This window comes from Mesorhizobium sp. 43Arga, assembly GCF_053714255.1.
In genome coordinates, this window is record NZ_JBSKBO010000006.1 from 340,148 (window position 1) to 396,931 (window position 56,784).

General features: G+C 59.4%; 51 protein-coding genes and 7 pseudogenes (2 of these 58 only partly in view). 22 read left to right on the forward strand and 36 right to left on the reverse strand.

The genetic code is table 11. The features are described 5' to 3' along the window. The 8 genes from ACWGS8_RS22400 to ACWGS8_RS22435 all read left to right on the forward strand — a co-directional run. A protein-coding gene (locus ACWGS8_RS22400) for a PAS domain-containing protein (protein WP_454582932.1) crosses the window boundary here: on the forward strand, nt 1–1,860 show its end. The gene continues 2,142 nt to the left of window position 1, outside the view; the window shows 1,860 of its 4,002 coding nt (coding positions 2,143–4,002); its start codon lies off the left edge, out of view; it ends in the stop codon at nt 1,858–1,860. 362 nt (nt 1,861–2,222) lie between these two features. Further along, entirely contained in the window at nt 2,223–2,864 is a 642-nt protein-coding gene (locus tag ACWGS8_RS22405) for a response regulator transcription factor (RefSeq protein ID WP_454582933.1), read from the forward strand. Further along, entirely contained in the window at nt 2,861–3,256 is a 396-nt protein-coding gene (locus tag ACWGS8_RS22410) for a response regulator (RefSeq protein WP_454582934.1), read from the forward strand. The genes ACWGS8_RS22405 and ACWGS8_RS22410 overlap by 4 nt, the downstream gene beginning before the upstream one ends. Next, nucleotides 3,246–3,935 carry a response regulator transcription factor gene (locus ACWGS8_RS22415; RefSeq protein ID WP_454582935.1) on the forward strand — a complete coding sequence of 230 codons (690 nt, stop codon included), beginning with the start codon at nt 3,246–3,248 and terminating at the stop codon, nt 3,933–3,935. The genes ACWGS8_RS22410 and ACWGS8_RS22415 overlap by 11 nt, the downstream gene beginning before the upstream one ends. Nucleotides 3,936–5,420: 1,485 nt before the next feature. Continuing rightward, the gene (locus ACWGS8_RS22420) at nt 5,421–6,977 is read left to right on the forward strand and encodes an ABC transporter substrate-binding protein (protein WP_454582936.1); all 1,557 of its coding nucleotides are present in this window, start codon (nt 5,421–5,423) and stop codon (nt 6,975–6,977) included. Between the two features lie 49 nt (nt 6,978–7,026). Next, nucleotides 7,027–8,820 (forward strand): oligopeptide/dipeptide ABC transporter ATP-binding protein, encoded by a 1,794-nt coding sequence (locus tag ACWGS8_RS22425; protein ID WP_454582937.1) that lies wholly within the window; start codon nt 7,027–7,029, stop codon nt 8,818–8,820. Beyond that, the gene (locus ACWGS8_RS22430; protein ID WP_454582938.1) at nt 8,817–9,680 is read left to right on the forward strand and encodes an ABC transporter permease; all 864 of its coding nucleotides are present in this window, start codon (nt 8,817–8,819) and stop codon (nt 9,678–9,680) included. Before ACWGS8_RS22425 ends, ACWGS8_RS22430 begins: the two co-directional genes overlap by 4 nt. Further along, complete coding sequence (locus ACWGS8_RS22435) at nt 9,681–10,670, forward strand: ABC transporter permease (RefSeq protein ID WP_454582939.1); 990 nt, start codon at nt 9,681–9,683, stop codon at nt 10,668–10,670. Nucleotides 10,671–10,688: 18 nt separating this feature from the next. On the opposite strand, the gene ACWGS8_RS22440 is transcribed toward ACWGS8_RS22435, so the two are convergent. The 5 genes and pseudogenes from ACWGS8_RS22440 to ACWGS8_RS22460 all read right to left on the reverse strand — a co-directional run bounded on the left by ACWGS8_RS22440 (nt 10,689) and on the right by ACWGS8_RS22460 (nt 16,209). Then, nucleotides 10,689–12,530, reverse strand: a complete 1,842-nt coding sequence (locus ACWGS8_RS22440) for a PAS domain-containing sensor histidine kinase (RefSeq protein WP_454582940.1) — start codon at nt 12,528–12,530, stop codon at nt 10,689–10,691. A 51-nt stretch (nt 12,531–12,581) separates the two neighbouring features. Beyond that, entirely contained in the window at nt 12,582–13,292 is a 711-nt protein-coding gene (locus ACWGS8_RS22445; RefSeq protein WP_454582941.1) for a response regulator transcription factor, read from the reverse strand. 627 nt (nt 13,293–13,919) lie between these two features. After that, nucleotides 13,920–14,270, reverse strand: coding sequence for an SPW repeat protein (locus tag ACWGS8_RS22450; protein ID WP_454582942.1), 351 nt, complete (start codon nt 14,268–14,270; stop codon nt 13,920–13,922). A 249-nt stretch (nt 14,271–14,519) separates the two neighbouring features. Beyond that, nucleotides 14,520–15,708, reverse strand: a pseudogene (locus ACWGS8_RS22455) (ABC transporter ATP-binding protein/permease); the annotation flags it as partial. A 246-nt stretch (nt 15,709–15,954) separates the two neighbouring features. Then, nucleotides 15,955–16,209, reverse strand: a complete 255-nt coding sequence (locus tag ACWGS8_RS22460) for a DUF680 domain-containing protein (RefSeq protein ID WP_454582943.1) — start codon at nt 16,207–16,209, stop codon at nt 15,955–15,957. A 728-nt stretch (nt 16,210–16,937) separates the two neighbouring features. Here ACWGS8_RS22460 and ACWGS8_RS22465 point away from each other — a divergent pair. Continuing rightward, a complete protein-coding gene (locus tag ACWGS8_RS22465; RefSeq protein WP_454582944.1) occupies nt 16,938–17,405 on the forward strand; it encodes a hypothetical protein in 468 nt (155 codons plus the stop codon). A gap of 233 nt (nt 17,406–17,638) precedes the next feature. Here ACWGS8_RS22465 and ACWGS8_RS22470 read toward each other — a convergent pair whose 3' ends face one another. The 3 genes from ACWGS8_RS22470 to petA form a co-directional block, all read right to left on the reverse strand. Beyond that, the gene (locus ACWGS8_RS22470; protein ID WP_454582945.1) at nt 17,639–17,965 is read right to left on the reverse strand and encodes a hypothetical protein; all 327 of its coding nucleotides are present in this window, start codon (nt 17,963–17,965) and stop codon (nt 17,639–17,641) included. Between the two features lie 911 nt (nt 17,966–18,876). Beyond that, complete coding sequence (locus ACWGS8_RS22475) at nt 18,877–20,148, reverse strand: cytochrome b (protein ID WP_454582946.1); 1,272 nt, start codon at nt 20,146–20,148, stop codon at nt 18,877–18,879. A 16-nt stretch (nt 20,149–20,164) separates the two neighbouring features. After that, a complete protein-coding gene (gene petA, locus ACWGS8_RS22480; RefSeq protein ID WP_454582947.1) occupies nt 20,165–20,848 on the reverse strand; it encodes a ubiquinol-cytochrome c reductase iron-sulfur subunit in 684 nt (227 codons plus the stop codon). Nucleotides 20,849–21,068: 220 nt separating this feature from the next. Between petA and ACWGS8_RS22485 the strand changes: the two genes are divergently transcribed. The 3 genes and pseudogenes from ACWGS8_RS22485 to ACWGS8_RS22495 all read left to right on the forward strand — a co-directional run. Further along, nucleotides 21,069–21,272 (forward strand): hypothetical protein, encoded by a 204-nt coding sequence (locus ACWGS8_RS22485; protein WP_454582948.1) that lies wholly within the window; start codon nt 21,069–21,071, stop codon nt 21,270–21,272. 235 nt (nt 21,273–21,507) lie between these two features. After that, complete coding sequence (locus ACWGS8_RS22490; protein ID WP_454582949.1) at nt 21,508–21,888, forward strand: hypothetical protein; 381 nt, start codon at nt 21,508–21,510, stop codon at nt 21,886–21,888. A gap of 879 nt (nt 21,889–22,767) precedes the next feature. Continuing rightward, nucleotides 22,768–23,070: pseudogene (locus tag ACWGS8_RS22495) on the forward strand (DUF5131 family protein); the annotation flags it as partial. 43 nt (nt 23,071–23,113) lie between these two features. Here ACWGS8_RS22495 and ACWGS8_RS22500 read toward each other — a convergent pair. The 3 genes from ACWGS8_RS22500 to ACWGS8_RS22510 all read right to left on the reverse strand — a co-directional run bounded on the left by ACWGS8_RS22500 (nt 23,114) and on the right by ACWGS8_RS22510 (nt 24,451). After that, complete coding sequence (locus ACWGS8_RS22500; RefSeq protein ID WP_454582950.1) at nt 23,114–23,395, reverse strand: hypothetical protein; 282 nt, start codon at nt 23,393–23,395, stop codon at nt 23,114–23,116. A 111-nt stretch (nt 23,396–23,506) separates the two neighbouring features. After that, nucleotides 23,507–23,671 (reverse strand): hypothetical protein, encoded by a 165-nt coding sequence (locus ACWGS8_RS22505; protein ID WP_454582951.1) that lies wholly within the window; start codon nt 23,669–23,671, stop codon nt 23,507–23,509. Nucleotides 23,672–24,247: 576 nt separating this feature from the next. After that, complete coding sequence (locus ACWGS8_RS22510; RefSeq protein WP_454582952.1) at nt 24,248–24,451, reverse strand: hypothetical protein; 204 nt, start codon at nt 24,449–24,451, stop codon at nt 24,248–24,250. A 296-nt stretch (nt 24,452–24,747) separates the two neighbouring features. On the opposite strand from ACWGS8_RS22510, the gene ACWGS8_RS22515 reads away from it, so the two are divergent. After that, nucleotides 24,748–25,401: a hypothetical protein gene (locus ACWGS8_RS22515; protein WP_454582953.1), complete on the forward strand. Its 654-nt coding sequence runs from the start codon at nt 24,748–24,750 to the stop codon at nt 25,399–25,401. 147 nt (nt 25,402–25,548) lie between these two features. Further along, a pseudogene (locus tag ACWGS8_RS22520) lies at nt 25,549–25,836 on the forward strand (IS3 family transposase); the annotation flags it as partial. Here ACWGS8_RS22520 and ACWGS8_RS22525 read toward each other — a convergent pair. Continuing rightward, entirely contained in the window at nt 25,828–26,082 is a 255-nt protein-coding gene (locus ACWGS8_RS22525; RefSeq protein WP_454582954.1) for a hypothetical protein, read from the reverse strand. The pseudogene ACWGS8_RS22520 and the gene ACWGS8_RS22525 sit on opposite strands and share 9 nt — an antisense overlap. A gap of 85 nt (nt 26,083–26,167) precedes the next feature. Here ACWGS8_RS22525 and ACWGS8_RS22530 point away from each other — a divergent pair, with 85 nt between their 5' ends. Continuing rightward, entirely contained in the window at nt 26,168–26,413 is a 246-nt protein-coding gene (locus ACWGS8_RS22530; protein WP_454582955.1) for an ATP-dependent DNA ligase, read from the forward strand. A gap of 358 nt (nt 26,414–26,771) precedes the next feature. On the opposite strand, the gene ACWGS8_RS22535 is transcribed toward ACWGS8_RS22530, so the two are convergent. From ACWGS8_RS22535 to ACWGS8_RS22560, 6 genes and pseudogenes are all read right to left on the reverse strand, one after another. Continuing rightward, on the reverse strand, nt 26,772–27,599 hold the full coding sequence (locus ACWGS8_RS22535) for an alkaline phosphatase family protein (protein WP_454582956.1): 828 nt from the start codon (nt 27,597–27,599) through the stop codon (nt 26,772–26,774). A gap of 47 nt (nt 27,600–27,646) precedes the next feature. Beyond that, nucleotides 27,647–28,029: pseudogene (locus tag ACWGS8_RS22540) on the reverse strand (transposase); the annotation flags it as partial. A gap of 640 nt (nt 28,030–28,669) precedes the next feature. After that, nucleotides 28,670–29,116: a pyridoxal-dependent decarboxylase gene (locus ACWGS8_RS22545; protein WP_454582957.1), complete on the reverse strand. Its 447-nt coding sequence runs from the start codon at nt 29,114–29,116 to the stop codon at nt 28,670–28,672. A gap of 95 nt (nt 29,117–29,211) precedes the next feature. Next, nucleotides 29,212–29,442 carry a DNA-binding protein gene (locus tag ACWGS8_RS22550; protein WP_454582958.1) on the reverse strand — a complete coding sequence of 77 codons (231 nt, stop codon included), beginning with the start codon at nt 29,440–29,442 and terminating at the stop codon, nt 29,212–29,214. Between the two features lie 745 nt (nt 29,443–30,187). Then, entirely contained in the window at nt 30,188–30,505 is a 318-nt protein-coding gene (locus ACWGS8_RS22555; protein WP_454582959.1) for a SemiSWEET family sugar transporter, read from the reverse strand. A gap of 33 nt (nt 30,506–30,538) precedes the next feature. Then, nucleotides 30,539–31,099 carry a hypothetical protein gene (locus tag ACWGS8_RS22560; protein WP_454582960.1) on the reverse strand — a complete coding sequence of 187 codons (561 nt, stop codon included), beginning with the start codon at nt 31,097–31,099 and terminating at the stop codon, nt 30,539–30,541. Between the two features lie 203 nt (nt 31,100–31,302). Here ACWGS8_RS22560 and ACWGS8_RS22565 point away from each other — a divergent pair. Then, nucleotides 31,303–31,422: pseudogene (locus ACWGS8_RS22565) on the forward strand (DUF6766 family protein); the annotation flags it as partial. Between the two features lie 35 nt (nt 31,423–31,457). Here ACWGS8_RS22565 and ACWGS8_RS22570 read toward each other — a convergent pair. The 7 genes and pseudogenes from ACWGS8_RS22570 to ACWGS8_RS22600 all read right to left on the reverse strand — a co-directional run bounded on the left by ACWGS8_RS22570 (nt 31,458) and on the right by ACWGS8_RS22600 (nt 36,556). After that, on the reverse strand, nt 31,458–31,664 hold the full coding sequence (locus ACWGS8_RS22570) for a KTSC domain-containing protein (protein WP_454582961.1): 207 nt from the start codon (nt 31,662–31,664) through the stop codon (nt 31,458–31,460). 13 nt (nt 31,665–31,677) lie between these two features. Beyond that, entirely contained in the window at nt 31,678–31,983 is a 306-nt protein-coding gene (locus ACWGS8_RS22575) for a hypothetical protein (protein ID WP_454582962.1), read from the reverse strand. Nucleotides 31,984–32,046: 63 nt separating this feature from the next. After that, nucleotides 32,047–33,237, reverse strand: coding sequence for an extracellular catalytic domain type 1 short-chain-length polyhydroxyalkanoate depolymerase (locus ACWGS8_RS22580; protein ID WP_454582963.1), 1,191 nt, complete (start codon nt 33,235–33,237; stop codon nt 32,047–32,049). 173 nt (nt 33,238–33,410) lie between these two features. After that, the gene (locus tag ACWGS8_RS22585; RefSeq protein ID WP_454582964.1) at nt 33,411–33,554 is read right to left on the reverse strand and encodes a hypothetical protein; all 144 of its coding nucleotides are present in this window, start codon (nt 33,552–33,554) and stop codon (nt 33,411–33,413) included. 335 nt (nt 33,555–33,889) lie between these two features. Continuing rightward, nucleotides 33,890–34,720, reverse strand: a pseudogene (locus ACWGS8_RS22590) (IS3 family transposase); the annotation flags it as partial. Nucleotides 34,721–35,055: 335 nt separating this feature from the next. Next, on the reverse strand, nt 35,056–36,012 hold the full coding sequence (locus ACWGS8_RS22595; RefSeq protein WP_454583046.1) for an NAD-dependent epimerase/dehydratase family protein: 957 nt from the start codon (nt 36,010–36,012) through the stop codon (nt 35,056–35,058). A 313-nt stretch (nt 36,013–36,325) separates the two neighbouring features. Further along, nucleotides 36,326–36,556 (reverse strand): DUF1127 domain-containing protein, encoded by a 231-nt coding sequence (locus tag ACWGS8_RS22600; RefSeq protein ID WP_454582965.1) that lies wholly within the window; start codon nt 36,554–36,556, stop codon nt 36,326–36,328. 119 nt (nt 36,557–36,675) lie between these two features. Here ACWGS8_RS22600 and ACWGS8_RS22605 point away from each other — a divergent pair, with 119 nt between their 5' ends. After that, the gene (locus ACWGS8_RS22605; protein WP_454582966.1) at nt 36,676–37,584 is read left to right on the forward strand and encodes a transcriptional regulator GcvA; all 909 of its coding nucleotides are present in this window, start codon (nt 36,676–36,678) and stop codon (nt 37,582–37,584) included. A gap of 305 nt (nt 37,585–37,889) precedes the next feature. Here ACWGS8_RS22605 and ACWGS8_RS22610 read toward each other — a convergent pair whose 3' ends face one another. From ACWGS8_RS22610 to ACWGS8_RS22640, 7 genes are read right to left on the reverse strand one after another with little or no spacing between them, the layout of a single operon-like run. Beyond that, nucleotides 37,890–38,906, reverse strand: coding sequence for a diguanylate cyclase (locus ACWGS8_RS22610; protein ID WP_454582967.1), 1,017 nt, complete (start codon nt 38,904–38,906; stop codon nt 37,890–37,892). A 13-nt stretch (nt 38,907–38,919) separates the two neighbouring features. Further along, the gene (gene cheB, locus ACWGS8_RS22615) at nt 38,920–39,939 is read right to left on the reverse strand and encodes a chemotaxis-specific protein-glutamate methyltransferase CheB (protein WP_454582968.1); all 1,020 of its coding nucleotides are present in this window, start codon (nt 39,937–39,939) and stop codon (nt 38,920–38,922) included. A 22-nt stretch (nt 39,940–39,961) separates the two neighbouring features. Continuing rightward, a complete protein-coding gene (locus tag ACWGS8_RS22620) occupies nt 39,962–42,229 on the reverse strand; it encodes a hybrid sensor histidine kinase/response regulator (protein WP_454582969.1) in 2,268 nt (755 codons plus the stop codon). Then, nucleotides 42,226–42,930: a chemotaxis protein CheW gene (locus tag ACWGS8_RS22625; protein WP_454582970.1), complete on the reverse strand. Its 705-nt coding sequence runs from the start codon at nt 42,928–42,930 to the stop codon at nt 42,226–42,228. The genes ACWGS8_RS22620 and ACWGS8_RS22625 overlap by 4 nt, the downstream gene beginning before the upstream one ends. Then, the gene (locus ACWGS8_RS22630) at nt 42,930–44,168 is read right to left on the reverse strand and encodes a CheR family methyltransferase (RefSeq protein ID WP_454582971.1); all 1,239 of its coding nucleotides are present in this window, start codon (nt 44,166–44,168) and stop codon (nt 42,930–42,932) included. The genes ACWGS8_RS22625 and ACWGS8_RS22630 overlap by 1 nt, the downstream gene beginning before the upstream one ends. Next, entirely contained in the window at nt 44,168–44,632 is a 465-nt protein-coding gene (locus ACWGS8_RS22635) for a chemotaxis protein CheW (protein WP_454582972.1), read from the reverse strand. The genes ACWGS8_RS22630 and ACWGS8_RS22635 overlap by 1 nt, the downstream gene beginning before the upstream one ends. 23 nt (nt 44,633–44,655) lie before the next feature. After that, on the reverse strand, nt 44,656–46,293 hold the full coding sequence (locus ACWGS8_RS22640; RefSeq protein ID WP_454582973.1) for a methyl-accepting chemotaxis protein: 1,638 nt from the start codon (nt 46,291–46,293) through the stop codon (nt 44,656–44,658). 276 nt (nt 46,294–46,569) lie between these two features. Between ACWGS8_RS22640 and ACWGS8_RS22645 the strand changes: the two genes are divergently transcribed. Further along, entirely contained in the window at nt 46,570–48,081 is a 1,512-nt protein-coding gene (locus ACWGS8_RS22645) for an alpha/beta fold hydrolase (protein WP_454582974.1), read from the forward strand. Nucleotides 48,082–48,522: 441 nt separating this feature from the next. Beyond that, nucleotides 48,523–48,804, forward strand: a complete 282-nt coding sequence (locus tag ACWGS8_RS22650) for a hypothetical protein (RefSeq protein ID WP_454582975.1) — start codon at nt 48,523–48,525, stop codon at nt 48,802–48,804. Between the two features lie 348 nt (nt 48,805–49,152). Here ACWGS8_RS22650 and ACWGS8_RS22655 read toward each other — a convergent pair whose 3' ends face one another. The 3 genes and pseudogenes from ACWGS8_RS22655 to ACWGS8_RS22665 all read right to left on the reverse strand — a co-directional run. Beyond that, a complete protein-coding gene (locus ACWGS8_RS22655) occupies nt 49,153–49,962 on the reverse strand; it encodes a transglutaminase-like domain-containing protein (protein WP_454582976.1) in 810 nt (269 codons plus the stop codon). A gap of 70 nt (nt 49,963–50,032) precedes the next feature. Further along, a complete protein-coding gene (locus tag ACWGS8_RS22660) occupies nt 50,033–50,932 on the reverse strand; it encodes a transglutaminase family protein (protein ID WP_454583047.1) in 900 nt (299 codons plus the stop codon). Nucleotides 50,933–51,136: 204 nt separating this feature from the next. After that, nucleotides 51,137–51,487: pseudogene (locus ACWGS8_RS22665) on the reverse strand (CorA family divalent cation transporter); the annotation flags it as partial. Nucleotides 51,488–51,675: 188 nt separating this feature from the next. Here ACWGS8_RS22665 and ACWGS8_RS22670 point away from each other — a divergent pair. After that, nucleotides 51,676–52,032, forward strand: a complete 357-nt coding sequence (locus ACWGS8_RS22670) for a VOC family protein (protein ID WP_454582977.1) — start codon at nt 51,676–51,678, stop codon at nt 52,030–52,032. 17 nt (nt 52,033–52,049) lie between these two features. On the opposite strand, the gene ACWGS8_RS22675 is transcribed toward ACWGS8_RS22670, so the two are convergent. Then, entirely contained in the window at nt 52,050–52,286 is a 237-nt protein-coding gene (locus tag ACWGS8_RS22675) for a hypothetical protein (RefSeq protein WP_454582978.1), read from the reverse strand. Nucleotides 52,287–52,728: 442 nt separating this feature from the next. Between ACWGS8_RS22675 and ACWGS8_RS22680 the strand changes: the two genes are divergently transcribed. Beyond that, nucleotides 52,729–53,772: a hypothetical protein gene (locus ACWGS8_RS22680; RefSeq protein WP_454582979.1), complete on the forward strand. Its 1,044-nt coding sequence runs from the start codon at nt 52,729–52,731 to the stop codon at nt 53,770–53,772. 531 nt (nt 53,773–54,303) lie between these two features. Beyond that, nucleotides 54,304–56,784 carry the 5' portion of a PAS domain S-box protein gene (locus tag ACWGS8_RS22685; protein WP_454582980.1) on the forward strand. 210 nt of this gene lie beyond the right edge of the window, so only the first 2,481 of its 2,691 coding nucleotides appear in the window; the start codon lies at nt 54,304–54,306; its stop codon lies off the right edge, out of view.

Consider the following 56,784-nt stretch of genomic DNA (forward strand, 5'->3'; position numbering starts at 1 on the left):
CGACTGGTCGATTCGGATATCATCGGGATCGTTATCTGGGACCTGGACGGACGGCTTATCGACGCCAATGACGCGTTTCTCCGTATGGTCCAGTGCGACCGCGAGGATTTGCAGGCGGGGCTTCGATGGTTCGATATGACGCCACCGGAATGGCAAGAAGTACATGCCCTCGACGAGGCCGAGGAGCTCAAGACGACAGGCAAGATGCAAGCCCGCGAGAAGGAGTTTTTCAGGAAAGATGGCAGCCGGGTGCCTGTACTGATCGGGGCTGCCTGTTTTGAGGGGAACTCGACGCAGGGCGTCGCCTACATTCTCGACTTGACCGAACAGAAGCTTACGGAAGCAGCGCTGCGCGAGCGGGAACGGGAACTCTTGCAGTTGGTCGACATGGTCCCGGCCTATATCCGACGTCTCACGCCGAAAGGAGACCCGGTCTTCTTCAACCAGCGTCTGAAGGACTTCATAGGTGTGGGGCTGGAGAAGGTAGGCCAGCCTGGCGCGAGCGGGCTTGCGCCCGTCGTTGAGGACTTTGTTCATCCTGACGAAGCCGCCAAGCTGCTAGCGGCGATGCGCCATTCCGTTGCGAGCGGCGAAGGCTATGCGATGAAGTACCGCATGCGTGGCACCGACGGAGTGTATCGATGGGTCGACACTCGCGCCGAGCCTGTGCGGCATCAAGATGGAACGATCGCGCAATGGTACGTGGTCTCTCTCGACGTCGAGGACCAGATGCGCGCCGAGGGAGCGCTGCGGGAGCGGGAGCGGGAACTTTCGGTGCTCGTTGACGTGGTCCCCGTAATGATCTCGCGAGTGTCGTCCGAGGGCATCACCACGTTCATCAACCAACGCGGCGCCGATTTCTTTGGTCCGGACGTCATGAACGCGCCGGGCAGCAATGAATTCCTGTCGATCATCAGGGCTATCGTGCATCCAGATGACGCGAGCCTTCTCGAAGCGACCGTCGCCAAGTCTCTCGCCTCGGGCGAGGGCAACGTCTTGAAGTATCGGTTGCGCCGCGCGGACGGTGTCTATCGCTGGGTCGACACTCGCACTGAAACGCAGCGAGACGAGAGCGGCGCCATTTTGCATTGGCACACGGTCGCCCTGGACGTCGACGGTGAGGTGCGGGCTCAGGAAGAGCTTCGCTCGGCGCAAGAACGTCTTGCACGAGCAGGTCAGTCGGCGAGCCTCGCGGAGCTCTCGGCTTCGATCGCTCATGAGGTGAACCAGCCGCTGGCCGCGATCGTCGCCAATTCCCACGCCTGCCACCGTTGGCTGTCCGCCGTCCCCCCGAACCTCGAGCGTGCGAAGATCACGGCCGAGCGCATAATCCGAGACGCGAACTCCGCTGCCGAGGTCGTGAGCCGAATTCGTGCGCTGTTCAAACAGTCCACGGAAGCCAGAAGCTCTACTGTGCTCGGTGGCGTCGTAGCCGAAGCGCGTGACCTCATGGCCGAGGAGGCGGCGCTGCGTCACGTTAGAATGAGCATTGATATTGAAAACAATCTTCCGCCGGTCGCACTCGGGCGCGTCCAGATCCAGCAGATACTGGTCAATCTGATGCGTAACGGCATGGAGGCGATGGACTCCGTGGCGAGTGACAAAGTCCTTGGGATAAGTGTGCGCCGTACGGCGGACGTGGTGCAGACTGAGATCAGCGACCGTGGATCGGGTGTCGCGTTTCCTGACAAGATATTCCAGCCGTTCTTCACAACGAAAGAACAGGGCATGGGTATGGGCCTTGCGATCTGCCGTTCGATTGTCGAGTCCCACGGGGGACGGTTGTGGGCAGAGGCGAACGAACCGGCAGGGACGAAATTCATCTTCACATTGCCTGTTGAAACCAAAACGGCGTCATGACGCCAAACGGACCTCGCGGTCTCGTCTTTAATGATCATAGACGTATCAGGAGCCCCTCAGCCTGCGTGCAGTCGCGTTCGAATCCGTCGGCGCGGCTTACGTTTTTGGCGGTCAGTTGCGCACTGCGCTTACAGCTCGTCGGGCCGTTCCTATGCGCTCTGGTGCGAAGCCATCTTACGGGAACAAGTATTTGCCTTAAAAGCATCCACGGGCAAATCGCAATACAATGCATGGATTTCCATGAGGTGCGGTCGGGGCGTGGCGGGACTAGATTAGTGAGGTGAGCCCATCAGTTCAGATTCAACCGCTGAGAGCAAGTGCTGTACGAGCGTCAACAATCCCCCGAAAGGGAGGCCTGTGCCATGACGACAGGTGATCATATTGTCTTCGTGGTAGATGACGATGAGCGCATTCGGGAGGCTCTCACCGAACTGGTTGCCTCACACGGCATGCGTGCCGTCGCGTTCGGATCGGCTGGCGACTATGTCAGCGCGGACAAGCCAAACGTCCCAGCCTGCCTCATCCTCGATGTCGAGTTGCCGGATATCAACGGGCTCGATCTACAGAAGCAGATCGCGGAAAGGGATCATCCGCCGATCGTTTTCATAACTGGGCATGGCGACATCCCGTCATCCGTCCGGGCAATCAAGGATGGTGCAGTAGACTTCTTGACCAAGCCCTTCAGCGACTCCGATCTCATGGCCGCAATCCGCATGGCGATCGCCCGAGATCGGGAAATCAGATCGGAGCGTGCCGAACTTGGCGTGTTGAAGCAGCGCTATCTGGAACTCACGCCACGCGAACGTGAGGTGCTGCCGCTAGTGGTGAGTGGCCTGCTTAACAAGCAGGCCGCCGCCGAACTCGGGATCAGCGAGGTCACTTTGCAAATCCATAGAAGGAACGTCATGCAGAAGATGATGGCGGCGTCCCTCGCCGATCTCGTGCGAATCGCGGAGCGACTGGAAATACCGATTACCCACTCGCGCCGAGCGGGAGGAGAGTGAGCGTGAGCGTCTATAAACCTGTAGTGGCGGTTGTCGACGACGATCCAAGACTGCTCGAGTCAATGGAGGAACTTCTTGAGTCCGCGGGCTATGTGGCCCGCTGCTTCTCATCGGCGCGACAATTGTTGATCAGCGGGCTATCGGGGCTGGACGTGCTTATCACCGACATCGGGATGGCTGGCATGGATGGCTTTGAACTTCGTGACTTGGTGAGGAGGGCGCGTCCGGAACTGCCGGTTTTCCTGATCACAGGCCGCCACGAGATTGCCGATCAGGACCGCGCGCAGGGCATCAGCGGCTTCTTCCGCAAGCCCTTCGACGCTCACGCCCTGCTTGCGGCCGTCGGCGAGACTTTGTGCAACCATGATACGGAGGACGGACATGAGAGTTGACCAGCCGCTCTTACGGAGATCGGCGCCGGTAGTGCAGCCGAAGGGTGAAGGGGAGCAGCCGCTCGTCATTATTGTCGACGACGATGCATCTGTTCGGGAGGCGCTGTCGGAACTGATCCTGTCGGCGGGTTTCCAGCCGGTTTGCTTTGCCTCGACCCGCGAATTGCTTGACGCCGATGTGTTGGACAGTCCAGGCTGCCTGATCGTCGACGTGCGGATGCCAGGAGCGAGCGGTCTCGATCTGCAGCGTCATCTGGCGAAAAGCGGAAACCCTAAGCCGATCGTCTTTCTGACCGGGCACGGCGATATTCCAATGACTGTCCAAGCAATGAAGGCCGGCGCGGTGGACTTTCTCACCAAGCCGGTGCGCGACCAAACACTGCTCGACGCTGTGATCGCGGGCATTGCGATGGATGCTGCGCTGCGGGCGCAAGCGGTGGTCGTCAAGCGCAACATCGAGCACGTGGGGGCTCTGACGCCACGCGAGCGCGAGGTACTGCGTGAAGTCGCGCGCGGGCGAGTCAATAAGCAGATCGCCTTCGACCTCGGCATCAGTGAAGTGACGGTCAAGCTGCATCGCGGCAATGTCATGCGCAAGATGGAGGCCGCTTCGATCGGCGAGTTAATCCGGGCATGGGAAACACTGCCCGCGCCGATGCGCGAAGATAGCGCGACCTAGACCTTGGCATAAGGCTGTCCATGCCTGGGTCCAATAGGATTGTCCTGTGCTGCTGACCGGTCCTTCGTCGAAGAGTTCCGGCCATCGATTCAGGATGCGTCGGTTCACGACTTAGCCAGGTCCACAAAGTTTCAGAAAGCAGCGTGAGGCGAAGGTTGAGCCGAGCATGAACTCGACTCCACTGGCCCGACATCTGTCTGGCCCTATGGGAAATCGAGCAATGGACTTCGATCCTGCATTCCTGTCGGGACTGCAATTCCTAGGTCATGGGCTGACACGTCCCGCTGCCGGCCATTGCCGTGGGATTGGCCGCGTTCATCGCTATACTGGGAGGTCCCCTCTCAATTTGCTCACATAGGACGGCTGTCGGGCTTGGTTCGCGAGGGCGACAGGTTGTCCGATACAGAGCGCTATAGATTTGGTCTACTCGCCGCCAAGGCCTCCGGACATCTTGGCATGCCTGTCCTGCACCTTGGCATTGCACGAGAGATGCTTCCGTAGAATAGGTTCGCGGCCCGGATCGGCGCATCCTCCTCGCAAGCCATCACGACTGTCGAGTTTCGATCGCTCGTTCGCCCGCACTCCCGAATGCGACCGTGCAGGTCGATTCGACAATCGTGATGGTGAGCCGGATGTTCAAGGCCAGATGATGGATGGACACGATGAACAAAGATGGACTCTTCTCCGTTGGCGCATCCAGCCGCGATGTAACGCCGTTTAGTTGCGGCGAGGACGACCAGATCGTCCTCGTCAAGGACTCGCGAGTAAAGTTAGCGAGGCCGATCAAGGACGCCGCATGGCATCACAACCACGCACTGGGATCAGGTGAACGCAGGTCCGCCGCCCACCTTGGTCTCAAATCAGGATCGCGTGTCGTCAGCAATTTCTGCGACCTCGCAATGACCATCCTTGGCGACCTTTCGCGTACATTGAATCGGATGTCGGGCGGACCGCGAGGCCAAACGTTATGCGCTCGCATTGCTGAACGACAGCCCGATTGCTGGTTCTGTCGGCTTATGTCTCGGATTGTAGAACCAAACCACTGCGCCATCGAACTGGCGAGCTGGGTCGCGCGGGACGCTGACTGAGGCTGAATGCCGGATGGACGATCAATGGAGCCACGACCGCTAAGGCATGAAATTCCTGCCGAATGGGCGGCCTGTGCATTCGCGCAGCCCGTCCGCCAACTAGCAGCCAATCCTCATTTGAGGGGCCACGGCGACCCGGCGACGTGCCAGCATCCTATGCCTAGGCATAGGATGACCAGTGCCCAGGACCCTATAGACCCCGACCGACCGGCAGTAGTACCGTCTGAGCGGTACACCGCTTGGTTACACCGCGAGGATAGCCATCGACGATTGAGAAACCAATATGAGATCGGCGCCCTCCGGGTTCGCAATAACCCGGAGATGCCTCGTTGGCCCCTGCATTGATCGCGGGCGGCCGTGCTGCCGTCGCTGAGAGACCGAGCCAACGGGAATGCTCATGCAAATATTCGCTTACCCAATCAAACGACCCGGCAAGCGCAGCTTCTGTCTGTGGATGCTGCTGCTGGCGATCGGCTTGCTGCTTTCGGTGCCTCCAGTCTATGCCGAGGGGGTGCTCCGCATACCCTACGTCGCCGATATAGGCACGTTCGATCCGGACAACGGGTTTGAGACTGGTGCGATGAGCGCAATCGACAACGTTTACGAAGGTCTCGTCGAGTACGAGCCGGGTTCGATTAAGATCGTTGGTCTGCTCGCCAAGAGTTGGGAGATCTCGGACGACGGGCTGACTTACACCTTCCACCTGGTCGATGGTGTCAAGTTTCATGATGGCACGACGTTCAATGCAGCGGCGGTCATAAAGTCGTTCGAACGCAGACGCGATCGTGGGCTGATCCTGAGCTACTCCTTGGCCAACGTGAAGGACATGAGGGCGCCCGACGATTCGACCGTTGTGCTCACGCTGGCCCATCCTCAGCCGTCGCTCCTCGATAGCCTCGCCAGCGCATGGGGCCCGAAGGTCATCAGCCCGACGGCGCTGACCGAATATGACAAAGGTGACTTCGCCAAGACGTGGCTCAACGAACACGCGGTGGGAACCGGTCCATTCAAGCTCGCCGAATTCAAGCGAGGTGAGCGTTATGTGCTCGACCGCAATGATGACTATTGGGGTGCCAAGCCGTTCTTTAACAAGATCCTGATCTCCGTCGTGCCCGATATCAGCCAGCAGATTCTGCAACTGCAAGCGGGCGTGATCGATGCCGTGCCGATCAACTATCCGTTCGCGCAACTCAAGAGTCTACCGGCGGGTTTGGAGATCACGGCCGTCCCGAGCATGATACCGTACGACCTCTTCGTTAAACCCAACTCGCCTCTCGACGACGCGGAGGTCCGCAAGGCCGTTTTGACAGCGATCAACCCGGCACTGTGGGTCAGAGACGCCTTCGGAGAGTTCGCAAGCCTGTCTAAGTCGGTTTACCCGAATGTTATGCTCGACCCGGTGAATCCGATCCGGTTTCCGCCCGACTTCGAGGCGGCGAAAGCCGCGATCGCCAAACATGGCGCGGTCAATTTGGTCATCGGCCTCCATAGCCCGGCCCCGAGCTACGGCCGCATCGCCGACCTGATGATCGCGCAACTGGCATTGATTGGCGTAAAGGCAACGGCTTACGTGCTGCCCTCCGGCGCTGCTTATACCTTGAAGGACGACCCAAACCCTCCTGATTTGCTCCTCACGATCGCGGGGCCGGACGCCGCTCATCCCGAGAGCCAGGCCAAGGTGTTCTTCACGAAAGGCGGTCCCCTCAACTTTTTTGGCCGGATACTGCCGGAAGCCGATGCCCTCGTGGAACAGGCCGGGCAGTTGACCGACATCAAACAACGTGACGCTCTTTATGAGAGAGCGGGGCAGATGTATTTCGATGCCGGCATCGTCATCCCGCTTGTCGACGTCAACGATGTAGTTGTCCACGCCAAGGGGCTGAAGGACCTCGGACTCCGTCCCGTGTACCCACCCGGCAACATCGACTTCGCCACCGTCCGCTGGGACCATTGAACTCCGGTCATCCGGTTCATTCCGGAAGCAGGTCAGGCTCGTACCCCAGATGATCAAGCTCGCGCACCGAATGTCGGACCACGCGACCGAGCCCGTCCTCGCCGTCAAAGACCTTTCAGTTATTCTAAGCCGCGAAGGCCGCCCTTCTCGCGTCCTCGACGGTATCAGCTTCGAGATGTTTCCTGGCGAGATCATCGCGCTGGTTGGGGAAAGCGGTTCCGGCAAGACAAGCATCGGACTGACGCTTCAGGGCCTCCTGCCGCGCGAATACCAGCCGCGGATAGCAGGCTCGATCCGGCTAGCGGGGATCGAGCTTGTCGGAGCGGGAAGGCGCACCTGGCAGTCGGCCCGCCGCCGCCTCGTCCGCGCGATCTCGCAAGATCCGATGGGCGCGCTCAACCCCACGATGACGATCCGCCGCCAGATGAAAGAATCCAATGGGGGATCGATCGAAGACTGGCTCAGCCGAACCGGCCTGCCTGATCCCGACCGGATCGCTGATGCGCTTCCGCATCGCCTGTCGGGGGGGCAGCGTCAGCGAGTGCTCATTGCCATGGCGATGATGGCACGACCGAAGCTGCTCATCGCTGATGAGCCGACCACCGCCCTCGATGTCACCATGCAGGGGCAGATCCTCGACCTGTTGCGCGACCTCGCCCGCGAGCAGCAGACGGCAATTCTGTTCGTGACGCACGATCTGAGCGTGGCGGCTACGCTGGCCGATCGCGTCCTCGTTCTGTACGCTGGACGTATCGTTGAAATGGGCTCTATGCAGGACGTCGCCCGCAATGCCGCCCACCCCTATTCCGCCGGCCTGCTCGCAGCTCGATTCGATCTGGACACTGATCGACGGCGCCCACTCCCCACGCTCCCGCCCGAGCGCTCGCCCTCCATAAATGTCGAGAACGCCTGCGCCTACGCGACTCGCTGCCCGATCGCCCAGGCAGATTGCACGGCGATCCGCCCGCCGCTGCAGCCTGTTTCCGTCCACGGTGGCGCAGTTGCCTGCCTTCACCACGAACAAACGCCACTTCTCTCAGCTCAGCGCGCTGATGCGAAACCATGGCCCCCCCAGGCGATCCAGGAAACCGCGGCCCTAAGGCTGTCCAACATCGGAAAAACATATCCGACAGGCCCCCGATCGTTTTGGGGACGGCGTCAACCGCAGCCCGTTCTTAAGTCGGTCAACCTCTCGATCAAGCTTGGCGAGTGCGTGGCCCTGGTGGGCGAGAGTGGCGCCGGCAAGTCTACCCTTTTGAGGATTGCTGCTGGGCTCGTGATACCCGAGAGCGGCGCTGTTACACGCTTCGACAAGCTTCCTCCGCAAGTCGTGTTTCAAGATCCGGTGGCGGCGCTGACGCCGTGGCTCACGATTGGCGAGCAGATCGGTGAGCGCCTTCGGGGCGTTTCGCTCGACAGTGACTACGGCCGCCGTCGCGTCGGAGAGGCGATAAAGCTGGTCGGCCTCGATCCGACGCTGATGGACGCCCTGCCGGCCGAGATGTCGGTCGGGCAGTGCCAGCGTGCGGTTCTGGCTCGCGCGGTAATAGTCCCCCCAAGGCTTCTGCTCTGCGATGAGCCAATCAGCGCCATGGACGTGTCGCTGGCGGCCACCACCCTGAACCTCCTTAGCGGCCTTCGACGGCGTCTCGACATGGCGATGCTGTTCGTTACTCACGATCTGGCGGCCGCCAGGATCATCGCCGACCGTATCGCGGTGCTGAAGGATGGAGAGTTGGTTGAGGTTGCCGATCCGGACGCCATCATTGCCGCGCCGCAGTCCGCCTATACGCAATCTCTCATCGCAGCGATGCCGAGCCTGCAGGCGGGAGCCGGACGATGACCAATAGGCCAAGCCCGGACACCATGCCCGCGCGGCCTCGGTTCAACTGGCGTGATTTCTTCCGGCGTGCCGGTTGGCTTGAAAGTGTCGGCATTGTCGGCATGCCTGTCGTCACCGTTGTGGCCGTGTTGGCGCCCTGGATCACGCCGTTCGACCCACAACTGCGCGTCGCCGGAGCCTACCTGCCGCCTTCGGCCGGGCATTGGTTCGGCACCGACGAGATCGGCCGCGACCTGTTCTCGCGCGTCATCCTCGGCGTTCAATATACGTGGCTACCGGGGCTTGCAGTTATTGGAGTCAGTCTCGCTGCAGGTTCCCTGGTCGGACTGATTTCGGGCCTGATGGGTGACAAAGTCGACCTGGTCATCGAGCGGATCGTCGACTTGTTCTTAGTCCTCCCGGCAACGCTCATCTCGTTGGCTGTCGTGGCTTCGCTTGGCCCCGGGCTTGTCAACACCATGATCGCGCTCGCCATTTTCTGGTGGCCCTGGTACGCGCGCATATCCCGCGATGAAATTCGTCGCCTCAAGGCCCGTCCTCATGTCGAGGCGGCGCGTATCGCCGGGGTGCGCGGTCCGCGCCTGCTGTTGCGGTACTTGTTGCCGGGAGTGGTCCCGGCCTTGCTCATCGGGGCGTCACTGGACGTCGCCAACGTCATCATGACGCTTTCGCTGATGTCGTTCCTTGGCCTTGGACTGCCTGCGCCGGCACCTGAGCTCGGAGCGATGACGTCGCGCACCCTCGACAGCCTCACTGTCTATTGGTGGCTGCCGATCCTGCCGGCCGCGATCATCTTTCTCCTCTGCCTCCTCGCCAACCTCGCGGGCGACGGCATCCGCGCCGCGTTGAGGGGGGCATAGATGCTGGCATACCTCACCAAAAGCATCGTCGGCGCCGTCATCGTTCTCCTTGTTATGAGTTTCATCGTTTTCGCTCTCCAAAGCATTATTCCCGCCGATCCGGCGCGAGCCGTTGCCGGGCCGAACGCCCCGCCGGAAACAGTTGAGGCGATGCGAAAGCAGCTCGGGCTGGACGACCCCGCCGTCGTTCAGTACGGGCGCTTCCTATTGCGCCTCGCACATGCTGATCTGGGAACGTCGGTAAGAACCCGTCAGCCGGTGGCTGACGACATAGAGCAATATCTCCCCGCTACGATTGAACTCGGACTGGCGTCTATAGCTTTGGGAGTAGTACTCGCAGGCGTTATGGCGGCGCTACAGTTCCTAATTCCGGGATCAGGTGGAATTAGGCTCGCAATGGTGGGGGTGGGTTCCACTCCGATCTTTCTTTCAGCCTTGCTTCTCACCTATTTTTTCTGGTTCCGACTCAATTGGCTTCCCGGCGCCGGTCGGCTTGCCTACCGGAATTTTGCAGGCCCCACGGGACTCAACATCATCGATGGAATACTAGTCGGCCGGCCCGAAGTCAGCGTGGATGCGCTGCTGCATCTGATCTTACCTGCGCTTGCACTGGCATTGCCTATTGGCGTCGCGGTTGGGCGAAGCCTGAACGGTGCGCTACACGAGGTTATGAATCAGGCATATGTCCGGACAGCACGGGGCAAAGGTCTCAGTGAGACAAAGGTTCTGTTGCACCACGGTTTGCGCAATGCCGCGACGGCCCCACTGTCAATGCTCGGCCTGCAGATCCGCCTTCTGTTCGGCAATTTGCTTGTCGTCGAGCGCGTTTTCGGGTGGCCCGGTCTGGGTCTTTACACGGTCCAGGCTTTTGCCAGCGCCGATCTCCCGGCCGTGCTGGGCGTCGCCATCGTCTTCGGAATCTTGTACATCTTGGTCAACACGCTCATCGAGATCGGGCAGTCGATGGCCGATCCCCGGATCAACCTCTGAAAGCGACCACACAGGCGCTTACTGTCGTGGCAGTGGTGTCTTGGTCGAGTCGGCAGCGCGGATAGGGAGGCTGAAGGTTATGGATGCCCCCCCTGTCTCGACATTTTCCGCCCAAAGCCGCCCGCAGTGCGCCTCGACAATTGTGCGGCAGATTGCCAGGCCCATACCCATTCCATCCGGCTTGGTTGTGTAGAACGCGTCGAAAATCCGTTCCAGGTCGCTAAGACCGCGGCCGCGATCTCGCACTTCGACCTCGACTGTTCCGTCATCCTGACGCCGCGACACGATTCGCAGGCTTCGCGCGTTGATGCTCACATCCTGCATCGCCTCGATGCCGTTGCGGACGAGGTTGAGGACGACCTGCTCCATCTGAACATGATCGGCAGCCGTCGCTGGAAGGCGGGAATCGAGTTGAAGGTCCAGCTTGACGCTGCTCGACGCGAGCCTATCACCCAGGAGCTCACACACTTCATGGATCACCGCGTTCAGATCGATCGCACGCGGTTCGCCTTCGGTCTTGCTGAACAGCGCCCGGATGCGGCTGACCACCTGCGCGGCCGCGTCGGCGTTTCTGATGATTTTTTGGGCGACCCGGCTGGCGTGATTGAAGTTGGGCGGATCTGCGTTCAGCCATCTCTGGAACGCGCCGGCGTTGGCCACGACCGCCTGCAGCGGCTGGTTGAGTTCGTGCGCAATGGACACCGACAGTTCGGACAGGCTGGCGGCCCTCAAGGCGAGCGCGAGCCGTTCGTCCGCCAGACGCAGGGATTCCTGGGCGCGCACCTCGTCGTCGACGTCGAAGTTGACGCCATACCAGCGAAGAATAGTGCCGTCTTCGTCGCGTAGCGGTTCGAAGCGCGAGTCGATCCAGCGATATACTCCATCCTTCCGGCACAGCCGAGCTTTGTGCTGGAGCGGCTCTCCATGGGCAAAGGACTTCTGGAACACCGCCTTGACGGCCGCCCTGTCGTCTGGGTGGAACAGCTCCACATGCGAGCCGAATTGCCGCGTGGCTCGCGGTATCTCTTTGGCCGAGTCGATCCGCGCCCAATCGACAAAACGCTTGTTGAAATAGTACGGCAATCCCGCCGGCGTCATCAGCCAGATCATAGTGGGAACCGTGTCGACCAGCAGCCTGAGCTCTCGCTCACTCTGGCGGAGTGCGGCTTCTGCCTTGCGCCGGTCGTCGATGTCCTCGGTATGGCCATACCACCCGACAATTCGCCCCCGCTCATCGCGCGAGGCTACACCCGTATCGCGAAACCATCGATAGGTGCCATCGAACCGGCGCAAACGCTTCTCTGCGATCATCGGCTCGCCCGTCTCTAGGCTGTGGCGCCATTGCGCCATGCTTGCCTCGACATCGTCGGCATGGACAAATCTCCGCCACCAGGAAAAGTCGTCGGCATTCATGATCTCGCGCATTTCTTCAGCCGTGACGCCAACATACTCGAGGGCTGCGGGATTGAGGAACCGAAGGCGTCCGTCCGGATAGGCGGACCATCCGAGGCCCGGAGTGTCGGCGGAATTGAAAACAGAACCTTGGTATACCCGGTCATAGAAGCTGATGGTTCTGAAGATTTTGACCACCACCCACAGCCCAAGCGCTCCGGCAACAAACGCTGCCAGTTGGACGAGACTGTTTTCCGCCCCCTGTGCGGGTGACAGCAGGATAACAGCTGCAAGCAGGCTGGCCGCTGCAACCGACGCCAATCCCGCCCTCCAGCCGACGCAGATGCACACGGCTGCAACCGCAACCAGCAGGCCGGATGGCTCGTGTGCGAACCAAGCAAGCAAGACGCTCGCCGCTCCTATCGCCGCAGCCACGACGCGACGCTGATGCGATGACGTCAGTTCCATTCGAGACCTCTCGAGACCGCCTCTCCGTTCGGCTCGCCGTCGCGGCCCCGTTTAATGAGTTAAATGCGCTCGTGCCCCTGATTGTGCGGCTGTCTTCCCCACAGCGGAAGCCATCTTCAATTGGTACAGTATCTCCGGTGGAAGCGATTGGCAGACGTTGAAGAGATGAGAGACAGACCGCGCATCCATCTTCTTCATCATATTGCTGCGATGAAGCTTCACCGTGATTTCGCTAATACCAAGATCGAACGCGATCTGCTTGTTCATCGCACCGGAGATCACAAATCTCAGAACCTCCCGTTCACGGGGCGTGAGTGTCTCATACAGGGCCGAGTTCTTTCGGGCTACGGCTGACGCCGCCCTTCGAGCGATGTCAGCAGAGATAGCTGTCGACACGGCGTCTAGGAATGTCTGGTCGCGCACCGGCTTGGTCAGGAAATCCACTGCGCCCGCCTTCATAGCGTCGACGCTCATGGCAATGTCACCATGACCCGTCAAGAATACAATCGGGGTCAGTATCTCTTTGGTTGCAAGAAGCTGCTGGAGATCCATGCCGCTCAGACCGGGCATTCGAACATCGAGAACAATGCAGCCAGGACGGTCCGGGAGCTTTGAGCTGAGCACTTCCTGGGCCGAGGAAAACGATATCGAGTCGATGCCAACCGAATTTAGCAACTCCTCCAAGGAGTCGCGGACCTCCGCATCATCATCGACCAGAATTGCTAAGGGACTCTCTGCGATTTGCGAATTTGCCAAGCCCATGATCCTTACCTCCGGGCGATCTTTGCTGGACACGAATTGACCGCGTTCGCGCGGGTATTATTATCAACCCCGCGCCCTTCACACGTCAACCAAGCTGCACTTGCATCTGTCGGCGAAAAACTCGCGTGCGGCCGATAGCCAGGAGATAGCGTGCTGATACTGCACCTTTCCCTCAGAGTTTTGACGTAGCGGAAAGATGGAGGTTCGTGCAACAGGACAAAGGGCGACCGGTGCCTGAAGATTTGATTGGCTAATCTAGACTTAGGTATTGGGCGTCTGCAGCGGCTCGGCTTAAGGACGTTCGCCACACCGGGATCTCTCTCCGGAACGACACTCAACTAGATGCCATAATGCTGTCGCCGCAAGGCAATGGGACGATCAACCTCTTCGTTTGCTGCAGGACAAGCGCGCGGCGGTCAGAGGCCTAATTGCAGGATTCATCTCGACTGCCGAGGATTGCGGCGGATACAATCAAGCCACGTCGATCAAAACGAGCTTGGCGATCGATGCTGAGGCGGCGTGTCACCGGTGCCGGCACTGGAAGAGGCGCCGGGGCACAGGAGCAAGCCGATGACTTCCTCTTGCTGAACTGCACCACGACGCCCCTGTACTCGAAGTGTTGGTGCGCTAAGCCGCCCGCGCCCTGCGACTTGCCACAAGCTGCAAGGCAGCGAACGTCGCTACGCAAATACCGATCAAGACATGCGTCCACATCGGACCCTGCGCCGATCCGAAGCCGAGAAGGAACGGAGCTACCACCGCCCAGCATCCTAAGGTGAGGTTGGACCATTCCGCCCAATCCCCATAGCGATAGAGGGCCGCGGCAGAGCAGCACACAATCAGTGTGCCCACGATCCCGGCGTTCCAAGCCGCAGCAGGCAGCCCGACGAACATGATTGCAGCGCAGGCCAAACCTGCGCCGAGAATAAGGTCGGTCCATTCCAACCCCTTGCTTGGTACATCACTTCTCATCTTCATCTCCTTCTTCAGCCGTACCACGGAGGTGGCCGGTACGGAGAAGATGGGGCAGTCCGGTGCATCAGCCTATTCTACGCAGGCACCTGTCCGTCGATGCTAAAGTCTAGGGCGGCCATGCGCGGTGATTGTAGAAGATATCGATGTACTCGGGTCACCGCCCGTCAGGGCAGGGCAATGCCCGGGTCTACGTGCCATGTGGTTTTCCGCCGCTCCGAGGAGCAACAGAGTTCAGCCAGTGCGGCCCTTTTATTCGGGATAGCTGGTCTCGAGTTTCTTGAAGGTCAAGCTGCCATCAGCACTGTCGCCGGACTCGGGGCGCTTTTCCTTGTCGAGCCTGCACATCGGTTTTATTCAGCGCGATGCGAAAATCGGCTACGCGCATCAAAGTGGCGCGCCAGTCGGCGATGCTGCCGATGTTGTTGATGAACCAGCGCAGCGACGAATTCACCTGGTTGAAGGCGCCGACTGCCATCATCAGTCCGCCGAAGCCGATGTCGCCCGAGAAATAGACAGGCGCTGCGACAAGGATCGGGGCCACGACGGTGATCCAGCCGTAAGTGCTGGTCAGCCAGGATAGGTTGATCTGCGCGGTGTAGATGCGCCGCACGGCTCCCAGCAACGTGCCTAGGTCGACTTCGAGCCGTCGCCTGGCCGCGGCTTCGCCATGATCGAGCGCAATGGCATCGACGTTCTCGTTGACGCGCACCATTGAGGAGCGCAATTCCGCTTCGCGTGCGTAGCGATCGCTGTCGAGGTCGATGAGCGGGCGCCCCACCAGCCAGCTCAGCCACGAGGCGTGGCCGGCATAAAGCAATGCCGCCCATACCATGTAGCCTGGTATCCCCAGGGAATATCCGCCAATGTGGAAGATGAAGCCGGAAGAGAGTTGCCAGAGCACGTCTACAAAGGACGCAAGCAGGATGAACGACTGCAACAGTCCAACGCCGAGGTCCGTCGAAAGATCGGAAAGATGCCCGGCGTCCTGCTGCATGCGCTGATCGGGATTGATGCCGATGGTACCGGCATTTGCCAGCCGCTGCGCCCGTGCCGGGCGCATCCATTGGTCGATCAGATCGAGCGTAAGCGCCTCGCGCAGCTTCAGCCGGATCATCTGGTTGAGCCAGGTCTGGCCGATGTTGAGCACCAGCAGCCCGCCGGCAATGACGGCAAAAACCAGAAGCTGGTGCAGGAAGGCGGCCATATCGCGGCGCGCCAGCGCATCATAGAAAGGCTGGTTCCAGCGGTTGAGCAGGACCTGGCCAATCGACGTCGCGACAATGACCGCCACGATGCCAACCGACGCCCAAAGCAGCCAGTTGCGGACCGGCGACGCCTTCAAACCGAGTTTGATCGTCGCCAGTTGGTCGCTGAGGCTGCTGGCCCCGACTGAGACAGCGGCGTTCTCGACACCGGAGTCGTCATCCGCTTGATCAGCCATACATGAGATCCATGCTTGCGAGGCGGGTTCACATCAGACTGGGGTCGCGCCGCCACATCGACATTGCGGGCCAAACTCCCAACCAACCGCGTCTTCGTGAACATCCTCACTGAAAGCACGTTGGTGTTTCGATTGGCGTTGCGTCGCGGCTACCTTGCTGCCCAGGATCGGGGACGCTCTTTGCCGGTTGAGATAGCGAAAGTACCTAGGTCTCTCGCCCGGGCCCTGAAATTTCTGCCATCAGGATTAATGGCCCCAGATGCCCTGGCCATATTCTTCGTTGGGAACGATCGGCCTGCGCACGGTGTGCGGCACGCCGACGTTGTTGTTTGCCTTTTTGGTCGATGCGGTATGCACGGTGTCAGTGGTGGTCGCGGGCAACTGCGGATCGACGCCGGACCCATAATGGGCGCTTCCGGCAAAGGCGCCTCCCAATGAAACCAGGAGAGCGGCGGTAACAAGGATCATTTTCATCTCGGTGACTCCGGTGTGGATTTTCATGGCATTCGCCTCACAGAGATACGGGCGGAGCACCTGCCATACGATCAGACCAGCGGGCTGGCTGACCCATACGAAGGATTGTGGCGTGCAGGCCAAAAGCCTGGACACGCTACCGTTGACGAGAGGCTTCGTTGTCTTGGCGCTGGCGCCTTACCTGCGCGTCTTTTTTGGCCTCGATCGCATGAATGGTTCGCCAACAAAGGCCGTGACATGCCTGGCCCATGCCTTCATTGGTGGTATTTCAATGCCTATTTTGATAGCTGCCCGACATCCGCGCCGGCGTTAGGGCTTGCAGGGCGAAATGCGATAGGTCGCTGCCGTCTGCCGTGGGACCCAGACGATCAAGCCGGTCTACCCTGCACTTTGGCATCGTACGACGGACCCTTCCGTAGAATAGCTTCGCAGGCCGTCCGCGCGCACTCTCCGCACATAAAGCACGCCTGCTCGCGGTCGTCGTCGACACCACCGAGAAGAACCCGACGCTACGTAAGGGAAATGAAGTCAGAAGGCGCCGCGGTCGATCGGGGCGCAGTACGCCAGGGAAGAAAGGGTATTGGGATGAACAAGATTGCTGAGCGGACCCTTGCTGGGATTTCCGTTCCCGACGCGCCACTTGTCGATCGGGCAATCGAATACGCTCGCCAGAAATGTGAGCCCTACTTGTTCAACCACGTCGTCCGGTCGCGGCCCGGATCGCACAGCTCCAGAACATCGAGCATGACGCGGAAGTGGTTGCTGTCGGAACTTTGCTGCACGACGTGACCCTCAACGAGAACTTCACCGGCCCTCGTCGTTTCGAAGTGGTAGGCGCCGACCTTGCCCGGACCTTCGTACGGGAGGGAGGGTTCGATGAGCGTCGCGCTCAATTGATATGGGACAGTGTGGCTCTCAACTCGACGCCGTCAATTGGACTCTACAAGGAGGCTGAGGTGGCATTGTGTACCGCCGGCATCTGCCTTGATGTCGTCGACCGGCAATACGACCTCATTTCTTCAACCGAAATGGCAGCGATCGTGAGCGAATTTCCGCGGCTGGGAATGAAGCAGCGGATGACGCGATGCTTTTGCCACATCGCAAAAGTCAACCCGGAAACGACCTACGATAACTTTGCCCGGGATTTCGGTGAGCGCTTTGTCCCCGGTTACAGGGCCCCTTCGTCAGTTGATTTTGTGATGAACACGGCCTTCGACAGCTGATTCTCGCTCCTACCCGCCGCGCCAGATACTCCCGCATTATAGCGTCTTGATAGCGTCTTCTTGCAGCCAAATTTCAACCGAGCGAACGGGGGAAGGGATGTCACGCTTAGTGCCAAAAGAGGGATGTCGTCGACCTCCCGATCGATGGAGCCCACCCAGTCAGATATCGACCGCCGGCATCGTTCACGACCTGGGCAATCTCATCCAAGTGGCCTCCACGTGGCTTTCTTGGGCTATGCCGATGGTCTGTCTGACAAGGCCGCCAGCTCGTTCCAAAGCAGTTCTGGCGCCGGCAATAACGGGACGAAGGGCGTTCCGCCCGACTCCTCGGCAAAGCGCTTCACCATCGGCAAGCCAACGCCGCCGAGGCCTTCGCCTTTCGTTGTGAAGAAGGGATCAAATGCGCGGACCATGGTTTCGCTGTCATTCCAATTCCGTCGTCTACGACACCGGATATCGACCTGGGTGATTGTCGACCGTTCAGACACCAGGGCGGCTTCAACCGAGATCAAACCGCCGCCAGGCATCGCATCGCGCCTGGGTGAGATCGAAACGATCATTCAAAGCGCTTGGGACACTAACATCCGCTTCGAGGGTGCAGGTCGGGTCCGATCTGCCCTTGGTAAGGTGCGATCGGATTGGGTTGCAAAATGCGGTGCTGAATCTTTTGCTCAATGCGGCATCGCCATGCAGAGTACGCTGGGGGCGGGCACGACCGTGACGTTGCGATTGCCTGCGATGCGGTAGGTAATCTCCGATACCCGTTGGTCGTTATCGAGAATGCATCGGCACGCTACAAACGCTCTTCTTGGACGGCTCAAGCCGTCTTCGGCCATACTGATGCGAGAGCAGGCGTCGCTTTCGTTGTTTTCCGAAGCGAGCAACGACGAGTTCCTGTTCGCGACTAGGTCGACATATGGTTCGACGGCTTGCCCGACAAAGACACGATGAGGAACGAACTCAACTTGATGGCTTAGGATCGCTGGCGTCGTTAGAGCGTGCTGGCCGCATGGCGATGATGGCAGAAGCCATATGATGCGCAGCCCGCGAAGCCATCAGGATCATAACCTGTGGCAAAGGGCTGGGTTCCCTCCTTGGTATGCCAAGGGTGGACCGTCGCGCCAGTCTGCCTTTACTTGCTCGATCCGTCGGACCGAGGTGGAGGAGACGTCAAATATGGCGAGGGCCGGTGAGCGGCTCGCCACCAATGAGCATCAGTCGCGTTGCGTGGAAGGCGGGGCGCCAGCGACCAGGGGTGAATTCAACGCCACAGGCGCAGATTCTGGGTATTTCGGGTGATCCACAATGCGCGGAGGCGGCGGCGACATCCTCGTGAAGAGACTGGAGGGCAAACCAGGCTTGAATGCCGATTGCTTGCTGATGCTCCGAATTCTGTCAGCGTGCGCTCAATGCGACCGCCAAAGGTCGACAGCATCCCCATCGTCAGACCACATCGATCGTTGCCGCAAATCTATTCTTTTGCCTTGGACCGGGCCGCATTCTTTTCGAGGACAGCTTCGGTGATCGAATGCGGTAGAGGGCGCGGCGTCTCGATCTGCCCAAGCAGTGGCATCACGATGATGAAGAAAGCGAAATAGTAGAGCGCCGCCAACTGGGACATCGTGACGTAGGAGCCTTCCGCCGGCTGCGAGCCGAGCCAGCCGAGAAAGAGCGCGTCGGCCACGAACATCCAGAAGAACAGCCTGTACCAGGGCCTGTAGACCGCAGAGCGAACCTTGGAGCTGTCGAGCCACGGCACCAGGAACAGCACGGCGATAGAGCCGAACATCGCCAGCACGCCGCCGAGTTTGGAATCGATCGGTCCGACATTGAAGGTGATGGCGCGTAGGATCGCGTAGAACGGCAGGAAGTACCATTCTGGCACGATATGCGCCGGGGTCTTCAGCGGGTTGGCGACCGTGTAGTTGTCCGGATGGCCGAGAAAATTCGGCAGGTAGAAGACGAAATAAGCAAAGAAAAACAGAAACACGATAATGCCGACCGCGTCCTTGACGGTGGCGTAGGGCGTAAAGTCGACGACATCGGTTTTCGATTTTACCTCGATGCCGGTTGGATTGTTCTGGCCCACTACGTGAAGCGCCCAGATGTGCAGGGTGACTACTCCGGCAAGCAAGAATGGCAGCAGGTAGTGCAGGGCAAAGAAGCGGTTCAGCGTCGGGTTGCTGACCGCGAAACCCCCGAGCAGCAAGTGCTGGATCCAATCGCCGACCAGCGGAATGGCGCTGAAGAAGCTAGTGATTACGGTGGCGCCCCAAAAACTCATCTGGCCCCAAGGCAGGACATAGCCGATGAAGGCGGTCGCCATCATCACCAGCAAGTTGGTGCAGCCGAGCACCCACAGAAACTCACGTGGCGACTTGTACGAGCCGTAATACAGCCCGCGGCAGATGTGGATGTAGACGGCGATGAAGAAGAATGATGCGCCGTTCGAATGCAGCGAGCGAAGGAGCCAGCCAGAATTCACGTCGCGCGTGATCTTCTCGACCGAGTTGAAGGCCAGCCCCGTATCGGCAGCGTAATGCATCGCCAGCACAACACCGGTTATGATCTGCGATGCTAACATGACCGTGAGAATGCCGCCGAACGTATAGGCGTAGTTCAGGTTGCGGGGGACGGGATAGACGATGAAGGAATTATGCACCAGCCGTGGCAACGGCAAGCGGGTGTCGAACCAGCGGCCGATACCGGTGGTGGGCTTGTAGGTCGAATGTCCCTCACTCATTGAAATGTCCTTTGCCTCAGCCGACACGAATCTTGGTATCGGACACGAACTGGAACACCGGCACGGCCATGTTCTCAGGCGCTGGACCTTTGCGGATGCGTCCTGCGCTGTCGTATTGCGAGCCGTGGCACGGGCAGAGCCAGCCGCCGAATTCGCCGTCTTGGCCTAGCGGGATACATCCAAGGTGGGTACAGACCTGAACCATCACCAGCCAATTCGCCTGGCCGGGCGCGGTGCGGTTGGCATCTGTCGCTGGCGCGTCGGCGGGAAGATTGGCGTTGCGGGCAATCGGATCCTTGAGGTCAGCAAGATTGACGCCCTCGCCATCCTTCATTTCCTGCCTGGTGCGGTTTCGCACGACAAGCGGCTTGCCGCGCCATTGCACGATCAGCGACATTCCAGGCGTTAACGAAGAGACGTCGATCTCGATCGAGGTAAGTGCCCCGGCAGGCAATGCGAGTTCGGCGGAGCCGCTTTCGAGTTCGGAATGAACGGTCATGATGACGACTCCTTCAGATGGAAAAGCTGCTTCACTGCGCCAGCGGCAATCGAGCAAAGCAAGCTGCGGCCGTCGCTCTTCGAGTTTCCTGATGTCTGGTTGAACCATGCAGGCCGTAGCGGGATGTGAGCTATCGTGCCTGGGGCACGGGCGGCCAATACTTTCGTTTATAATTTCCTGGGCGAACGACTGCTCTGACAACCGAGGTTGCCATGCGTGGTGAGAGGGATTCTGGGTTCATCCAGGTACCATTCCTCATGTCGGGCGTACGCGCGCGGCAATCAAAGAACAATTGCTTCAGTCCGATCATACCTCGGCATAGGCATGCCTACCTGTCAGCGTCGTTGCCGTCCTCCCTGCCAAGTGCGAGTTCTCTGGGTGCGCCATCTCGGATGACCGGCGCCAAACAAAGAGGTACGCCATGCTGGCGTTCTTGCAGGCACTCCATCCAATCGCTGCCAAGCGCGGCGATGGATTGCGCCCCGAATTTCTGCGGAGACAAATCGAGGACGTGCTCAACCTGGATTTGCTGGACAATCAACAGGCGGTGGCCGGCCTGGTTGAGGAAGAGGGCATGACAACCGTGACTGCGTTGAGTTCGAAATATGCGGAGCGTTATCGCTGACACATCGTCAATCACATAGATTGGTTGATGGACAGCAGTGCGCACGACGAAATTGACGACTGCGTGCTGGCGGTTCGGCGATGGCGATCATCGAGGCAGGTTTGGAGCCAGATCCTATTGGGCACTCGCGTCTTGTGCTCGTGAAAGATCATGTTGCTTTGGAGCCGCCGGCCACCGATAGCGCATTCTCGCTCGAGCATTCCCAGACTTTGAATGGTCACAAGGAGACTCGATTATGAAAATTGCAGTCATTGGTGCCTCACATTACGCCAGAGCGAGCACGGTCAAGAAGTTGCAACGCGACGGCCACGAGGTGGAAGCGGCGTCCAAGCGTGCCGGTGTCGATACTTTGATTACGGACTATCGCGACGCTGGGTACGCTGGCCAATATCTGAGGCGTCGTCTCCTGCATTTGGTGTCGCTGGTTCATGAGTTTTGGCGCCAGGGACAATGGTGGTGCAGCAAGGTAAGCATTCGAATTTTAGATTCGGATGCGAATTGCCCGCGTCGCGAGGCGATAGCGTTTTCTCGATCCGCTCCAGTCGGCAATTCGTCGCTGAATGATACGGAACAATGCGGGAGATTTGACGATTCAGCCCCACGAAAAAGCCAATAAAATCCCACCAGGGCCCACCCCCTTTTTCGTGGTTGGCAAAAATGCTCTTGACGGGTATTTGCGATTAAATACCAACAGATCGATCTCTCGGTTTTGATCGCTGGAACGATGCGAGCAGGTGCGAGGTTCTGGTCGTTGGATGAGCGTGGAGTGAGGTCGGCGACACGAACCCTCGCATTGAGGCAGCCACCGCAACTATACCTCAAAACGCCGACGGAAGCGCGGCGCAAAACCTTCCGTTCCCTGCGAATTGATCACTGCGCTGCTGCGATTTTAGTCGCACCGTCGGAAATCCAGCCGCCTCCGCAAAGCTGGAGAAATGCTGGGGCGCGTCGACTTCGTAGTGCTGTCCATCGGCGGACCTATCAGGGGCACGACATGCGGCGCTGCGACGATTGCTATCAGTTTAACATAATGGATACTAATGATAGTAAGTAATATAACAATGCAATTGCCAATTCCATAACTCAACTTCTGCTGCTTTGGCGTATCCGCTGGGGTTATCTTTTTGAACTTTCTGCGTTGAGCCTGCAGCTGAATTTTGCGCGCTAATGAAAAAATTGGGTCTGGATCCTCAGTGTTGCGACATTGATCGAAGTTCATATCTGGGCGTTCGAGGCGGAAGACCGCTACATCGCGACAGGCACTATTGAAGGGCATTCTTTTGCTATCGGAGGCACGCCGCTTAGTCGAAGTTTTCAAGTTTTGAGGGCAGAAGTTGACTACGGCCCTCCGAAGGACAAGTTCGAATCTTGTCGGATACGCCAGCAAAGTCAACTAGTTACGTGGCCTCGCGCGCAATTTCTGTCCGTCCCACGAGGCGACTAACGAAGTGTCAATTGCCATCGATTAACCATTCTCCCGCTGGAGAACCATCATATGGCAGAGACATCGATCGAATGGACCGATGCAACGTGGAACCCCGTCGCTGGGTGCGCCGTGCTAACTGCTGGCTGCACGAACTGTTACGCTAGGCGCATGGTCGCAAGGCTTGAGGGAATGGGCGTGGAGAAATACTCCGACCTCACGCGGAGGTACGGCGGTCGCGCCAAGTGGACCGGCAAAATCTACCTAGATCGGAACTCCCTTTCGGTCCCTACCACATGGTCAAAGCCGCGGCGTGTGTTCGTTAATTCGATGTCAGACCTGTTTCATGCCGACGTGCCTCTCGGTGGACTACGAGCTCCGGACATCAGCAAAGTGAATGCGGATCTCAGTCTTGGATTTAGGGTTGGAGCAAGGCGCCACCATATTGCGCCCACAGATGTTCGCAGTCCCATATCCGCAAGCTCGGCGTACCTGGTTCGCCGTAAAGGACTATTGCACCGCGGACATCGTACCCAAGCACCGACGCGTTGGCGACGAACTGAATGGCCTGTCCTAAGCTGATCGCGCCGATCCGCGTTTCTGTCTTGCTGGTGAGATCGATCACGCCGAAGATTTCCGCGTCTGCGCCCCTTCCGGCCAGGACAGCCGTCGAGATTGCATCGTCCAAGGCAAGGAGCATTTGCGGAGTCCCCCGTAGCGCGGTGGTAACTCCTATGCCCTGGGATTTGTTCCGTGCCTCCTGAACGAAACTCTGAAGGCCAGTGCCCCGCTGGCTGCCGGCGGCGCCTGGCTATCCTTCATCCCGCCGTTGGTGCCCACCCTGGTCGACACGCCGCCGGAGGGTGATGGTAACCAGCCGACGGTGCATGACGTCGAGCGACTGGATCGTCGCCCAGGCCTTTGGGCCGGCCCCGATGCCGGCCTGCTTGGCGCGGCCATGTGTTGTGTTCGGCATGAGCACGGCTTCTTTGGCATGTCGGCGAAGGCCTTGGCCCTATCGGAATTCACATCCTCACTAATTTCGTAGTGCGGGCTGGCGGACGGTTGCTTGTGCCACTTCCTGTCGCTGCCATCTATCTTATTGAACTATGTTGCAAGAGCGTGAGGAGCGGCTTCTGGGGGCGGTCTTGGATGCTCCTCCGTCACCAATGACGCTCACTCACCGCCGTTCATGCTGGATCGCGTTGACGCACGGCACGCCACTGTATGCTTTTGATCCCACGTCTCGAGTTGCCGTGTTCGATGCCCATAGGTTCAACGTTTCCCAAGATTTTCTGCGCGGCACAAAGATGGCCGGCGCAAAACAGGGGGCGGGGGTTGGGGGTGGGCTGCCTGATAAGCGCCGGCCGCGCGGCGTTGGGGTCAGCCGCGAGCGAACAATAGCAGCGCCGGAAAGTCGGAGCTATGGCGTTGTCGCGGAAGCCCGCGCCTACCTGTGGCAGTTCGGTTCGCGACGCGCCAACATTCGCGGTCGAGCGCTCGCAATCGGCCGCTGGAATGTCTTCAGCAGGAAGTGGCCGACGCAGGATGGCTACTCGGCCGAGCCATTGTCGGTGAAAGGCGAGGCGCTCGGCACGCATTGCAACGACCAGCCGGCAGGCGTTGGCTGCTTCTGATACTCGGCAACGGCGGCGGCGCATTGTTTTCGCTTGTCGAAGGTGCTGGGTAGCACAACCATGCCACCTTGCGGACCGGCGATTACCAGATACCAGATCAACGCTGCGGTCGAGGCCATGGGAATTCCTTTGTTGTGCCCAGCCAGGGCGCTCCATTGGGGTGCAGAAACCGTTGAACCTTGGTCGGATGGCGAAACCGTGGCCAATGCCGGAAATAACTCAGCTGGAGCCCGACGCCATCGTTTCGTAATTTACGAATCCGTAAGTCGCTGGACCCAATCCACGCGACTATAAGAGGTCGCTTGAGCGGCAGCCGCTTGCTTGAAAGGGAGAGTTTGCGATGCGATTTCAGTTTGCCCCTATGTTTTCAATCGCTTGCGCTGCAGCCGTTCTGGCGCTTGTGCCGAGTGCAGGCATGGCTGCCACCAAGACCGCCAAGGAATGCAATGCCGAATATGCTGCCAACAAACCCGCCATTCAGGCCTCGGGTGAGAAGAAGGCGGATTTTATTGCAGCGTGCCGCGCGGGCACTGAGGTCATCCCTAGCGGCGTAGCACCGGCTACAACCGCTGCTCCCGCCAAGAAAGCGGCTCCGGCGTCGACCAACACCGGGAATGTGAAAACGGCAAAGGCCTGCGATGCCGAGTACGCAGCCAACAAAGACGCGATCAAAGGATCTGGCGAAACCAAGAAGGATTTCGTCGCTGCCTGCCGCGCCGGAACCGAAGTGATTCCCCCGGCCCAGAACACAACGACGACCGTGACGCCTGCGAAACCCGCGCCAACCACAACGACAACAGCACCGACCACCATCACAACTCGGCCTAAGAATGCGCCGGCTCCGGCCGCGACCGCCACACCGAGTGGTGCTAACCAGTTCGCGACCGAGGGGCAGGCGAAGGCTCGTTGCCCGGCCGGCATAGTGGTCTGGGTCAACCTGAAGTCGAAGATTTTCCACTTCGCCGGAAGCAGAAACTACGGGAACACAAAAAAGGGCGCCTATATCTGCGAGTCTGATGCAACCGCCTCGGGTTTCCGGGCTGCGGAGAACGAAAAGCAACCACAGTAGTCGGCGGCGCGGCGATCCACTCGCGACCCGCATTTACTCACCACCCCCACATGCGTTTCGCTGGCTTCGGCTGGCGGGTGCCCTTCGCTTGCCAGGATCGCTCTCGGCGAAGGTGTATGCGAAGACATTTCCCCGAAGTTCGTCAGTTCCGACCAGGGATCGCAATATACGAGCGAGCAGTTCCAGCGCCTGATGGCCGACCACGACATCACGTGCTCGATGAGCCGGTCAGGCAACGTGTGGGACAATGCCGCGATGGAGAGCTTCTCGTCGCTGAAAACCGAGCGCACAGCCTGCAAGGTCTACAGGAGGAGAGATGACGCCAGGGCGGATATGTTCGATTACATCGAGCGCTTCTACAACCCTCGGCGTAGGCACTCGACACTGGCCTATCTGAGCCCCGTCGAGTTCGAGGACAAAGCTATGCTAGCTTAACAGCGTGTCCGAAAAACCGGCAGCAGGCCAATGATCGTCGAGTGGGCATTCGAGGATCTTGGCGTGGGGCTCCGGCTCCAGCGGCTCATCCCCAGGCTCTTCATGCCAGAAGACTTGTCGCAAATCGCGCTGATCAACCTTCTGGCCGCAGTACGGTGAGTTGTAGAAATGGCCGTGTTCACGGATGAGATCGCCGCCGTGCAACTTGCCGGGAATGGGCGGTCCGAGGCATGAGAGCTTGGTCATGCCCGTTGCAACATCCGGTCATCGTAAAATGTTCCGGAACTATTTTAGCACATGCTGATTGAATCGCGGTTTTGCGAGTCAGTTCATGCGCTTGAAGTTCCTCCAGCCCTTGATGCCGACCCTTGTCGAGCAGCCTCCGGAAGGCGACGGCTGGATTCACGAAGTGAAGTTCGACGGCAACCGGTCGCAGATCATCATCGACGAGGATGGCACCCGCATTTACACGCGCAACGGTCTCGACTGGACGTCAAAATATCGCGACCTCGTCGCGGAAGCGGCGCATCTCGGCGCGCTGAGAGTGCCATCGTCGACGGCGAGATCATCGTGTTGAACGATGCTGGGCTGTCGGATTTCGTGGCGCTGCGCAGGCGATCACCCGCCGGCAGCATGACCTGTACTTCGTCCCGTACGACCTTCTCCACCTCAATGGCCACGATCTGCGCGATACGGCGCTGGAGGAGCGGCGGGAGATACTGGCCGACATGATCGAGCCCGGCCGCCTGTAGGATCTATCTTGCCACTCGTCACCAACGCGTCCACTTGGGCTCTAGCATCGAGCGTCTCGCACCACTACGGACAGCGGCTCGTTTCGCTCCACCGCGTCGAAACAGGCATCGAGTTGCCATAGCGAGAGTTTACCGCAGCCCAACCGTGAGTCCGCGTGAATCTTTGAACCCCCACGATTCGCCTCAGTGTTGACGCCAAATGCTCCTGATTACTCCCCTCGAGACGCTGGTGCCGAGAGGAGATATTGTCTCAATCTCTTCGATCGTCCGTAAGACCCCATAGTGGTCGATCATCTCGGAATATTTTCCCGGCAAGATGCCAAAGCCGTAGAATACGGTAAAAATGCGATTCTCGGCATGAGAATCGTCCTCATCGAATGTGACGACCAGAAGGCTGTTGTTTTTTCTTGACCACTTAGCATAGCTATCAAGATGAGTTTTCAGCCAGGTATCACCTTGCTTTATCGTGCCATCATGCATGTCGTCTGAGAGATTGGGGATCACGAAACTAACAGCCGGCAACTTTGCATAATCGAGGGGGAAGTCAGTCAATGGCTTCTCAAATTTCTTCGCATCTGGAAAGGATTCCCAGGGGTTGTGCTTTCGCGGTGATCCGGCCTCGACATATCCCGCAAAAGTTTTACCATGGGCACTAAGGCGGCTGGCCAAGTTCGGCGCCACAACGACGTGTTCACCATCGTCATGGATGTTTTGCGTCGAGCCACTGAAAAGTGCGAGGTAATTCGGTTGGCTGGGATGAGCGACCGCGTAGGACTGATTGAAGACCGCGCCGCCCATTGATAGCTCCTCCAAATAAGCAGCCGCTCCTCCCGTCTGAAAGATCTGCGTGAAGGAATGGTTCTCCATGATGACGACGACGACATGGTCGTATTTGGGAGGTGCCCTAGACGAGGCGGCAGCCATCGGCGCCCCATTCAGCGCAATGTTGAATATCAGGAAAATCACGACGGACATCCGTTGAACTACGGTGCGGCCGTTTTGCTCGCGCACTCTCACTTTCCTCCGCTCCAGTTGCGTCCAACTTAATCGCGGTCGACGCGTGCAATGTAGGTTTCGTCAGCTTCAAGGGTCTTGCCTTCGCCGCCAAGTGGGCCGCTGGACTTCACGTCTTCGGCCATCGCCTCACGGATGCGGTGGAACCAAGCGGTCTTGTAGGTGACGCCAAGCATCCGGTGCAGCTGGTGGGCGGACATGCCCTTCTTTGACGAGGCGTAGAGATGCGAGGCCAGCACCCATTTGTGCCGGCCGATCTTGGAACGCTCAAACACGGTGCCGACAGTGACCGAGAACGGCGCGCGGCATTCGTTGCACTTGTAGACGCCGGGGCGCGTGGATTTGCCCGCAGCTTGGTGATGCGTTCGGGATTGGCGTTGCCGCAATGGGGGCAGAACGGGCCATGAGGCCAATGGATGGCTTCCAAATGCTCGCGGGCCTTGTCGGCGTCGTGATAAAATGGCGCTGGTCAGATCGAACATCGCGGTAACGCCTTGGGTTTGTTACCGCAAATCGCGCTTGGTACGTCGACTATATGGTTGGGAATAAAACCCTCTGGTTGCGACGCAGAACAAGCGTGATGGCGTCGCTCTTGCTTCGGACCGAGTAGCGGTGATCCCGGCCTTGATCTCGTTTGTTTGGCGGCTCTGTATTCAGCTTCCCACGGCAACGTGTCGAAGTCTGGCCGGTGGCCATCAGAACGGTATGCGTCATGGCCGCTCTCCAGGATGCAGGCAAACGGCGGACTTCCTGGGCACCGGTAAAGGCCTACAGCTTTTTCCATGCGAGAAGATGTCTCACGGACGCTCAGACATGTCGCCGTTCATTGTGATGAAGGCAAGCCAGACAGATAGGACGTGTCAGACGCTTAAGCCCGACTCCCTGCGCCGGGCGATTGTGTAGGCGAATTCTTGCCCACCAACCTCATCTGTCACGCGAATCCAGTCCTTCGACCATCGTTTAACACGGTCTTGCGTGCATGAATTTCGATGCAGCGGCAGCAGGAGGAGCCGCGGCCGACGGGCACGAGCAGTGCCCAACCGACACACGGCGAAGTCCCCAGTTCCCTAGTTGTCCAAACGATCGGCTAGGGTTGCAACAAAGCTGTCTACATCGGCACTCGTCGTGCGGTGATTGACGATTGCGCATCGTACAACCGGTTGGCCGTGGAGCGTGGTCCACGAGGGCGCTGCCAGCCCGCTCTCTTGAAGGTCGGACACCAAGTTTCTGGATGTATGCTGCGTCGGCTCCGTGGATGCGAAACACACGATGTTCAGCGAAACAGGCGCTTTCAACTCGATCGCCGGATGCTGCCGCAGTCTCTGTCCAAGATAGCGGGCGAGGGCACAGGTATGTTCGATTGAACTGCCAATTCGCTCGGCTCCCAGCGTCTCAATCGTCATCCACGTCTTCAACGCGCGGAAGCCGCGTGAGAGGTCGGGGCCGAGATCGCAAGGCCATGTCTCGCCGGCGGCAACGCCGCGCTCGGCTCGTGTGCAACTTCCTTCATACATAACCTATCTTGTTGAATTATCTCGCAAAAATCCAGAACTACCAGAGCATAAGGAGCGGCTTCTGGGGGCGGGATTGGATGCTCCTTCGTCACCAATCACGCTAACTCACCGCCATTCATGCTGAATCCCTTTGACGCACGGCACGCCACTGTATTCTTACGATCCCACACATCGAGTTCCTCAATTGGGTACAACAGCGCTTTGCCAAGCTTGACGTACGCCGGTCCAATCCTCTTGGCCCGCCAATTTCGCAGCGTTCCAAGAGAGTTGCTGCCGCGATAGCGTTCCGACACTTCCTCAGCTGTCAAAAACTTCCTGTTAGCCATCAGGCTCTCCAAATGTCCGGCGTCGGGGGGCATGTGAGCAGGCTCAAGCCCGCTCCCAAACCCTTGGTCATGCAGTTGCGCGGCCATGAGTGGGTATGTGCGTCGGAAGTAGAAGCCGCTGAGCGAGGGAGTAGAAGCAGGGGATACCCCTGGATAGAAATCGGATCAGCTGCCAACAAAATGTGCAAGGTCGGTCGACCCGGGCTAGCCGGAAAATGAGGAGGGCGCGCGACTTGACCGAGATCGGGATACCCCGCTGCTATCTGGCCCGAATGTGCGGCGAGGGGCTGCTCATCAAGTATGCCATGAAACCTATCGCGCCACAGATCGCGAGCCGGCATGACCAGTTCTTTGCCAAACCGTGGTGGTTTTCGCGCGATCATCGAGACAACGGCCAACTGCTTTGGAGGCACTCATACGCAGCCAAGCCGAGTACATGACGTTGCATAAAGACTCAGCTATGTCTTAGGGCGCGGCGGACCTAGTGGGACCGTCCGGCCGGCGCCATTCGGGCAACCTCCCAGCGAGGGCGCCGGCCTCTCTATGCCTAGCGCTTCACCTTCGGCGACAGTCAGCCGTTCGACCAAGTCGTGGTGTCGCAGGAATCACGCTACCACCAGTTGAAAATGAACACCGTGGGCGCTTTCACCTCATACGAGAGTTCACGTCCCAATTTATATCGAACGGTCAAAACACAGGTCCTGTCCTTCAGAGAGGCGACGTCGACAGTACCACCAATGGAGAGTCAACTCTTAGTATCGCCGGCGCATCCTGTCGGGTCGATGGCGTCTGCGACGGCTTCTTTCTTGGCTCTCGGAAGCACGGTCATCAGCAGGATGAATGCAGAGAGGATGAGGCAGACCCCATTGGTGATGATGATCGGCCATTCGTCTTTCATCAAGCCGAAGGTCAGCCATAGCGCAAAACCCAAGACGGTCAGCGCGTACATCGGCGCCGAGATACTGTTGGTGTCGCGCGTTCGGATGATTTTCCAAGCCTGCGGCGTAAAGCTGGTCATCGAACATATGGCTGCGAGATATCCGACGATCGTGACAGCTTCCATCGATTCAAAGTCCAACCTTCGGAACGACCCAGCTCAGAGCTTATTCGCCGGCGCGAGATCCGAAACGCGGACGACGCCGTGTTGGCTGACGAACGTGAGCGTGGAATCGGTGCTCTGCGCTTGAGATACATCGGAAATTTGGTGGTCGCCGGTGTCGTATGTCGTTGTCCGGCCATGATCGTCGATGACCAGGCGACGTCTTAGGGGAAACACCGCGTAGCGCATATCATTCTGAGACCCGACAGATGAAGGAACACCAAGCTCTTGGGGCCACCACGAACCGGCGGCCCCGGAGCGATAGCTGACAGCACGATCATCAGCCCCGTCCTCCGCAGGGTGCTCGCGCAGGTACCTCGACAGTTCACCCGCAATGGCGTTGAGCTTTGCTTTAAGGCTGTCGTTGAACATTTCGCCGACCATGGTCATGCCGGAAGACCATTGCGACATCCCGCCGAAGTCCGCATGGCTGAACTGGGCCATGGTTCCGCCACCGCGACGCAAGGCTTGAAAGACCGCCCTCACTGCGTCGTCGGAAACGCCATGCTCGCGTGCAAGCCTGGCGGTTAAATCAGCGTCTTCCCACGCGCTTGCCATCGAATGTTCTCCTCAGTTTTGTCCCTGACAAAACTGCACTCGGCGGTCTTGGTTCCAGAGGGTCGGTTGGCCACCCTCGAAAGGGCGGCAAAACCGCGACGTAGTCTGTCCCGAAAGGGGAACTGGGCCGCTCGCACCGAGCAGGCGCCGCGCCCGGCGAGGAGGTACAGTCTGCCAGCTACCTCATGGCGGCCAACCTCTAGTTCGAATCTTTCCAAAACTGGCAGTCGGAGTTCATGTCGACAGCAGTGCTAGTCCTCATGTCGATTTTTCTACGGCACAAAGGCTTTCCGGAATCGAAGCCTGCTGGCGCGCCAAACTGAGACGAGCGCGTAAGCGTCGCCTGCCCGGAAGCCCGCTAATCGTCCGAGATCCGCCGATAGCGAAAACGGTCCCGGATGTGGTCATTGAAGAAGCGGCCTTTCGCGAAGGCCTTTCGGAATGCGGCGTAGACCTCCGCCGGAACACTCTCGTAGTCATAGCGCTTGCCGCTCGCAACGAACCACACGGAGAGAACCTCGCTCTCGGGATCGTATTCGCTCTTGCGGATCGACGTCGACGGCATGGCGTCGTCGACCCTAGACGAGCGCCATCGGCATGTAGCGGATGATAACCTTGTCCTGCCGAAATCTTCGTTCGAGTTCGGCGCGGCGGTCGTGCCAGTCCGCCAGATCAATTTCCTCCGTCATCACTTCGAAGATAATGATGTCCTCACGGTTAGATTCCGCGCCGTGGCGCCACAGGCCCTCTGCGGGGGCCTGAAGATAAGCCGTAACGCCTTTAAATCGGCTCGCCAATTCCTCCTTGACCCGATCGAAATCTTCTCGCGCGAAAGGCTGGCCGCCATTGTCGGCTCGGGGAAGAAGGATCTGGATCAGGTGCATGGTGCCACTCGCTGAATGGCGGTCAACGCGTATGAAGTCGACCGCGTTCCTTTAGCGCTACGCCTACCGCATCAGGCCGGCCGCGCGCAGAGCATCCTCGATGACCTTCTTTACAGCTTGAGCCTGCGATCCTTGCAAGTCACCTAGAGCCGGTTGCGTAGGCTTGGCATTGGCCGGTTCCTTCGACGCTGCCCGAAGATGAAATGTTGGCAGCGTCGTCTCGGTCCTTGGCCTAGCTGACCTTGGCGAAGCGGACCTTGGAGAAGCCGAGCTAGTGCTGGCTGATGCTCGCGCGTCGTCGGCATCGCCGAGACCCCAGAACCGCGCTATCTCCTGGGTTGAAGAGATACCTACGTCGAGCATGTAAGGTCCGGGAGTGCCGAGGCCGTCCCCGATGGGCATTCCGTGACCCATGCCTTCAATCATGTTTATCTCGATCTTCGCTTCTCCAGCTTCGTTAGCCCAGACCTGCCTGCTTCGTCCGCGCTCGCTAGTCGAATGGGTCGGCGCCTTGTCGAGTTTGTGCACGCCGCGCCACTGCGCAGCGATGGACTCTGCGTTAACGGACGCCACAGTGCGATCGGCGGAGCCCTGCCAGATCGAAAGCCTGGGCCACTGCCCATTGTTCTTGGAGGCTTTCCGCACAAGCCGCTGCAATTCTTGCTCGGACGGGCCACCGTGGCCGCGCATGCGGTCGAACGCTTCGGCAACGGTTGTCGCGCAACCGAACGGCAGGCCGGCAATGATGCCGCCGCCGGCAAACACTTCAGGGTAGGTGGCGAGCATTACCGCGGCCATGGCCCCGCCCGCCGAAAGACCGGTAACGAATATCTGCTGTCGGTCCAGGCCGTAGGTAACGACCATCGTCTCGATCATCTGCCGGATCGAAAGGACCTCGCCGCGATCGCGCGCAGTGTCTCCAGGCAGGAACCAGTTGAAGCAGAGGTTCGGGTTGTTGGCGCGTTGCTGCTCGGGATAGAGAAGCCCGAAACCGGCCTCTTGGGCGACTTGGGACCATCCGGAGTGGTAGTCGTACCCGGCGGCGTTCTGGGTGCAACCGTGCAGTACCACGACGAGCGGCGCGCCTTCGGGGAGGTCAGCTGGTCGATAGTATCTTGCCTGTAACCCGCCGGGATTGGAGCCGAAATTTTCGAGGACGGAGAGGCGATCGGCGGATATGGACGAGATCGCAGGCGCTTTTTGTTCCGCGCGCAGTGCCCTGAGGCGCGCGATCGTATCGGAGACTTTTCGCAATTGGGGACGTCCTTGTTTTTGATCCCTCCGAGTTGAGGGGCGTGAGTGCAACGCGCTTGCAGCAATTTCGTTGCTGCACTGCACAATAATAAGGAGATGAAACAAGCCAGGCGGCCACGCTCAGGGCCGACATCGCGCCACCCCGCAACCCGCCTCCGTACAAGCGCCCCGCGTTAGTCAGTCGTTGCAAGATAGTTGTGCATGTCGACGGCGGCGATCGCCGCGTGCCCGAACCACACCGCGATCTGGTTGATTTCGTCGACTACGTCGCCTGCGGCATAGAGGCCGGCTATGCCGGTGCGCTGGTGGGGGTGCACGACGAGATTGCCAGCGCCGTCGCATTCCGCCGAGATCGATGGCGAGCTTTGAGCGCATGGTGCAACCCATGGCAGGATAAATCGTGTCGAATGAGAGCGATCTGCCGTTACGAAGGCTGACCCGAGCTTGCCGGCCGGCAGCACGCACGGAATCCGGGAGGCATTCTTCTACCGTAACGCCAGCCCCTTTGAGCAATTCGCCCGTGGCGGGGTCAAGGCCTGATACGGCCTCGGTCGCAAGCATAGTGACGTCGCTTGAATAGGTTCGCATGAACAGGGCCTTCTTTGCCGCCTGGTCTGCCGGACCGATCACCGCGACACGTTTGTCGATGACCCCACGCCAGGATGGCATTCGAGGTCAGCTCGGTGCCATTGTCCGACACGATCATGCAGGGGTAGCCGCGATGCTCGGCGATGACGTCGAGTTCGCGGGCGACACGTTCGCCCGAGATCGAGTTGTCGACGACGGTCGCCAAGCACTCCCGGCTGAAGTCGTCGATGACGACAGGATCCGAAGCGGCGGCCGTCGGTCAGCGTGTCGGAGACGAAGTCCAGGCTCCAGCGCTGGTTGGCATCCTGCGGTATCGCCATCGGTGCTCTCGTGCCGAGCGCCCGCTTGCGGCCACCGCGTCTGCGCACCGTCAGCCGCTCTTCTCGATAGAGCCGGTAGAGCTTCTTCCAGTTCACCGCCACGCCTTCGCGCTTCAGCAGAAGGTGCAGCCGGCGATAGCCGAAGCGTCGGCGCTCGGCGGCCAGTTCCCGCAGCCGCTTTCGCAAGCCCGCGTCGTCCGGTCGGCTCGAGCGATACCGGTAAACCCGCGGCTCCATGCCGACGAGCACGACGCTGCGAATAGCCCTTGTCTCGATCGCCCAGGTCACACCGGTCCTCCTCGACCAGGCGTCAGAAGTTTTTTCCGAGCATCTCGCGCAAGGCCGAGACGTCGAGCATGGCGTCGGCCAACAGGCTTCAGCTTGCCGTTCTCCTCCTCCAGGCTCTTCAGCCGCTTCGCCTCCGATACGTCCATGCCGCCATACTTCGAGCGCCACTTGTAGAACGTCGCGTCGCTCACACCATATTTTCGGCAAAGCTCCGTCGCCGAAAGCCCCGCCTGGTGCTCCTTCAAAATGCCGATGATCTGTTCGTCGGAAAATCTCGATCGCTTCATTGCCTGTCTCCTCATCCGGATGACAGGCTAACCTCAAAGCGAGGACATTTCAGGGGAGCAGGTCAATCATCACGTCGATAAGCGGGGCTCGACATCTTAGGAATCGTACGCAGCGGCGGCGTGACAATCGCTTGGCCACAGAAGGAAACGGATGCCCAAAAACATCCTGATTTTTGCAGGCGGGACAGGTAACGAAAGCGGCCTGATGACGGATGAAAGCCGTACTAACGTTTACAAGCTCTACCGCGCTAGATGTTCGTGGGGTCAGTCAGAGTTGGCGGGCTTGTGCTAATGCCGGATCACCTGCGCCGAGGCTGAGAAGTATCTGGGCACTTCTACCGGCTGAGTTTCCCGTTCGCCACCAGCCACTCGACGGACTCATACACTGCCTGGAGCGACGAATACCGCGGGTCGTAGCCCAGGAGGTTCCGCGCTTTGGCGATTGAGTGGCTCGGGCTGCGTGCAATGTGCTCCCAGGCGGCGCGCCAGTTTTCTTCGGTTTGCTTGCCCTTCCACGTATCGAACGGCTCGTAACTCACCTGCGGGGAGTGGCCGAACCAGTTGTACATGGCCTCGGCGTAGCCTCGCAGATTGATCGCCTGTGGCGAGACGGTGTTGAAGGCCTCGCCCACCGCGTTGCTCCAGTTCGCGATGGCTCGCATCACCATCTGTGCTACGTCGTCGGCATGAACGTGGTGTACTGTCTCGTTGCCAAGATTGGGCAGCACCAGCGGCTCGCCACGGGCGATCTGGGCGAACACGCCGACGTCGAAGTGCCCCGCCGGATTGAGCGGCTCCCAGCCAGGCCCCACGATATGGCCGGGCCGAAACACCGTGGCTGGAAACCCGTCTCGCCTGGCTTCGTTGAGCAGCCAGGTCTCAATCTCGGCCTTTTGCGTGCCATAGCTGCCGAACGGATTTTTCGGCTGGTCCTCTGTCGCGGGGATCGCGGTGTTGTGCCCATAGACCCAAATGGTGCCGCAATGGAGGAAGTGCTGCACCTCGCCTCGCAGCGCGCCCACGATCTGCATGGTGCTGTCGAGGGTGAAAGAAATCATGTCCACCACGATATCGGCCTTCAGCGCGCGGACCTTCCCGCCGAAGGTGCCAGCCTTCTCTTCCGTGTCGCGGTCGATCACCACTGGCTCGACCGATTTCCACGCCGCATTCAGCGTATAGGCTGCGCGCTGGCCGCGGCTAACATTGGCCACTTCATATCCGGCCTCGATCAGCCGCGGCACCAGGTACGTGCCGACATGCCCGCTGCCGCCAATGATCACTACGCGTGTCACTTTAGCCTCACTGATTGCTGACGGACTGTGCCATCGGCAGATGGCGAACGCCACTCGAATCCTCCGCAGGTCAACGCCCGGACCCGCCATCGATCGATGAACAGACAGAAGTGATCGACGCCATCGTTCTGAAACCGGGCTCGCGGTCGCCATCGGCATTGGGGAGATAGTGAGATACTCGGGGCGGTGCCGCGGCCGCGTCCGTCTTTGCTATCGTCTGAAAACGGACCGTGCCGTCAGCGAAGTTCATTTCAAGGCTGCGCCAGAGGAGTCTTGAGGTTCATCTTATCAGGAGCGGCCTTGAGGCCCATGTCTAGGGCTCCCACGGCCATTTTGCGCATTCCTTCCGAACCTGAGTGCGACTAACACCCAGGTCTGCAAGCTGATGGTCTTCGAGCTCGGCCAATTGTTCACGTTGGCAGTGGAGTTGGATCCAGTGCGACAGCATTGCAATCGCTCCGGTCACCTTGTTGGCGATGTGACGGACGTGTGTCGGCAGTGACGGGGAAGGCCTCCGCGCTTCAGTCAGCGGGTGATTGAACATTTCTCATCCTTTCGCGGCGTCCATGTTGACCTGTGCCGCTGAAATGCGCCAATCTGATGCGGCGCGCAAAGCATGGTTTCTCGTGCTAGCCCCAATTTTTCTCATGATGTGGTGCGAAATTGGCTCGCCGACTGCCATCGCTCAATGCCCTCAAAGCCTTTGAGGCTGCGGCACGCCATGAGAGCTTCACCAGGGCGGCGGAAGAGCTGTCCGTGACGCAGGGCGCGGTGAGCCATCAGGTGAGGGCGCTCGAGCTCGAATTGGGCATCAGGCTGTTCGATCGCGAACGTCAAAAGCTGAGCATTACACGGGCCGGGCTCTCCTATCTGGAGGTGGTGCGCGATGCCTTCGACAGCATAGCTCTCGGCACGCAGCGCATCCAGCATCTCTCACGGGCCGGAGCGCTGACGGTCAGCACATCGCCCGACTTTGCCGCCAAATGGTTGGTCAACCGCCTTGGCCGGTTTGCCGAGACGCATCCAGCCATCGATCTCAGGATTTCCGCAACCATGCATCACGTCGACTTCGCCAGAGAGGATGTCGATCTTGCGGTGCGGCATGGTGATGGCAACTGGCCGGGGCATGAAGTTTTCCGCCTGTGCTCCGAGGAACTGTTCGCGGTCTGCAGTCCCCAACTGCACCAGCGGATGCGCGAGCCGTCCGACGTGCTGAAATTTCCGTTGCTGCATCTTGATGACCGAAAGGACTGGTCGGAATGGCTCGAGGCCGCTGGCGTGGTCGATGCCGAACTCTCCCACGGTCCGGTCTTGAACCGCGCCAGCATGGTCATAGACGCCGCTGTCGACGGCCAGGGCGTCGCACTCGCCCGCACGACGCTTGCGGCGTGGGACCTCATCAACGGGCGCCTCGTCAGGCCGTTCGCCACGGCTCTGCGATTGTCCAAGACCTACTGGATCGTGTGTCCCAAGGCGACGTCGATGCTGCCCAAGATCACGACATTCCGCGCCTGGCTGTTGGCCGAGGCCGCTGATGACGTACGCCGCCTCAAGACGCTCGTTCCACAGTAGTAATTCCAAAATAGCGAACGTCTCGCAGTTGCAAGTGTTACTCGCCAAAGGCTCAATTCCTCGCCTGAGTCTTGCGACGGCTAGCGGGTGAACCTGAAATGACCGGATTGGGCTGGAGGCGGAAGGCCGGCTTCGACACGATTATACTGAAAGCGACGTACAGCTTGCGGTCCTGCAGCTGCCTTCCCCTTTGCGCCCAAAAGCAGCCTTTCCGGCTCTTGTACCAACGACGCAAAAGCGGCCGTCCGATTCAAGGTGTTTTGTGCAGACGAACTGAGTGCCGTATGCCGTTCTTCGGACGTCCATCAAGCTGTTCTATTTGCGGACACGCTATGCACCACCACACGATCTCGTCCCTCCGCCTTGGCTCGGAAGAGTGCAAGATCGGCAGCATTGACGAAATCGTTTGGCGTCTCGTGCTCGCTTGGCACTGTTGACGCGACGCCGACGCTGATGGTCACGCGATCCGGGCCGTGCGGTATGTTCAGGTTCCGCACACTCTGGACGAGGCGCTCTGCGATGTCGCTGGATTGTTCCAGTAGAGTGTCGACCAGAACGATGACAAACTCTTCGCCTCCATAGCGCGCAGCGAGATCGGTGGAACGGCCGGAACCGCTTTGGATTACCCGGGCTATTTGCTTGAGCACCTCATCGCCGGCCATATGGCCATAGGCATCGTTGTATCGCTTGAAGTTGTCGGCATCGATCATCAGTAGCGACAATGGCGACTGTGCGCGAAAAGCGCGTTTCCACTCAGCCGCCAGATATTCGTCGAAATAGCGCCGGTTGCCGAGGCCAGTCAGGCCATCGATCCGGGTCAGACGCTCAAGCTCGAGGTTCGCGCTGATCAGCTGCCGCTGGCTTTCCCTCAGCGCGCGGTAGGCTGCGTCTCTCTGGACGTGATCCAGATAGGCGCGCGTGTGATACCGAATGCGCGCGATCAGCTCGATGCGATCCGGCAGTTTGACGAGATAGTCGTTGGCTCCGGCAGCGAAAGCCTCACCTTTGGTCGCTGGATCTTCCTTGCTCGACAGGACAATGACTGGAACCGAGCGTGTCGACGAATGCTTCCTGTATTCCTTTACCAGATGCAGCCCATCGACCCCGGGCATGACGAGGTCTTGCAGGATGACGGTAGGCTTTACCTCATCCGCGACAGTCATCGCCTTCAACGGGTCGGTGCAGAAGTGCAACGCAATGTCAGGTTCGTTGGCCAGGGCGCGCCTGACCGCCTCGCAGACCATGACCTGATCATCGATAAGCAGAACCATCGATGAATAATTATCCGCCAGCGGCGGCACCAGCTCTGGTTCTCGCGTCATCAGACGAGCCCTTTCACGTGGAGCGCTCGCAGGCTTCGATTACGCGTGAGCCGATCGCACTCAAAGGTAGAATATCGACCGCCGCGCCGATCGCAGCGGCGGCCTTCGGCATGCCATAGACGGCACTGGTTGCTTCATCCTGCGCGATTGTGAGATGCCCCTTGTCGCGGAGTTGTCTCAGCCCGCGCGCACCATCCCGCCCCATGCCGGTAAGCAGGACGCCAATCACCGAGCCCGGCCACCATTGCGCGGCGCTTTCGAAAAATACATCCACGGACGGCCGATAAACATTGTCCCTGGGGCTGGACGTGTAACCAAGTTGCTGAGCCGATTTGAAAACCAGATGATCCTCCGAACTGGCGATAAGAACGGTGCCCGCCTGAGGCCTGTCCTTTTCCCGCGCCGCACGGATCGGAAGCGGGGTATGGTGCCCCAGCCAATCGGCAAGGCCTGGAATGAACTGGGCGTCGAGATGCTGGACGAGCACGATTGCGCCGCCAAAATCAACAGGAAATGCGCTGAGCACCGCTGCAACGGCAGCCGGCCCGCCCGCCGAGGCGCCGATCGCAACCAGGCGTCGAGGGGAGGGGTGGGCCGCAACCGACATCGGCCCGTTTGCCTTGGATGGCGCATCCAGGACTAGCTTGCCGATCGTTGCAATCTTGTTGGTCAGAAGCCGTGCGGATTGCGAGGACGGATTACCGTCGATGCCCACGGACGGAATATCGACCGCGTCGAGCGCGCCATGCCCCATTGCTTCGTAGACCCCGGCGACATTGGCTTCGATACTGGCGGTCACCAGCAGGATCGAGCATGGGGTTTCTGCCATGATTCTGCGGGTCGCTTCCACGCCGTCCATCTCTGGCATTGCTAGATCCATGAGTATCAGATCCGGCCGGTCACGTCTGCAGGCCTCGACCGCCTCACGTCCATTGGTCGCCATCCACGCGACCTGATGTTCGCGGGTCGACACAACCAGCCGGCGCAGAAGCTCGACCGCCATCGGCATGTCGTTGACTATGCCGATTCTCATTCGTTTGCTGCCAATTTCGATGTCATCCAGTCGCCTCGCCAATCATGTCGACGACAGCATGGATCAGCGCCTCATCCTGAAAGCTGCCTTTGGTCAGATAGTAGTCGGCACCGGCGTCAAGGCCGCGCGAGCGATCTTCCTCCCGATCCTTGTACGAAACGATCATGATCGGCGTGTTCTTGAGATGAGCGTCCTTTCGGATCAGGGTCACCAGCTCGATGCCATCCATGCGCGGCATGTCGATGTCGGTAACGACAAGATCGAAGAGGCCGGACCGGACGGCATTCCACCCGTCCATGCCATCGACCGCAACTTCGACCTCATAACCGTGATTGCCCAGCATCTTGCGCTGGAGTTCCCGAACCGTGAGTGAATCGTCGATCACCAGCACGCGCTTGCGCTTGCCGGGTTCTGGACCGCCCGCGGCGCGCCGAAGGGCTCGAAAGCCACCGGAAGATGCAAGCTTTTCCACCGATCGTATCAGATCGTCGACGTCGAAGATCAGCACAGGCGAACCGTCCTCCATCAGGGCCGCCGCGCTGATGTCCTTGATCTTGGCAAAACGCGGATCGAGAGGCCGGATTACCAGCTCGCGTTCGCCGAGGAAACGATCGACGATCAGGCCGTATGCTGCGCCCCGACCTGCATCCACGACGACGACCGAAAGATCGTCCGGTTCCACACCGGGCTCGCCACGGTTCAGCACCTCGCGTGCCGTGACCAACCCGATCTGTCGGTCGTTCAGGCGAAAGTGCGGCCGGCCCTGCAGGAGGTTGATCTGCGTCCGCTGCAATTTCAGTGTCTTCGAAATGCCTGCCAGCGGAAACGCATAGGGCTCGCCATCGACATCGACGAGCAGGGTGCGCAGGACCGATAATGTCAGCGGCAGTTGCAGTTGAAACCGCGTTCCGTGCCCGAATTCCGAGGAGACGCTGGTGATACCGCGAACCTCCTTGGTCATGGCCTGCACCGCGTCGAGCCCCACACCACGGCCGGAGACGTCGGTAACGCCCTGTTTCATCGAAAAGCCCGGCAGAAACAGGAAGGCGAGCAATTCCGTTTCGCTGAGGGCGTCGGCGCTTTCCCTGGTTGCGAGCTGCCGGGCGACGACCATCTCGCGCAGCTCCGCCAAGTCGATGCCCCTGCCGTCGTCCACCACGGCTATTTGCAGTAGGCCGGCATTATGCCGCGCTTCGAGTCTGATGAGCCCCTCTTCGGGTTTGCCTGCCGCGAGACGCTCCTCGGGCGGCTCGAGTCCATGGTCAACAGCATTGCGCAGGAGATGCCCCAGAGGTGCATCGAGTTGCTCGAGGATGTCGCGGTCGATACCGGTCGAACCGCCTACTATCTCCAGCCGCACCCGCTTGCCGAGGGTGCGACCCAGGTCGCGGACGATCCTCGCATAGCGCCGCACTCCATCCTCAAAAGGCCGCATCCGGTTCGCCAACGTCTCGTCGTACAATCTGTTGGCTAGATCGGTGGCTTTCCGATCCACGGAATCCAGCTCCTCCAGACGCTCCGCTAGGAACGCCTGGCTAAGCCTTAGCTTTCGCTGTGCTTCGGCGAGCGCCTCCACCACTGCTTCGTCCTTTGAAATGGGCGGCAGCACTGCATGAAGATCGTCGAATGCGCCTGCGAGGTCAGATTGAAGCCGCTTCAGCCGCAGCAGCCCGTTGGCGAATGGCCTGAGCCGCCGAGCTTCCATCCGGGACTCGCCAGCCAGCCCAAGCAATCGGTTCAAGCTGTCTGCCGTCACCCGAACCATTCTATCGGAGCCGATGCTTCCTTGGGTTTGCGGTTCCGTCCCAACGAGAAGGTTCGCTGCAAGGGTCGTCGCCAGTTCCTCCTGTGCACGATCTACGACATCAGCGGCGGAATCGCGGGTGAAGCGCCCAGCGTCGGGGCGGGACAATTCCTCGAACTTGGCGAGAAGGGTTTCGACTTCAGAGTTGGCGCTCTCGCTCGATGGTCCCGATGCGATCAATTTCAGAAGGTCGGTGCCTTGAAGAAGCGCATCGATATGCTCCCGTTGCACCCTGAAATGCCCACGTTGCGCGGCGACCAAGCAATCTTCCATAGCATTTGCAATTTTGACCGCGGGCATAAGGTCGATGATGCGGGCAGCTCCTTTCAGGGAATGTGCGGCCCGCATGCATGCTTCCAGGGCGTCGGCCGCGACAGGGTCGCGTTCGAGCGCCAGAAGGCCGGAGGTCAAAGCCTGTGATTGCGTTTCCAGTTCGGCCCGGAAGAGGCTAAGCATCGAAACCTGGCTGAAGTCCTCATCCGTCATGCGATGCTCCGATCCAGCATCGTGAGCAGTTGTCCCGGGTCGAGACAGCCAACGGCCCGTCCCTGCCAGGGCAGCACGGCAACAGCGGCGCCCGACAGCGCTTTGCCGATCGTGGCCGGCACGGCGAGCGTATCTCGTTCCCGGTAGCGATGCAGTCCGTGGATCTCGTCGACCGTGAAAGCAACCCGCTTGTCGCGCTCGCCCACCACGACCAAGCGGCGAAATGCCCTGCTTCGTGCGCCTTGTTCGCCCTCCTTGCGCTCGTCTATGCCGAGCAATTCAGCGAGCGACAGGCAAATCAGCAACTCACCGCGGACATTGGCAATGCCGAGCACTGCACTGTTCCTGCGGTGCGGTAGCGAATGAACGCGACGGGATTCAGCCACTTCATGAAAAATGCCAACCGGAAGCGCCAGCCATTCCTCCCCCAAACGGAAGAGAACGGCCGTCTGCAGCGCCTCGTCGTTCGCCGAACCGAGCTCTGCACGGCCAGATTTGTCAGGCCATTCGCCGCGATATGCCGAGGGCGCCGCCCGGTCGAGGAGGCGCCGGGCACTCTTCTTGTAGGTCGGGCAATTGCGGCAGTGGAGATGCTGCTCCAGTAGCGGACATGACTTGTCGCCGCGAACGCCGATCCGGCGCCAGCAGTCGTCGATTTCAATCTCCTCCACCGGCTGAGCGATCCCTGTCGAGGCCGCCATCAGGTCCCGCTCCTTTTCTGGGCCCGATCCAGCCGGCCGGCCAATGCCTCGGCGCCGCTATGGTCGCCGTGCTTGCGAAGCAGCAAAGCCAGATGGACGAGAGCTTCCCTATGATTTGGCGCGAGATAGAGCGCCCTGCGATAGCTTTGCGCGGCTTCGGGCGCAGCGCCATCCGCATCCTGAACGAGGCCCAGCAGGTAGAAGATTTCCGCCGAAGGGCCGAATGCCCTGAGATGCGCCATGGCGGCGTCCTGTGCTTCCTTTACCCGTCCCGCATTTGCGATGCGCTCAACCGCGATGAGACTTTCCGAGACCTGATCGAGCGGCTTGGCCGGGGCCTGCACGCGGCCTTTGCCGACCGCCGGTCGCGGCGGAAGAACAGGCCTGCCCTTGTTGACCTTGGGGCTCGGTGTCCGAACCGGAACGGCGGCGGAAACATTCAGCGCCGCGGTCTTGACGGGCTCCGACCTCAGGAAGGCGAAGGCCAATGGCCATTCGGCGGAAACGAGGCCGTGCAGCCTTGGAAGCGCCGCTTCCGCCGGACCGACCAGAAGAAGTCCGTCCTTGGCCAGGAGGTCCTTCAGGCAGATCAATGCGCGATCCTGCAGCTCGCGATTGAAATAGATCAGCAAATTGCGGCAGAGCAAGATATCGTAGACCTCTTGCCCGAAAGACGCGCGAGAATCGAACAGGTTTCCGACCCTGAACCGAACCTGTTTCAGCACCGCGGCATTGGGCCGCAACCCGCCCTCGGTCGCTTCGAAATAGCGATCCTTGAATTCGAGATTGCTGCCGCGAAACGAATTGCGCCCATAGACGGCACGTTCAGCCATCGCGATATTGCGGCTGCTGACGTCCACGGCGTCGATCTTGAACTCGCTTGCCGTAAAGCCAGCGTCGAACATGGCCATGGCGACCGAATAGGCCTCCTCGCCGGTTGAACAGGGCAGGCTCAGAACCTTTATCGGCTGGGCACGCTTGTTCGCGCGCGCATGCCGCGCCAGCATTGTGAACGCTTCCCGGTCGCGAAAGAACCAGGTCTCCGGAACCACCACCGCATTGACCAGCTCCTGCAGCTCCTGCGCGGAACCGGTCAAGTGCTGCCAATAAGCCTGTGGGTCGGTTATCCGGCAAGTTGCCATACGGTCCTTAACCGCCTGGCAGACCACTGTGGGACCAACACTGGCAGTGTCCAGTCCGATGGTCTCCGTCAGGAGCTTTTCGACAGGGTCGGTCATCAACCACCCATCTCGGCCTGGCGGAGCAATGCCGTACGAATCTCTTCCGAAAGCAGCGCTTCCGCTTTGACCCACTGAATGATTTCCTGGCCATCCGAAGCCACCGGACCAAGATAGGGCGGGGTTCCCGCCTCAAGTCCGAACGGCGCGAAATCGGCCGGGTCCCGCTCGAGCGTATCCGTCACCCGTTCGGCGATCAGCCCCAGCAGGCGTTGCTCGCCGTCTTGCGCCGGATAGCGGGTCACAACGATCCGGGTGCTCAACCGTGACTCGGATGGGCGGCCAAGTGCCAGAAGAGTAACATCGATCAACGGGATGGGTATTCCGTTATAGCTGACCAGACCGACCACACCGGGGGGCGCTCCCGGCAGCGCTTTGACCTCGATGTAGGGCAACACCTCTTCAATCTGATGGACGTCGATCAGGTAGCGATCCGTACCCATGCTGAAGGCGAGGAATAGCATTGTCATCTCCGACTGCCAGCTCGCTATGCTCTCAGCTTGAACCTTGAAATGCTGCCTCGCAGCCCGCCTGAGACTTGATTGAGCTCGTCGAGCGCGAGCGTCGATTGCTGAAGAGATTCGACTGTTTGCTGAGCTGCTTCGCTTAGCTGGGTCAGCGTATCGCTGATTTGGCCCGCGCCGGTCGCCTGGGCTTGCATGCCTTCATTGGCGACCTCGAAGCGTGGCACCAGGCCCTGAACCTGCTGAATGATTTCGAAGAGCTGCCCGCCCACCTGCTGGATTTCCTGCATGCCCCGGCGGACCTGCTCGGAAAACTTGTCCATGCCCATCACCCCGGCCGCGACCGCCGACTGGATGTCCTTGACCATCTGTTCGATGTCGTAGGTGGACACGGCCGTCTGGTCCGCGAGCCTTCGGATTTCGGTCGCTACCACCGCAAAGCCCCGGCCATATTGGCCTGCCTTCTCCGCCTCGATGGAAGCGTTGAGTGACAACAGGTTCGTCTGATCGGCGACTTTGGTGATGGTCGTCACCACCTGGTTGATGCTGCCGGCTTTCTCGCTCAGGATCGCGAGTTTAGAATTGATGGCCGCTGCCGCTTCCGTGACCTGGTGCATTGTCTCTTCCATGCGGGTCAGTCCCGCTTGCCCTCCGCCTGCGACGGCAGCCGTCTGCTCGGCAACCGTCGAGACCTCGTTCATCGTCCGGACCAGCTCGTTTGACGTGGCGAAGATTTCCTTGGCTGTTGCGCGGATCTCGGTGGTGGTCGCCGCGATTTCAGTCGCGGTTGCCTGCTGTTGCTTGGAGGTGGCGGCGATCTCCGTGATCGACGTGCCGACCTGTATGCTGGACCTTTGAACCTGACCAATGAGGGTAGTGAGATCGTCCGCCATTGCGTTGAAGCCGTCGGCAAGCACGCTGAATTCGTCTCGACGCCTGAGATCGATGCGTTCGCTGAAGTCGCCTTGCCGCATCAAGTGAACCGCGTGGACCAGCCGGGTGAGCGGACCTGTGATGGCGCGAAACAGCGAGTAACCCAAAAGAAGCGCTAGCCCGAGGGCTATCAACAAACCAACGCTCAAACCGACTTCCGCCGTTCTGACGATCGAGCTGATCCGCTGCGTCGCGCTGTTTGCCTCGCTTCGGTGATCCTCGACCATGGCCTGCAGAGCGGACTGCAATTTCAGAAAGATCGGCTCTACATTATTCTTGATGGCCGGGCCTTCATTGGGAGTTTCGCCTTTCGACAAGGCAGCCCGGCTTGTTTCCAGCACAGCCGTCTCAGCCAGACGAAATTGGTTGGCGAGTTCCTTGACGATCGCATAGTTCTGCTTGTCGATATCGGAGACGATTGTTGCTTCATAGTCGTCCATCTGCCGCTGCACCTGGTCGCGATTGGTCGCGATCATGCTTTCAAGGGCGCGTCTGTCCGACGGGTTGTCCTGAAGCGCATATTCCTGAAGCAGGCTATGGGCCGTCATCTGGCCCATCATGATCTCGGTGCTGTGATAGACGTCTGGGAGGATGCCCTTTTCGACCTCAGTCGCCTCCTGCTGCGTCTGAAGAAACCAGGCGTACGCGATGACGGCTATCACTGACATCACCACCAGAACGGCAGCGAAACTGAACAGGATGCGGTGGCGTATTGTCAGACTCTTCATGGAACCGGTTCACCATTGGGGGACATCGTCGTCGGCGCGACAAACGCTCGTTCCGTCGCTCCCAAAAAGGTGCGTCGAAAGGCAGTAGTTTGATGCTGAATGGTTTCTTTTCCGTTCAAGCGCTGATGACGGCTAGTCGGCTCACCAATCGAGGTGCGGCAGGCCCAACGTGTTGAGATCAATTGAACGGTTGGTTCGCCCGGCCGGCTCCAACGCCGTCTAAGGGTTGTCGGTGGCAAGCACTCATTCTTGCGCCCTGTTCACAGCAGAGCACCCATGGCCTCGCATCTGGACGCTGCAGCCCATCGAAGCGCGTGGCTAGGAATGCAGCTCGACAAAAGGGCTGCTCGACCCGTACGCTGCGGTATGGTTGACGTGGCCGTCCCTTTCGAGCGGAAGCTTGCTGCGATCTTTGCCGCGGATGTTTCCGGCTATAGCCGGATGATGGAGATGGACGAAGCCGGCACGCTTGCGCGCATGAGGGCACATATTGGTGAGGTCGTCAGGCCGAGGATCGCGGCGCATCGAGGCAATATCGTCAAGACCACGGGCGACGGCCTGCTCGTCGAGTTTGCGAGTGTCGTCGAGGCGGTTGAGAGCGCTGTCGAAATCCAACGATCGATGGCGGAGCGGAACAGCGGCGAGCCTGAGAACACCCAAATCCTTTACCGCGTCGGGATCAATCTCGGTGATATCATGTTCGAGGACGGAGACGTCTTCGGCGACGGCGTAAACGTGGCCTCGCGGCTAGAGGGGCTCGCCAAGCCGGGCGGCGTGTGCGTTTCGGACATTGTGCATCAGGCAGTCGAGGACCGGATCCAGGTCCCCTTCCGTGACATGGGCAACCAGCGGGTAAAGAACATCTCTCGACCCATCCGTGTCTGGCAGTGGACGCCCGACGCGGCGCTGCAGACGACTCGACCTGTGGAGGCGGCGCTGCATCAGAGGGTGCAGTTCGCGACGGCGTCGGACGGCGTGCAACTGGCTTGGGCCAGCATTGGCCAGGGAGCGCCGGTGCTGAAGGGTCCGAACTGGCTGAACCATCTTGAGTATGAATGGCACAGTCCAATCTGGCATCCGATGCTCGCGAAGCTCGCCAAGTTTTGCCATCTCGTGCGGTTCGATCAACGCGGAAACGGCCTCTCGGACTGGGAGGTTGAGACTATATCGGAAGATGCAATGGCCGGTGACATGTCCACAGTCGCGACCGCTGCACAGGTGGATCGGTTCGCGCTTCTCGGCATCTCGCAAGCCTGCGCCTTTTCCGTGCGCTATGCTGTGGAGCATCCGGAACAAGTGACATGTCTCGTCCTGCTGGGTGGTTATGTCCGAGGTCGGCTAAAGCGGCCCGGTCACGACCAAAGGAAGCTGTATGAAGCCGGGACGATGATGATCCGTGACGGATGGGGCTCGCCGAATCCTGTTTTCAGGCATTTCTTCACTTCGACGTTCATGCCCGACGCCCCACATGAGATTATGGCGAGCTTTGACGAACTACAGCGCATTGCCACGAGCCCCGAGGCGGCGATGCGACTTTGGCAAATGAACAGCAACGTTGAGGTGACAGAGCTGGCAAAGAGGGTCCGTGTGCCAACGCTCGTGCTGCATTGCGTGGGCGATCGCGTCGTGCCGATCGAGGAGGGCCGCCTGATGGCAAAACTCATTCCGGGGGCGATGTTCGTCGAACTGCCGGGAAATAACCACGTGCTCATTGAAGGCACGTCAGCCTACGACCAGTTTTTCGAGGAAACGGCTGTCTTCCTGGCGATGCACAATCCGGTCGCGTAGCTTACGACCGGTGATCCACTTTGCCAGTTCTACGGCAAGCTTTTGACCCGTTGGAGACCTTCATTTGTGACCATGGAATGGTAGCAATGCGCCCAATGGCGGGCATTGAGGTCAGCCTTGCCGCTTCCTGAAAGCAGACGTTCGGCTTGGGCTGCATTATTTCCGCTGTTAGCCCAAAGCGGCCACTGGACGTCTGTAGCTCGAGATTAAGCTCGGTGCGATCAGCCCAGAGGGCGCATCTTCTGAATGAGATCGATGAGTAAGCGCAACGCGGTCGGGACCTGTCGACGGCCAGACTAGTAGGCATGAAACCCGCCGCTTATTGCCGCCCAATCACCGAGCACCACCCTCGGCGCGCCCGCCTCTAGATGGGGGCGAAGTGCCGGCTCTGAGCCGTAGATGATGCCGACACCGCTGAGCCCAGACCCACGGAGGAATGACTTGCATTGCCGTACCGGCTCGAACGGGACCATCATCGTTCAACGCGTTGACGGCATCACCGGCAATTTATCATACACCGGAACCGGGAGTACTTCCGATCGCAATTGGCAGATCGTTGCCAACACCGGCAACCTGCTTTTCCAGAACAGCGCCACCGGAATCCTGACGCTGCAACTATGGTCGTGGCCGAAGCAACGGGAGAAAACTGCTCGGTCTGACCTGGTTCACCGCTGGCGAATCCTTGATCGGCGAACGCGGATCAATAACCAACGCACAACCTGATTGCCGTCGATATGCAACACTGCAGCCGTTTCCTGTCGGCAATAGTATTCAAGCGCCTGATTCCGCGGCATCGTACTGTGGTCGAACAGCCACAACGCCAGACATGTCCTCATCTAGGATGCGAGGGACGGCGGGCAAAGAGACTGATCGCCTGTTGCGAGCCGGCGGTGCCCGGCTGTCCCCTCGCGGCCCATATAGATCTCGCGCATGCTCGCCTTGATGACTCTGCGGCTTGGCGGCGGTCCAGCGTTCATCGCGGTTGGGGCGGTCGGGCAGGCAGCACCTTGGCTCAGCTGGCGCAGACTGCTGCAGGCTTCACTAGAATCACATTGCGCTTTTCCAAGATTTCTAAGTCGCGATCTCTTCGGTAATAACTTCGAAGTTTGCCAGTCTCGACGGACCAAAGCTGGTCGAGAGCGCAACGTCAGTCGCGTCGCGGCCTGTGGCCATCAAGATTCTTCCGATGCGAGGGTGGTTGTGCCTTGCGTCGAACGTGAACCAATGACCGCTAAGGTAGGCTTGGAACCAGGCACTGAAATCCATTGGATCCGGAACGGGCGGGACCCCGATATCGCCGAGATAACCGGTACAATAGCGCGCCGGGATGTTCATGCAGCGGCAAAAGGCGATTGCCAGATGCGCGAAGTCGCGACAAACACCGGTTCGATCGGTGAAGCCGCCATGCGCGGTGCGCAGCGCGTCGGCATTTTGATAATTGAAGGCGATGTGATTGTGGACGAAATCGCAGATAGCCTGGACGCGAGACCATCCAGGCTTCGTGTCGCCAAAGGTCGCCCAAGCGAAATCACCCAGTCGATCAGTGTCGCAGTATCGGCTGCCCAGAAGAAACCGCAGCACTTCATCCGGCAGTTCTTTGATATCGTGTTGTACGGCATCGGGCGCGACAATATCGGGTTTGCCACTGTCATAAATTTCAAAGGTGGTCGATATCGTCGTCAGTCCGGCAGGAGCTTCGATCCTCGTGCAGGCGTTGCCGAAACTGTCGATGTAACCCCTGGCTTCGATCGGCCGATCAAATCCAATCACCTGGTCAGTCAGCAGGTCGGCGCGTCGCGATGGGTGGATTTCAAGGACCAGCAACATCGGTGTTGGCTGGGAGCATTCGTAGGTGAGGTTATAACCCGCGCGAATTCGCATCAAAGCTCCGATGATGGTGGTTCAGGAGCGATGCAAACTCGGCTTTGACGAAACGGTTCCCAGAAAAATATCAAAGAGCTGCAACTTTCGTCTGCTCTATTTCCTTGGTCACTTTCACCTCAACGTGCATCCCCAAAAAGCTTGACGCGGGGCCAGAATAGCTACCGGAAAGAGGAATGGCTTGTCGTGGGTGGCGAGCGACTGCCACCCTGATCAGTTCCCTGTTGCCGACAATGCCATTGGTCGGATCGAACTCGACCCAACCCGCTCCTGGCAAATAGACTTGGCACCAGGCATGCGTTGAGCCTCCGCCCCGCACATCCGCACTATCTCGGGTTGGCACATAGACATATCCAGTCACGAAGCGGGCGGCGAAGCCAAGCGACCGAACTGCTTCCATCATGAAGAGCGCAAAGTCACGGCACGTGCCCCGCCTCTGATGGAGCGTGACCAGAGGAGGCTGCGTCCCAGGTTCAGTCCGGCGGGAGTACACAAAGCTTTCGTGGATGGCATAGCACAGCGTCATCAACAGTTTGCCTGTCTCGGTCTGCCGGGCGGCGCCCAAGAACTGGCGCGCCCATTTGCCGATCTCGTCGCCTTCGTCGGGATGCTGGCGTTCGATGGTCTGGCAAAGGTCGACGACTTCGTCAGGCTCGTAGCAAAACGGATAGTTGAGTGCCGCGTCATCGATGCGGAAATCAGGAGCAAGCTGAGGCGTGTGGTCAAGCCGAATGGCAGTTTCGAACTGCAAGGTCTTCGCAGACTCCACGAAGTCGAGCACCGCGACGCAGTTTCCAAAAACGTCGTGAATCCATCGAACTTCTTTTGGCTCTGGAGCGACGACCAGGGCGTGGTCGAGAAGCCTCTGATCGAAGCTGTCGCGAGGTCTGAACATCAACCGGTGTTCGCCAAACCTTACCGGGCGGCTGTACTGGTAGGTGGTCGAATGCTTCACTAAAAAAATGGGCATAGCGTCGAGTACCACGTTCTACATGCGATGGGTTGCGGCACAATTGATTGTGCCTTCGGCCTGGTGTCGACCTTAAAGCGGCAGGTGCGCCATCAAGAACTTCCAATTCGTTACAGAAACAAAACGCCGGACCAGGATACAAGGCACCGAAAACCAGCCGCGCGAAGGCCGACCTTGAGATTAGGATCCTGCGATTGACGACCGCTAGAACCAACCCCGCCATTTCAACCACGCGAGGGGAATAATTGCGCTGAGAAAGATCATCCCCAAACCATAGGGATAGCCGAGGGCCCATTCGTATTCGGGCATGCTCTTAAAATTCATCCCGTAGATGCTCGCCATCAAGGTTGGCGGAATGCCGACGATCGAGACGATGGTGAGGATCTTGAAGATGTCGTTTTGCGCAATGCCGATTAACCCGACCATAGCGTCGAGCAGGAACTGCACCTTGTCGGAGAGATGAACCTCGTAATTGTCGAGCGACGCTACGTCGAGCTTGAGGCCGTCCATTCGTGACGCGAATTTTCCATCGCCCCAGCCTGCGGTAATTCCGCACGCAAACCCGACCATGGCAGAAAAGACGTTGCGATAGTGCCGCGCCATAAGAGCGGACATCGTCATGCCTTCTGATTTGACGGTGACAGTTTCTGTCATGAGCGGAGCCTTCTGCGGGGGAGGAATACCGGTGATCCTGGAACAAAACTTCTCCCTTGCTCATTGAGCGGCGAGAAGGGAGACAGCCAATGCAAATTCAAGCAATTTATGCCGCGCTTGCGACGGCAAACATGGATCGCGCGGAGCAGTTCTACACTCAGCTCTTCGAAAGAAGACCTGACGATCGTCCCATGGATCGTCTGATCCAGTGGCGCGGCGTCGCAGGGGCGAACATTCAGATTTTCCATGACCAGGAGCATGCCGGCTCGGGGAGAATGACAGTTGTGGTGCCGAACATGGACCAAGCCCGCCGGTGGCTCGAAGAAATTGGCGTGAGCATCGCCGGGGAAAAGCAAGGTGACTATGGAAAGATCGCGCAGGTTACAGACCCTGACGGCAACCTTATCACACTTGCAGAGCCACCGTCGCGGCCTTTCCACACCTGATTCGGCCGCCGCGGATTTCAGAACGCCGCTGACGCGGCGATGAAAGCAGCGGCCGCGCTTTGGCCGACAGAGTGACCGGCGCCGGAGACGCCAGCAGTGAAGGGCGCGGCGTTCTGGCCGCCCAGCATGCCGTCTTCGGAGATCTTGTTGCCGGCATCTGCGCCTCCGGATTGCAGCGGACGCTCGAATTCGTCGGCGTCGATTGCTGGCGACGTTCGGGCCGACGCCGGGATGGCCCCGCGAGGACGGCACATAGGCTGGCGCCTTTGCCGACGCATGGCGCGCGAGGTTAGGGCCTGGATGGCTGCCGCGTTGTCATGAGGGCAGCCTGCGCCCTCGTCGACAAGGCATCTTTGAACGGCAGTCCGCGACGCCGAATGCCCAAAGTGCGAACGTTGGACCGGTTGCTATGAATCGATACGCCGGCGCCACGCTGTCTTAGAAGTTACCCAAACCGCTGATAGGCGGATGACGAGCGATCTGCATCACCAGCCGCTGCTGGCAATGCGATATCGGCCTCGATCGAATTGAGAACTGTTCGCCGTGCAACTGACACGCCTTGAGCTTTACAATCGAGTCTGCGAGAGGCCTCTCAGCAAAATCGCTCCAGAGCTCGGAATTTCCGGCACGGTGCTAGCAGCCATATGCAAGCGATATCAGGTTCCCTATCCTGGGTCGGGATTTTGGACGCGTAAATTGCTCGGGCTCCCGGTAGACTTGCCGCCACTGCCGGAGGCATCGGACGAACTGATCGAGCTAACGTCGTCGACCCCGAGGCCTCGACGAAAGAGAACCGCGAAAGAAGGGGCTGCTCGCGGCACGAAGCCGGTGGCGAAACCCAATCGTCCGGCGCGCCATCGGCTGCTCTTCGGCGTTGAGGAGCACATGCGAAAAACACGCGACGTGAAACAGGGCGAGTTCCTCTATCTCGCGCTGGACGAGAAGGGATACCGCGTCCAAATCGCGCCGGCTGCCGACGACCTTGATCGCATCCGCATCAAGGAACAGGAGATGGAGAGCAAGGATCGCAAATACGGGCAATATCACTCCGGGAGCATCTGGGCTCCGGATCGACCGACCGTGCTCTATGTCGGCAGGGTGCCGATCGGGCTCGCCATCACCGAAATGACCGAAAGAGTGACGGTGCGATACTTCAATGGCGAATACCATCGGGAAGACAGCAGGCTCATCCGATCCGCCAAGCCTTGGCAGTTAACGCATTCATGGACAAGAGAGCAGGACGTGCCCTGTGGGTGCTTTCGGGTCATTGCCTACTCGCCGAAGAAGGGCGTCGACTGGTCTGTCACCTGGCAAGAGACTGAGCAAGTAGCGATTGGCGCTCTGATCCCAAAAATCGTGGAAACATTGAGGGCGGCCAAGGGCACTGTTCAGCGCCTTATGGACGCCGAGGATGTGGCGGCGGTGAAGAGGAAGAAAGAAAGAGAGGAGGAGTGGGAGCGCTATCTAAAGCAGGAGGATGCCCGCAAGGTGGCTCAGGCACTAGCGGACAGCCAGAAGCAGCTCGCCGAAATTATTGAAAGGTGGGGCAGGGCGATGACAATAGAGCGTTTTTTCCTGGATGCCCAAGAGCGCTTGAACACCACGGACGACAATGATTGCCGCAAACGCCTGGAGGAGCGTCTGGCTCTCGCGAGAGCAATGATGGAAAGCGTCGATCCGCTGGATTTCATCGAAAGCTGGCGGGCACCGCAGGAGCGGTACCAGGCAAAATTCGACTAGACGAGATATGTGCTGCCTAGACTTGTTCATGGCGGCAACGGGGCTGTCTCCGGACGGTCCGGTTTTGGTGGCAACAACGGAGATAGCTCTGCAACCGACCCCGTTAAGGACGTTCCGAGATCAAATGCGCCTTCGAAAATCGCCATTCCCGCCAGGCAAAATGAGAGACGCCGGGAAAACGCGACGATATGTAGGCCGGCGCCGCAGGAATGCGTCTCGGGCTTGACCGAGGTAGGCAAAATGTGCGGTCAAGAGAAACAACCTGATCGGGCTGCTCGTCGTGGCAAGTCGGCGACGAACAGCTCGAAAATCAAGGCGTTATGTAACTGTCGTGGTTTTCCAGCCCAGAGCCGGCAAACACCTTCCAATATCCAATACCTGCCGCCCGTTGCTAGCCGGCTAGGCTAGAAAGGGATTTCCCGGTTTGGCTAATTCGCGATTCTGTTATCCGAGATTCTGGAATTTTTGCAGCCCGTTGGAACCTTCTGCGAGGTCGGATGTTAAGCTGCGTTTATGGGAATTCAACCTTTCATGGAACAACTAGCCTTATCCTCCGGCATTTCTGTGTCTGGTGACCAGGGCCGTGAAGGGCACCTTGCGACGCTCCACCTCGGCAACGAGCTGGAAGATTTCTTCGAGAATGCAGCCGTCGCTTTCCACCTGGTGGCGAATGACGGAACCATTTTGCGGGCCAATCGAGCCGAACTGGACCTGCTTGGCTATGCCCCCGAAGAATACGTCGGCCGCAACATCCGAGAATTTCACGCTGACCCCGCCGCGATCGAAGACATACTGAGCCGCCTGTCCCGACGGGAACAGCTTAATCATTACGGCGCTCGCCTGCGCGCAAAGGACGGATCCACTCGTTGGGTGGAGATAACATCGAACGTGCGTTCGGCTGGTGGACGGTTCCTCAACACACGCTGCATCACCATCGACGTGACTGAAAAGGTCAAAGCGCAAGAGCTGTTGCGCGAGCAGGAGCAGAGGCTTGCCCTGACCTATGATAGCGCTGGTGTGGGGATAGTGGAAGCTGACGCCGAAGGCCGGCTGCTGCGGGTGAACGGGCATTTGTGCCGTCTCTTGGGGTATACGCAGGAGGAGCTGATTGGTCGACCGGTTTTCGGTTGGACCTACCCTGCCGACGTCGACGCGGATCGCGCGAAATATCGCCAACAGGTCGCCGGTGAGATCAAAAGCTACACGATTGAGAAGCGGTTCGTGCGCAAGGACGGATCGGTTTTCTGGGCTGTCGTGACATCTTCCAGCGTTCTCGACGGGAGCGGGCAGTTTCGCTACGCAGTACGGGTTCAGCACGATGTCTCCGAACGAAAAGAGTTCGAGGCGGCACTCGCCCGAACAGCCGAAGAGCAGGCTGCGCTACATCATCTGACGGAAATGCTCCAGCACGCTCTAACTCGCGAAGACGTCTACGAGGCTGCCCTCGACGCAATTCAGCGCGGGCTGAGATGCCAACGTGCTTCTATTCTGCTGTTGGACGACGGCATCATGAAGTTTGTCGCCTGGCGCGGCCTGTCGGATGCGTATCGGAACGCTGTGGAAGGCCATTCGCCCTGGTCCGCGGCAGACCACGATCCGAAGCCCATTTGCATGCCCGATGTGGAACAGGCCGAACTCCCCAACGCCTTGAGACAGGCAGTCCGAACAGAAGGCATCGGCGCGGTCTGCTTCATTCCGATTACCGAAGGTGGCCGTCTGCTGGGTAAGTTCATGGCCTATTTCGGCGAGCCGCACGATTGCTCGGCGCAGCAGATTGAAGTCGCCCGGACAATCGCACGCCAACTTGGGTTCGGCATCGAGCGAGTCAAGGCACAGAATGCGGCCCAACGATTGGCGGCAATCGTTGAGTCGTCCCACGACGCCATCGTAAGCAAGGATCTCAGAGGCATCGTCTCGACCTGGAACCGCGGCGCCGAGCGCCTCTTCGGGTATACGGCCGCGGAGATGGTCGGTAGGCCCATCACCACTATCATTCCTGAGGATCGGCTGGGCGAGGAGCCGCTGATATTAGGCCGCATACGCACCGGCGAACTCGTGGATCATTTCGAAACGGTTCGCCGCCGCAAAGACGGAACACTAGTGGATATCTCTCTCACAATTTCGCCGGTGCGGGATGCGTCGGGCCATATCGTCGGCGCTTCCAAAATCGCCCGAGACATAACTGACAAAAAAATTGCGGAAGCGAAGATACGAGACAGCGAGCGCCACCTTCAAGACCTGCTCGCCGCCATTCCTGCCGCGATCTACACCACCGATCGGGATGGCAAGATCACCTACTTCAATGAAGCGGCGGTGCAACTGGCTGGCCGCACACCCGTCATTGGCGCCGACGAATGGTGCGTCACATGGAAGCTCTACTGGCCGGATGGGACGCCGCTTCCTCACGACCAATGTCCGATGGCCGTTTCGCTCCGCGAAGGTCGGCCCGTGCGGGGTTACGAAGCAGTGGCCGAGCGGCCGGATGGCACCCGGGTTCCCTTCATTCCCTATCCGACGCCGATGCGGGATGCCGCTGGAAACGTCACCGGCGCCATAAACATGCTGGTCGATGTAAGCGAACGCAAGCAAGCCGAAACCCAGCAACGGATCTTGCTCGATGAGCTCAATCATCGCGTCAAAAACAACATGATGATGCTAAAGTCCCTGCTTTCGATGGCGGCGAGGACCAGCAAGAGTTTGGAGGCTAGGACCGTCCTGGACGAGGCCAGCAAGCGGGTGGCGACGATGGCTGCCGCTCAGCGGGTCCTCTATGACACGCCCGATGCGGTCAACTTCGGCGCCGGGCCTTTCCTGGGAGCTGTTTGCGAAACGGCAAAACAGATGTTCCCGGTGACAGTTCAATTGGTCTGCGAGGCAGATCGGGTTCAACTGCCGAACGACGTCGCGATGCCACTTGCGCTCATCATCAATGAGCTTGTGACCAACGCGGTGAAGTACGGTCTGCCCGCACCTGGGCGCGGAACCATTCGCGTTTCGATTAAACAAGACGGC

Bases quoted from the DNA above. Each gene is read 5' to 3' on its own strand.
- ACWGS8_RS22625 (WP_454582970.1), bottom strand. From the start codon at position 42,930: ATGGCGGCCTCGACAGGGATCGCTCAGCCGGTGGAGGAGATTGAAATC.
- ACWGS8_RS22425 (WP_454582937.1), top strand. From the start codon at position 7,027: ATGATCAAGCTCGCGCACCGAATGTCGGACCACGCGACCGAGCCCGTC.
- ACWGS8_RS22445 (WP_454582941.1), bottom strand. From the start codon at position 13,292: ATGGGCTTGGCAAATTCGCAAATCGCAGAGAGTCCCTTAGCAATTCTG.
- ACWGS8_RS22500 (WP_454582950.1), bottom strand. From the start codon at position 23,395: ATGCTCCTTGCCTTGGACGATGCAATCTCGACGGCTGTCCTGGCCGGA.
- ACWGS8_RS22470 (WP_454582945.1), bottom strand. From the start codon at position 17,965: ATGATCGTTTCGATCTCACCCAGGCGCGATGCGATGCCTGGCGGCGGT.
- ACWGS8_RS22550 (WP_454582958.1), bottom strand. From the start codon at position 29,442: ATGGCTAACAGGAAGTTTTTGACAGCTGAGGAAGTGTCGGAACGCTAT.
- ACWGS8_RS22475 (WP_454582946.1), bottom strand. From the start codon at position 20,148: ATGAGTGAGGGACATTCGACCTACAAGCCCACCACCGGTATCGGCCGC.
- ACWGS8_RS22490 (WP_454582949.1), top strand. From the start codon at position 21,508: ATGAAAATTGCAGTCATTGGTGCCTCACATTACGCCAGAGCGAGCACG.
- ACWGS8_RS22645 (WP_454582974.1), top strand. From the start codon at position 46,570: ATGGCCTCGCATCTGGACGCTGCAGCCCATCGAAGCGCGTGGCTAGGA.
- ACWGS8_RS22460 (WP_454582943.1), bottom strand. From the start codon at position 16,209: ATGAAAATCCACACCGGAGTCACCGAGATGAAAATGATCCTTGTTACC.
- ACWGS8_RS22655 (WP_454582976.1), bottom strand. From the start codon at position 49,962: ATGCGAATTCGCGCGGGTTATAACCTCACCTACGAATGCTCCCAGCCA.
- ACWGS8_RS22660 (WP_454583047.1), bottom strand. From the start codon at position 50,932: ATGCCCATTTTTTTAGTGAAGCATTCGACCACCTACCAGTACAGCCGC.
- ACWGS8_RS22620 (WP_454582969.1), bottom strand. From the start codon at position 42,229: ATGACGGATGAGGACTTCAGCCAGGTTTCGATGCTTAGCCTCTTCCGG.
- ACWGS8_RS22530 (WP_454582955.1), top strand. From the start codon at position 26,168: ATGCGCTTGAAGTTCCTCCAGCCCTTGATGCCGACCCTTGTCGAGCAG.
- ACWGS8_RS22485 (WP_454582948.1), top strand. From the start codon at position 21,069: ATGCTGGCGTTCTTGCAGGCACTCCATCCAATCGCTGCCAAGCGCGGC.
- ACWGS8_RS22675 (WP_454582978.1), bottom strand. From the start codon at position 52,286: ATGTGCCGTCCTCGCGGGGCCATCCCGGCGTCGGCCCGAACGTCGCCA.
- ACWGS8_RS22575 (WP_454582962.1), bottom strand. From the start codon at position 31,983: ATGCACCTGATCCAGATCCTTCTTCCCCGAGCCGACAATGGCGGCCAG.
- ACWGS8_RS22635 (WP_454582972.1), bottom strand. From the start codon at position 44,632: ATGCTATTCCTCGCCTTCAGCATGGGTACGGATCGCTACCTGATCGAC.
- ACWGS8_RS22670 (WP_454582977.1), top strand. From the start codon at position 51,676: ATGCAAATTCAAGCAATTTATGCCGCGCTTGCGACGGCAAACATGGAT.
- ACWGS8_RS22610 (WP_454582967.1), bottom strand. From the start codon at position 38,906: ATGACGCGAGAACCAGAGCTGGTGCCGCCGCTGGCGGATAATTATTCA.
- ACWGS8_RS22420 (WP_454582936.1), top strand. From the start codon at position 5,421: ATGCAAATATTCGCTTACCCAATCAAACGACCCGGCAAGCGCAGCTTC.
- ACWGS8_RS22510 (WP_454582952.1), bottom strand. From the start codon at position 24,451: ATGGCCTCGACCGCAGCGTTGATCTGGTATCTGGTAATCGCCGGTCCG.
- ACWGS8_RS22560 (WP_454582960.1), bottom strand. From the start codon at position 31,099: ATGGCAAGCGCGTGGGAAGACGCTGATTTAACCGCCAGGCTTGCACGC.
- ACWGS8_RS22570 (WP_454582961.1), bottom strand. From the start codon at position 31,664: ATGCCGTCGACGTCGATCCGCAAGAGCGAATACGATCCCGAGAGCGAG.
- ACWGS8_RS22430 (WP_454582938.1), top strand. From the start codon at position 8,817: ATGACCAATAGGCCAAGCCCGGACACCATGCCCGCGCGGCCTCGGTTC.
- ACWGS8_RS22405 (WP_454582933.1), top strand. From the start codon at position 2,223: ATGACGACAGGTGATCATATTGTCTTCGTGGTAGATGACGATGAGCGC.
- ACWGS8_RS22450 (WP_454582942.1), bottom strand. From the start codon at position 14,270: ATGAAGATGAGAAGTGATGTACCAAGCAAGGGGTTGGAATGGACCGAC.
- ACWGS8_RS22505 (WP_454582951.1), bottom strand. From the start codon at position 23,671: ATGCCGAACACAACACATGGCCGCGCCAAGCAGGCCGGCATCGGGGCC.
- ACWGS8_RS22630 (WP_454582971.1), bottom strand. From the start codon at position 44,168: ATGACCGACCCTGTCGAAAAGCTCCTGACGGAGACCATCGGACTGGAC.
- ACWGS8_RS22600 (WP_454582965.1), bottom strand. From the start codon at position 36,556: ATGTTCAATCACCCGCTGACTGAAGCGCGGAGGCCTTCCCCGTCACTG.
- ACWGS8_RS22440 (WP_454582940.1), bottom strand. From the start codon at position 12,530: ATGGAACTGACGTCATCGCATCAGCGTCGCGTCGTGGCTGCGGCGATA.
- ACWGS8_RS22435 (WP_454582939.1), top strand. From the start codon at position 9,681: ATGCTGGCATACCTCACCAAAAGCATCGTCGGCGCCGTCATCGTTCTC.
- ACWGS8_RS22525 (WP_454582954.1), bottom strand. From the start codon at position 26,082: ATGACCAAGCTCTCATGCCTCGGACCGCCCATTCCCGGCAAGTTGCAC.
- ACWGS8_RS22640 (WP_454582973.1), bottom strand. From the start codon at position 46,293: ATGAAGAGTCTGACAATACGCCACCGCATCCTGTTCAGTTTCGCTGCC.
- ACWGS8_RS22415 (WP_454582935.1), top strand. From the start codon at position 3,246: ATGAGAGTTGACCAGCCGCTCTTACGGAGATCGGCGCCGGTAGTGCAG.
- ACWGS8_RS22545 (WP_454582957.1), bottom strand. From the start codon at position 29,116: ATGTATGAAGGAAGTTGCACACGAGCCGAGCGCGGCGTTGCCGCCGGC.
- cheB (WP_454582968.1), bottom strand. From the start codon at position 39,939: ATGAGAATCGGCATAGTCAACGACATGCCGATGGCGGTCGAGCTTCTG.
- ACWGS8_RS22555 (WP_454582959.1), bottom strand. From the start codon at position 30,505: ATGGAAGCTGTCACGATCGTCGGATATCTCGCAGCCATATGTTCGATG.
- ACWGS8_RS22515 (WP_454582953.1), top strand. From the start codon at position 24,748: ATGGCTGCCACCAAGACCGCCAAGGAATGCAATGCCGAATATGCTGCC.